The organism is Acinetobacter sp. YH12046 (genome assembly GCF_013419905.1).
GTDB lineage: Bacteria > Pseudomonadota > Gammaproteobacteria > Pseudomonadales > Moraxellaceae > Acinetobacter.
The window spans coordinates 57,672-103,254 of record NZ_VOZF01000008.1; the positions used below are offsets into that span (position 1 = coordinate 57,672).

General features: G+C 42.5%; 38 protein-coding genes and 1 riboswitch (1 of these 39 running past the window's edge). Of the genes, 25 read left to right on the forward strand and 13 right to left on the reverse strand.

What is annotated here, in order from left to right; all coding sequences use genetic code 11:
* Nucleotides 1-345 carry the final stretch of an acyl-CoA desaturase gene (locus FTU03_RS07035; RefSeq protein WP_179992585.1) on the forward strand. The gene continues 822 nt to the left of window position 1, outside the view, so 345 of the gene's 1,167 nt are visible here — the last part of the coding sequence; the start codon falls outside the window, past its left edge; the stop codon is at nucleotides 343-345.
* A gap of 251 nt (nucleotides 346-596) precedes the next feature.
* Nucleotides 597-947 carry a hypothetical protein gene (locus tag FTU03_RS07040; protein WP_159122938.1) on the forward strand — a complete coding sequence of 117 codons (351 nt, stop codon included), beginning with the start codon at nucleotides 597-599 and terminating at the stop codon, nucleotides 945-947.
* 69 nt (nucleotides 948-1,016) lie between these two features.
* Here FTU03_RS07040 and FTU03_RS07045 read toward each other — a convergent pair whose 3' ends face one another.
* Nucleotides 1,017-1,727: an HAD family phosphatase gene (locus FTU03_RS07045; protein WP_179992584.1), complete on the reverse strand. Its 711-nt coding sequence runs from the start codon at nucleotides 1,725-1,727 to the stop codon at nucleotides 1,017-1,019.
* A 190-nt stretch (nucleotides 1,728-1,917) separates the two neighbouring features.
* Nucleotides 1,918-2,036: riboswitch (guanidine-I (ykkC/yxkD leader) on the forward strand.
* Nucleotides 2,037-2,060: 24 nt separating this feature from the next.
* On the opposite strand from FTU03_RS07045, the gene FTU03_RS07050 reads away from it, so the two are divergent.
* From FTU03_RS07050 to FTU03_RS07070, 5 genes are all read left to right on the forward strand, one after another.
* Nucleotides 2,061-2,801, forward strand: a complete 741-nt coding sequence (locus tag FTU03_RS07050; RefSeq protein ID WP_179992583.1) for an urea amidolyase associated protein UAAP1 — start codon at nucleotides 2,061-2,063, stop codon at nucleotides 2,799-2,801.
* Between the two features lie 15 nt (nucleotides 2,802-2,816).
* Nucleotides 2,817-3,470, forward strand: coding sequence for an urea amidolyase associated protein UAAP2 (locus FTU03_RS07055; RefSeq protein ID WP_179992582.1), 654 nt, complete (start codon nucleotides 2,817-2,819; stop codon nucleotides 3,468-3,470).
* 3 nt (nucleotides 3,471-3,473) lie between these two features.
* A complete protein-coding gene (gene uca, locus FTU03_RS07060) occupies nucleotides 3,474-7,079 on the forward strand; it encodes an urea carboxylase (RefSeq protein ID WP_179992581.1) in 3,606 nt (1,201 codons plus the stop codon).
* Nucleotides 7,080-7,208: 129 nt separating this feature from the next.
* Nucleotides 7,209-7,556 carry a type II toxin-antitoxin system RelE/ParE family toxin gene (locus FTU03_RS07065; protein WP_179992580.1) on the forward strand — a complete coding sequence of 116 codons (348 nt, stop codon included), beginning with the start codon at nucleotides 7,209-7,211 and terminating at the stop codon, nucleotides 7,554-7,556.
* A 1-nt stretch (nucleotide 7,557) separates the two neighbouring features.
* Entirely contained in the window at nucleotides 7,558-7,860 is a 303-nt protein-coding gene (locus FTU03_RS07070; RefSeq protein WP_179992579.1) for a helix-turn-helix domain-containing protein, read from the forward strand.
* Nucleotides 7,861-7,995: 135 nt separating this feature from the next.
* Here the strand turns inward: FTU03_RS07070 and FTU03_RS07075 are convergent, their stop codons facing one another.
* On the reverse strand, nucleotides 7,996-9,915 hold the full coding sequence (locus FTU03_RS07075) for an AAA family ATPase (RefSeq protein ID WP_179992578.1): 1,920 nt from the start codon (nucleotides 9,913-9,915) through the stop codon (nucleotides 7,996-7,998).
* An 83-nt stretch (nucleotides 9,916-9,998) separates the two neighbouring features.
* Nucleotides 9,999-11,000, reverse strand: coding sequence for an OmpA family protein (locus tag FTU03_RS07080; RefSeq protein ID WP_179992577.1), 1,002 nt, complete (start codon nucleotides 10,998-11,000; stop codon nucleotides 9,999-10,001).
* A gap of 620 nt (nucleotides 11,001-11,620) precedes the next feature.
* On the opposite strand from FTU03_RS07080, the gene FTU03_RS16190 reads away from it, so the two are divergent.
* Genes FTU03_RS16190 through FTU03_RS07095 form a run of 4 tightly spaced genes read left to right on the forward strand, consistent with a single transcriptional unit; the run spans nucleotide 11,621 to nucleotide 15,012 of the window.
* The gene (locus tag FTU03_RS16190) at nucleotides 11,621-11,743 is read left to right on the forward strand and encodes a hypothetical protein (RefSeq protein ID WP_257218449.1); all 123 of its coding nucleotides are present in this window, start codon (nucleotides 11,621-11,623) and stop codon (nucleotides 11,741-11,743) included.
* The gene (locus tag FTU03_RS07085; RefSeq protein ID WP_099339103.1) at nucleotides 11,736-12,188 is read left to right on the forward strand and encodes a CopG family ribbon-helix-helix protein; all 453 of its coding nucleotides are present in this window, start codon (nucleotides 11,736-11,738) and stop codon (nucleotides 12,186-12,188) included. Before FTU03_RS16190 ends, FTU03_RS07085 begins: the two co-directional genes overlap by 8 nt.
* Entirely contained in the window at nucleotides 12,185-13,993 is a 1,809-nt protein-coding gene (gene atzF / locus FTU03_RS07090) for an allophanate hydrolase (protein ID WP_179992576.1), read from the forward strand. The genes FTU03_RS07085 and atzF overlap by 4 nt, the downstream gene beginning before the upstream one ends.
* The gene (locus FTU03_RS07095; protein ID WP_179992575.1) at nucleotides 13,990-15,012 is read left to right on the forward strand and encodes an ABC transporter substrate-binding protein; all 1,023 of its coding nucleotides are present in this window, start codon (nucleotides 13,990-13,992) and stop codon (nucleotides 15,010-15,012) included. Before atzF ends, FTU03_RS07095 begins: the two co-directional genes overlap by 4 nt.
* Nucleotides 15,013-15,297: 285 nt before the next feature.
* Here the strand turns inward: FTU03_RS07095 and FTU03_RS07100 are convergent, their stop codons facing one another.
* The 5 genes from FTU03_RS07100 to FTU03_RS07120 form a co-directional block, all read right to left on the reverse strand.
* Entirely contained in the window at nucleotides 15,298-15,627 is a 330-nt protein-coding gene (locus tag FTU03_RS07100) for a multidrug efflux SMR transporter (protein WP_179992574.1), read from the reverse strand.
* 8 nt (nucleotides 15,628-15,635) lie between these two features.
* A complete protein-coding gene (locus FTU03_RS07105; RefSeq protein ID WP_179992573.1) occupies nucleotides 15,636-16,517 on the reverse strand; it encodes a hypothetical protein in 882 nt (293 codons plus the stop codon).
* Nucleotides 16,514-17,521, reverse strand: a complete 1,008-nt coding sequence (locus FTU03_RS07110; protein ID WP_179992572.1) for an isopenicillin N synthase family oxygenase — start codon at nucleotides 17,519-17,521, stop codon at nucleotides 16,514-16,516. Before FTU03_RS07110 ends, FTU03_RS07105 begins: the two co-directional genes overlap by 4 nt.
* Nucleotides 17,522-17,600: 79 nt before the next feature.
* Nucleotides 17,601-18,482, reverse strand: a complete 882-nt coding sequence (locus FTU03_RS07115) for an ABC transporter ATP-binding protein (protein WP_179992571.1) — start codon at nucleotides 18,480-18,482, stop codon at nucleotides 17,601-17,603.
* Nucleotides 18,482-19,426, reverse strand: coding sequence for an ABC transporter permease (locus FTU03_RS07120; RefSeq protein ID WP_179992570.1), 945 nt, complete (start codon nucleotides 19,424-19,426; stop codon nucleotides 18,482-18,484). Before FTU03_RS07120 ends, FTU03_RS07115 begins: the two co-directional genes overlap by 1 nt.
* 318 nt (nucleotides 19,427-19,744) lie before the next feature.
* Here FTU03_RS07120 and mtlD point away from each other — a divergent pair, with 318 nt between their 5' ends.
* Nucleotides 19,745-21,871, forward strand: a complete 2,127-nt coding sequence (mtlD, locus tag FTU03_RS07125) for a bifunctional mannitol-1-phosphate dehydrogenase/phosphatase (protein ID WP_179992569.1) — start codon at nucleotides 19,745-19,747, stop codon at nucleotides 21,869-21,871.
* Between the two features lie 71 nt (nucleotides 21,872-21,942).
* Here mtlD and FTU03_RS07130 read toward each other — a convergent pair whose 3' ends face one another.
* On the reverse strand, nucleotides 21,943-22,947 hold the full coding sequence (locus tag FTU03_RS07130; RefSeq protein ID WP_179992568.1) for an ABC transporter substrate-binding protein: 1,005 nt from the start codon (nucleotides 22,945-22,947) through the stop codon (nucleotides 21,943-21,945).
* Between the two features lie 10 nt (nucleotides 22,948-22,957).
* A complete protein-coding gene (locus FTU03_RS07135; RefSeq protein WP_004785667.1) occupies nucleotides 22,958-23,536 on the reverse strand; it encodes an ANTAR domain-containing response regulator in 579 nt (192 codons plus the stop codon).
* Nucleotides 23,537-23,881: 345 nt separating this feature from the next.
* On the opposite strand from FTU03_RS07135, the gene FTU03_RS07140 reads away from it, so the two are divergent.
* Nucleotides 23,882-24,085: a hypothetical protein gene (locus FTU03_RS07140; protein ID WP_125278494.1), complete on the forward strand. Its 204-nt coding sequence runs from the start codon at nucleotides 23,882-23,884 to the stop codon at nucleotides 24,083-24,085.
* Between the two features lie 485 nt (nucleotides 24,086-24,570).
* On the forward strand, nucleotides 24,571-26,736 hold the full coding sequence (locus FTU03_RS07145; protein ID WP_179992567.1) for a TonB-dependent receptor domain-containing protein: 2,166 nt from the start codon (nucleotides 24,571-24,573) through the stop codon (nucleotides 26,734-26,736).
* A 64-nt stretch (nucleotides 26,737-26,800) separates the two neighbouring features.
* Here the strand turns inward: FTU03_RS07145 and FTU03_RS07150 are convergent, their stop codons facing one another.
* Together FTU03_RS07150 and FTU03_RS07155 are read right to left on the reverse strand one after the other, a co-directional pair.
* Nucleotides 26,801-27,409 (reverse strand): MarC family protein, encoded by a 609-nt coding sequence (locus tag FTU03_RS07150; protein ID WP_179992566.1) that lies wholly within the window; start codon nucleotides 27,407-27,409, stop codon nucleotides 26,801-26,803.
* Nucleotides 27,410-27,437: 28 nt separating this feature from the next.
* Nucleotides 27,438-29,474 carry a choline transporter gene (locus tag FTU03_RS07155; protein ID WP_179992565.1) on the reverse strand — a complete coding sequence of 679 codons (2,037 nt, stop codon included), beginning with the start codon at nucleotides 29,472-29,474 and terminating at the stop codon, nucleotides 27,438-27,440.
* A 271-nt stretch (nucleotides 29,475-29,745) separates the two neighbouring features.
* Here FTU03_RS07155 and betI point away from each other — a divergent pair, with 271 nt between their 5' ends.
* The 5 genes from betI (at nucleotide 29,746) to FTU03_RS07180 (ending at nucleotide 36,939) form a co-directional block, all read left to right on the forward strand.
* A complete protein-coding gene (betI, locus tag FTU03_RS07160; RefSeq protein ID WP_005235723.1) occupies nucleotides 29,746-30,324 on the forward strand; it encodes a transcriptional regulator BetI in 579 nt (192 codons plus the stop codon).
* 21 nt (nucleotides 30,325-30,345) lie between these two features.
* A complete protein-coding gene (betB, locus tag FTU03_RS07165) occupies nucleotides 30,346-31,821 on the forward strand; it encodes a betaine-aldehyde dehydrogenase (RefSeq protein ID WP_179992564.1) in 1,476 nt (491 codons plus the stop codon).
* Nucleotides 31,822-31,831: 10 nt separating this feature from the next.
* Complete coding sequence (gene betA / locus FTU03_RS07170; RefSeq protein ID WP_179992563.1) at nucleotides 31,832-33,487, forward strand: choline dehydrogenase; 1,656 nt, start codon at nucleotides 31,832-31,834, stop codon at nucleotides 33,485-33,487.
* Between the two features lie 127 nt (nucleotides 33,488-33,614).
* Nucleotides 33,615-34,385, forward strand: a complete 771-nt coding sequence (locus tag FTU03_RS07175; RefSeq protein ID WP_179992562.1) for a hypothetical protein — start codon at nucleotides 33,615-33,617, stop codon at nucleotides 34,383-34,385.
* Between the two features lie 355 nt (nucleotides 34,386-34,740).
* The gene (locus tag FTU03_RS07180; RefSeq protein WP_179992561.1) at nucleotides 34,741-36,939 is read left to right on the forward strand and encodes an OsmC domain/YcaO domain-containing protein; all 2,199 of its coding nucleotides are present in this window, start codon (nucleotides 34,741-34,743) and stop codon (nucleotides 36,937-36,939) included.
* 124 nt (nucleotides 36,940-37,063) lie between these two features.
* Here the strand turns inward: FTU03_RS07180 and FTU03_RS07185 are convergent, their stop codons facing one another.
* Nucleotides 37,064-37,900, reverse strand: a complete 837-nt coding sequence (locus tag FTU03_RS07185) for an IclR family transcriptional regulator (RefSeq protein WP_004785687.1) — start codon at nucleotides 37,898-37,900, stop codon at nucleotides 37,064-37,066.
* Nucleotides 37,901-38,469: 569 nt separating this feature from the next.
* On the opposite strand from FTU03_RS07185, the gene FTU03_RS07190 reads away from it, so the two are divergent.
* From FTU03_RS07190 to FTU03_RS07215, 6 genes are all read left to right on the forward strand, one after another.
* Nucleotides 38,470-39,624: an acyl-CoA dehydrogenase family protein gene (locus FTU03_RS07190; protein ID WP_034171043.1), complete on the forward strand. Its 1,155-nt coding sequence runs from the start codon at nucleotides 38,470-38,472 to the stop codon at nucleotides 39,622-39,624.
* Between the two features lie 32 nt (nucleotides 39,625-39,656).
* Nucleotides 39,657-40,856, forward strand: a complete 1,200-nt coding sequence (locus tag FTU03_RS07195; protein ID WP_179992560.1) for an acyl-CoA dehydrogenase — start codon at nucleotides 39,657-39,659, stop codon at nucleotides 40,854-40,856.
* Nucleotides 40,857-41,066: 210 nt separating this feature from the next.
* Nucleotides 41,067-42,347 carry an MFS transporter gene (locus tag FTU03_RS07200; RefSeq protein ID WP_004785691.1) on the forward strand — a complete coding sequence of 427 codons (1,281 nt, stop codon included), beginning with the start codon at nucleotides 41,067-41,069 and terminating at the stop codon, nucleotides 42,345-42,347.
* Nucleotides 42,348-42,397: 50 nt separating this feature from the next.
* Nucleotides 42,398-43,066 carry a 3-oxoacid CoA-transferase subunit A gene (locus FTU03_RS07205; protein WP_179992559.1) on the forward strand — a complete coding sequence of 223 codons (669 nt, stop codon included), beginning with the start codon at nucleotides 42,398-42,400 and terminating at the stop codon, nucleotides 43,064-43,066.
* Complete coding sequence (locus FTU03_RS07210; protein ID WP_179992558.1) at nucleotides 43,066-43,740, forward strand: 3-oxoacid CoA-transferase subunit B; 675 nt, start codon at nucleotides 43,066-43,068, stop codon at nucleotides 43,738-43,740. The genes FTU03_RS07205 and FTU03_RS07210 overlap by 1 nt, the downstream gene beginning before the upstream one ends.
* A gap of 296 nt (nucleotides 43,741-44,036) precedes the next feature.
* Nucleotides 44,037-45,350 (forward strand): hypothetical protein, encoded by a 1,314-nt coding sequence (locus tag FTU03_RS07215; protein WP_179992557.1) that lies wholly within the window; start codon nucleotides 44,037-44,039, stop codon nucleotides 45,348-45,350.
* Nucleotides 45,351-45,583: the final 233 nt, after the last annotated feature.

Here is a 45,583-nt window from a genome sequence, read left to right on the forward strand (position 1 = left end):
GAAACCCGTGCGGAATGGTATCTGCGTCAGATCCGTGGTTCGAGCAACTTCAGTGGCGCGAACTGGTTGCATATTCTGAGTGGTAATTTAAGCCATCAGATTGAGCATCATCTGTTCCCAGATATGCCAGCAAACCGTTATGCCGAAGTAGCACCAAAAATCAAAGCCTTATGTGCTGAGTACGGGATTCACTATAACGAAGCCAGCTTTATGAAACAGTTCTCGACTGTATGGGTCAGACTGGCGAAATGCTCACTGCCAAATGAATGGAATCAGCAAATTGCAGAAAAAACTCACGCAGTTAAATCGGTGTTTCGTTACTTTAAATCCAAACTTGTAAATTAATTTTTTAAGGTTTCTCTATTATCCAGTTTGGTACTCCTCAATAGATTTGGATGGTCTATTGAGGATTTTTTTATCTGTTAAAAAGTGGTCAGTTCACACGAATTTATGAATGAAATATGAAGATGATTTTCAAAAAATGACGAAGGCGGGACAGATTTACTACCGCTGAAACGCTTCGCCTACAAGCTAAGCGTTTACCTCAAGGAGGTTCTTTTTATAATGGCCGCGTTCTATCATTCAAGGTCTCAGTTTTGAAATATCTTAAATATTTTTCAGGCATCTCACTTTTATTGCTGTTAACCGCGTGTAATACCCCGGAAACTCCAGCACCAGATTATCAGGGGAACTGGAAAAATACACTGGAAAATCCAAAATTGGAAAATATCCTGGTGATTTCCAAAAATGGTGAAAACTATTTCATTACCAATACTATTAAAGACAAAGAAAGCGGCAAAACTGACAAGAAAAATCCGATGCCAGCTTCAGTCGCTGATAATGGTCTGCTTCAGATTAATTCAGGTACAGGTGTCGTTGATTTCGCAATTGACGAAAAAACTGGCAATCTGGTCGGTTCAGGCTCCGTCTATAAAAAAGCCAAATAATGCTCTAATCTAATCAATTCAGAGATAACACGAAAAATGCCATGATCAGGGAGGATTCATGGCATTTTTTTAGTTCACCAATTTTATGAGACCAGCAAAATCTTCTACAAAATAATCTGCCTTGGCTTTGATCAGATCTATTTCATGCGCAGAATACTGGTCGTAAATTGCAACGACATCAATTCCCGCATTGTTGGCAGCTTCCACCCCAATTAAAGAGTCTTCAACAATCAGGCAATCTTTAGCCTCAATTTCAAAATGCTGGAGCGCATTTAAATACACTTCTGGATGCGGTTTGATATTCTCAACATTTTCACGAGTCAAAATAATTGCAAAATCATCATCAAAACTGATTTTCTGATTAATCTTCTGGTTATTGTCCTGATAACGCTGCACATTGAATAAACTAGTGGTAGTCGTGAGTGCCAATTGTATCCCTTGCTGTTTTAAGGCTTGAATCAGCAGCTCAGCTTGCGGTTTGAGTTCTATCACATGATCCAGAAAATGCCGTGAAATATGATAACGGCGATTTTTAACCTCTTCTTTACTTGGCTTGAAACCATATAGCTCTTTTAAATAGCCACAATATTCCAGATAAGGATCGGGCATATGTCTAAAGGCTTTCAGTTGCAGGTCACGCTGTTGCTGAATCTGATCCAGACCGATTTCGATCCCCGACAATTCCTGAATCAGGGCAGCATCGACCTGGTTCCAGATTCCCACTGAATCAATCAAGGTTCCATCCAGGTCAAAACATACCAGCTTTTTATCTTTAAACATGTCACACCCATTTTTCTTTCGCCGCCATTATCCCGTTTTTAGAAAGAGATAAAAAGTCCAGTTTGGGTGCACATCCAGTCTGTATTTATCAGTGAATTACTAAAATGAACTTATTTTGAGCATTTTAAGTATTACTAATAATAAAAATCGTAATACTAAATTGGCACGTCATTTGCATTTATCTACGCATCATAAAGTGATCTAGGGTTCCGGCAGTCATTTTCAAACAGTACTGCGCCTGAGACCGAGAGTTCACGGCTTGTTTTGTATAAAAACACAGCTACACGGAGGGATAAAAGCCCGGGAGGTTGGAACAAAAACCTTAGAGAGGTCATGCACATGGGCGACTATCACAATAATCAAACACTCTGGACTGAAATCCTGCCGGGAGGGCATCACTGGTCCGGACGCATTCAGAAAGGTGCGGTTCTGCAATTCAAGGCACTCGGTGCCAATGCCAATGTATCCCTGTTCTGTGTCAATGCCGAAGACAAACTGGAACGTTACAACATGCCTGACAGCCTGAAAGGCCAGCATACCGCGTATTTGACTGCGGGTAATGTGCTGTATTCCGATCTAGGCCGTGTCATGGCTTCGATTGTTAAAGATGAAGCTGGCTGGAACGATACTTTCTGCGGGCCATCTCGTCCTGAACAGATTGAAAAACAGTTTGGCATCCGTACCTTCCAGGATGCCCGAAATGACATGTATCAAAGCGGTTTAGACGGATTACTCATTGAACTCTCCAAATTCTCTTTGGGACAGACTGACCTGAGTGCAACCGTGAATTTATTCTCCAAAGTCACTCCAGATGACGCCGGCGCATTGTCTTATGTATCTTCAGACAATACCGATCAAATCATTGAAATGCGCTTTGAAATGGACTGTCTGGTGTTCCTGTCGTCTGCACCACATGGTCTGGATAACAGTGCGGAATATCAACCAGCTGACATCCAGTTATCTTTGTTTAAAGCCAATAGCTTAGGCGAAACCGATATCTGCCGTGACTCCTGTCCACAGAATCAGCGTGCATTCCAGAACAATGCCCGTTACTACGCACTTTCAAACATTTAAGGCAGGAGAATGATCATGACAGTTCTACAACAATTTGAAAAAACCGTTCTTAGCGAAATCTGTCCTGCCGGTGAAGCATGGATGTGCGAAGTCAAAAAAGGCCAGTATTTCCGTATCATCGATCTGGAAGGCAATCAGGCAGTTGATACCTTGTTTATCTCTGCGGAAAATCCGGAAGAGCGTTATAGCGCAACCGATACACTGGCAATAAACCAGCAGATTTATCTGGAAAAAGGCACCACTTTATACAGTAACTTTGGCCGTGCGATTGCCGTGATCCATGATGACAACTGCGGCCGTCACGACACTTTAGGCGGTGCATGTTCCTGTGAAAGTAATACCGTCCGTTATGCCCATGACACATACCCAATGCACAGCTGCCGTAACAACTTTATGTATGCGCTGGCGAAGCATCCGGTGGCGAAAAAGCATGGCTTAAACGTGCGCCACATTGGTCCCAACATCAACTTCTTTATGAATGTGCCTGTGACTTCAGACGGACATCTAAAATTTGATGATGGAATTTCAGCACCTGGCAAGTATGTGGAAATCAAGGCAGAAATGGACCTGATCGTACTGATCTCGAACTGTCCGCAACTGAACAACCCATGTAATGCCTACAACCCGACACAAATCCAGCTGGTTGTGCGTGAAGGCGAGGAGGCTTAAGTTATGTTTAATAAAGTTTTGATTGCCAACCGTGGTGCAATTGCATGTCGTGTGATTCGTACATTAAAAAAACTCGGTATTCAATCGGTTGCAGTGTACTCAGAAGCCGATCGTGATTCACTGCATGTGACTTTAGCGGATGAAGCGGTGTATATCGGTGAAGCACCAGCCAGCCAAAGCTATTTAAATGTTGATAAAATTTTAGAAGTTGCCAAACAAACTGGCGCACAAGCGATTCATCCGGGTTATGGCTTCCTGTCTGAAAATGCAGAATTCTGCGATCTGTGTGAAGCACAAGGCATTGCTTTCATTGGGCCAAACTCGGCACAAATGCGTGCTTTTGGTTTAAAGCATACAGCGCGTGAGCTGGCAATTCAGGCTAACGTACCATTACTGCCAGGTAGCCAGTTACTGGCAGATGAAGCAGAAGCCCTGGCCGAAGCTGAACGTATCGGCTATCCAGTCATGTTGAAAAGTACTGCGGGTGGTGGCGGGATCGGCATGCGTCTGGTCTGGAACGAAGCTGAGCTGAAAGATGCCTATGCAACAGTTTCATATTTAGCACAAGCCAACTTCAAAGATGCCGGTCTGTACCTGGAAAAATTTGTACAAAATGCCCGTCACATTGAAGTGCAGATTTTTGGTGATGGCCAAGGCAAGGTCATTGCTCTCGGTGAACGGGATTGTTCGGTACAACGTCGTAACCAGAAAGTGATTGAGGAAACCCCAGCACCACACATTTCAGATGAACAACGTGCTTATATCCAGAATGTCGCGATTCAGCTGATGGAGTCAGTGAATTACCGTTCTGCCGGTACGGTTGAATTCGTGATGGATACCGACACCCAGGAATTCTACTTTCTTGAAGTGAATACCCGTCTTCAAGTCGAACACGGTGTGACGGAGCAAGTCTTTGGTGTGGACCTGGTAGAATGGATGGTGACACTTGCCAGCGGTGACTGGGCTGCACCAACCGGGCAACTGGAATCCAAAGGTCATTCGATTCAGGTGCGCCTGTATGCCGAAGACCCGATCAAGAACTTCCAGCCAAGTGCCGGTCTGCTGACCTATGTCGAGTTTGATGAAAACGCACGTAATGAAACCTGGGTAGAAACGGGTTCGAATGTATCGTCTTTCTATGACCCGATGATTGCCAAAGTCATTGTCACAGCAGATGACCGGGAAGCCGCGATTCAGGCGATGACGGATACACTGGCGAAAACTCAAGTGGCGGGCATCGAAACCAACCTGGAATATCTGCAAAACATCATCGACTGTGAGGTGTTTAAGGCGGGAACACAAACCACACGTTTCCTGAATACCTTTGAATGGAAAACCCAGAAGATTGAAGTGCTGCAAGCAGGCATCCAAACTGCTGTGCAGGATGTCACTGGTCGTCTCGGTTACTGGGATGTGGGGGTGCCACCATCTGGTGCGATTGATCCATTATCGCTCAATGTCGCCAACCAGCTTTTAGGCAATGCGCCAAATACCGCCGGTCTGGAATGTACCCTGCAAGGTCCAACACTGAAATTCCACTGCGACAGCCAGATCGTACTGGCGGGTGGGGATATGCCATCAACACTGGATGGTGTGGCTGTGCCAATGTGGCAAACCGTGAATGTGCGTAAAGGTCAGGTGCTGAAATGTGGCAAGATCGCTACCGGTTGCCGGACGTATATCGGCATCAAAGGTGGTCTGAATGTACCTGAATACTTGGGTTCACAAGCGACCTTTACCCTCGGTCAGTTTGGCGGTCATGCCGGTCGTAACTTACTAATCGGCGATATGCTTCCAATCACCGCATTTACAAGCAATGAAGTCAAAGCGCTGGCACCTGAGCAAATTCCAGCATTCAGCCATGAATGGGAAATTGCGGTGATGTATGGCCCGCATGGTGCGCCAGATTTCTTCACCAAAAAGGACATTGATACCTTCTTTGCCAATAATTTTGAGATTCACTTTAACTCTAGCCGTACCGGTATCCGCCTGATTGGTCCAAAGCCGGAATGGGCACGTGAAGATGGTGGTGAAGCCGGTCTGCATCCATCCAATATTCATGACAACGCGTATGCGATTGGTGCGATCGACTTTACAGGCGATATGCCAATTATTCTCGGTCCAGATGGCCCAAGTTTGGGGGGGTTTGTTTGTCCAGCGGTGGTGATCAATTCTGAGCTGTGGAAACTGGGTCAGCTCAAAGCCGGTGACAAAGTGAAATTTGTTCCAGTCAGCTATCACCAAGCCAAACTGTTGAATGAGAAATATCACGCACAACTAGAAGCGCTGGATACTCAGGAAGTTTCATTTAATGAATCCTTCTATCCTGAACTGGCTACGCTGAAAAATGCCGTACTGGATACCTTAAAAGGTGAAAATGGTGCGCCGGATGTGGTGTATCGTCCAGCGGGTAACAACTACATGCTGGTGGAATATGGCGAGCTGGTACTGGATCTGAACCTGCGTTTCCGTATCCATGCCTTGATGCAATGGGTTCAAAAACAGAATATTCCGGGCATTATCGACCTGACGCCAGGCATCCGTTCGCTGCAAATCCATTTCGATTCAATCAAGCTGGATCAGCTCGACCTGTTGCGTCTGTTGCAAGTCGCTGAAACTGAACTGCCTGATGTGACTGAAATGGAAGTGCCATCACGTACCGTGTATTTGCCATTGGCATGGGAAGATTCTCAAACCCAACTGGCGACCGAACGTTATATGCAAACCGTACGTCCAGATGCACCATGGTGTCCAGACAATATCGAGTTTATCCGCCGTATTAATGGCCTGAAAGATAAACAAGCTGTGAAAGATGTGGTCTATGATGCAAGTTATTTGGTGATGGGCTTAGGCGATGTGTATTTGGGTGCACCTGTCGCAACCCCGCTTGATCCACGTCAGCGTCTGGTGACCACTAAATATAACCCGGCGCGTACCTGGACCCCTGAAAATGCCGTGGGGATCGGTGGTGCTTATATGTGCGTGTATGGTATGGAAGGCCCTGGTGGTTATCAGTTCGTCGGTCGTACTACGCAAATGTGGTCGCGTTACCGTAAAAATGCGGACTTCGAGCAAGGCAAACCATGGTTACTGCGCTTCTTTGATCAGATCAAGTTCTATGAAGTGTCTGAAGAAGAACTCATGCAAATGCGTGAGGACTTTAAGGCAGGCCGTCTGAAACTGCGTATTGAAGAAGGTGTGTTGAACCTGAAAGAGTACAACCAGTTCCTGACTGACAATGCCGACACCATTAGCGAGTTTAAGGCAACGCAACAAGCGAACTTTGAAGCGGAACGCCGTCGCTGGCATGAAGCTGGACTGGCAGAATACGTGTCTGAAAGTCTGGATGCAGTCGATGATGGTGAAACTGTGACTATTCCGGAAGGTGGTTGTGCGGTGGAATCACATATGCCGGGTTCAATCTGGAAAATTGAATGTCAGTCTGGTGATATCGTGGAAGAAGGTGCCACCTTGGCCGTAATTGAAGCAATGAAGATTGAGATTCCGATTATTGCCCCTGAACGTATGCGTGTAGATACGATTACGATTGAGAAAGGGCAAACGGTGAAAACAGGGCAGGTGTTGTTTACGTTAGCACCAGTGGCTTAAAGAATTTCCCTAATCCTCCTTTGAAAAAGGAGGGAACTTTTAAAGACCGTCCATAAGGGCGGTTTTTTATTTGCAGTATAGAGTGGACATTAGTAATATATAGCTTATAGTCTATATTTGGGTTGTGGTATGTGGACGGTACTGACCACAGATGTATTTAATGAATGGCTTGAACAACAGGACGAATCGACACAAGAAAAAGTCTTAGCAGCTTTGGTGGTATTACAGAGTCAAGGGCCAAGTCTTGGGCGACCTTTGGTAGACACAATATATAACTCTAAATATACCAATATGAAAGAGCTACGTGTTCAACATAGAGGAAAACCAATCCGGGCATTTTTTGCTTTTGATCCGTTAAGACAGGCAATCGTACTCTGCATTGGTGATAAAAGTGGCAATAAGCGTTTCTATACAGAGATGCTGGCAATTGCAGATGAACAGTATTCACTGCATTTGAAATCTTTAGGAGTAAACTGATATGGCTAAAACTTTGCAAGAATTATTGGCGAAACGTTCTCCTGAGAGTCAGGCTCGTATTCAGGAAATGGCAGAAGAGCTGCTGCTTGAGCAACATCTTCATATGATTCGCGAAGAGTTGGAAATTTCTCAAAAAGAACTGGCTGAAACTTTAGGGATTAAACAACCTTCACTATCTGCAATTGAGAATCGTGGCAACGATCTCAAGATTTCGACAATGAAAAAATATGTTGAAGCAATGGGTGGAAAGCTGCGTATTGATGTAGAGCTGCCTACAGGGAAACATATTGGGTTTAATGTTTAATCAGCTCATACTGTGAAAACAGGACAGGTGTTATTTATTTTGGCACCAGTGGCTTAAAAATCCTCCCTAACCCTCCTTTTCCAAAGGAGGGAATTTCCCCCTCTTTATTAAAGAGGGGTTAGGGGAGATTAAAATTTATTTATTACATCTTTCAATATGCTTAAAAATTTTTTCACATAATTCTTTAGCTTTAGGTGTAAGCTTCCAATCAGGATTTTCATCAAAATCTTTGATAATTTCACGGCAAAATTTTAGTTTATCTTTAATAGTCCCGACACCAGGACCATCAGCAAAAGCAGTTTTGGTTGTATTTGATGTTGGTTTCTTAATTTTTTCATCTATTAAGCGACCAATACCGTATTGAGCATTATCAAAATAATCATCTTGATTAATATTATCAATTAAGGAAATATCATAGCTCTGTCGTACATTTTTTAGGCGTGGAAATTTTGCTTTCGCAACTCGAATAATTGCATTTTTAGGTAGAGTATTCTCTGTTTCTTTACATTCCAAAATAATTAAATTATCTCTATTCAATTCTTTTCTTAAAAATTTTATTTTTTCAGAATTTTTTTGTATGTCTCCATCAGCAATCAATAGCATGTCACTTGCGACGGAAGTTGCACTTTGACCTCGATCTTGCTGAAGGAATTCAATTCTTTCTTCTCTTGTTTTAGGGTAATCATCATCAAATGACCAGTGAGATAAATTACTTCCGGAATATTCCACGAATGTATAATGATAATTAGGCATAAAACGACGATACTTTTTATAAAGATCAGGATTTGATTCTTTTAACTCCGACAAATACTGTTCCATATATTTAGTGATATAGAGTCTATCGGTAATTCCTTCTACCCAAATCGTGCAATTAGCTAGATATACAGATGAAGGGCGAACACCTAGAGAAGCAAGTAAATCGCGATCACGGTCGCATCGATAAATTTTAAACTCGAATTCTTTAGGATTATCTTGTCTAGCTTGTTTTACAAATTTTTGAATCATAACTTGGTCAGATTCATCTGCCATATCAAGTAAATGATTTGAATGTGTAGTAAAGAAATAATAGTGTGAAGTTTCATTTAAGTAGAAATTCATCAGTTGTCGAACCATACCTGCATGCATATGCAATTCTGGTTCTTCTATAAAGAATGCATGGATTTCTGTATTACCATTTTTGTCTTTGCTTTTGATATAGGCTTCATAAGTCAGAATAATTGCTTGTTGAAGACCATCACCTAGTTTATAAATTGGGAATTGATCATCCTCACCAATTTTAATATGTACAACATCATTCTCATGACCATTATCATCTTTACCAATATATGGAATTAGAGTGACGGTTTCATTATCAAAAAAATACTGACTTAATTTTTCTTCATATTGTTTTATCAGTTCACGTTGTTGTGGTTTACCTAATAAATGGACTTTTAGTTCATAGTAAAGGCGTTCACCTGTAATGATGTTGTCTTGATTAAATTTATTATGATCTTGGAAATAATCTTTCTGAGCTCGCTCAATATATGGATATTTATTCTCTTTGTCAGTGACAGGACGCATTCCTCGAAGTATAGGGATGTAAAATTTTTTGTTTATGAAAATAGGATTTAAGTTTAATTCTATTTCTTTATTAAACATTGATGTAGCAATAGATTTATTGTTGTTTGAGTAAAGACTTGATAGCTGTCCAATTCTTGATAAGTAATCAAGTGCTTGTGGAAAGTTAGAATTTGCAGAACCTATTTTTGATGGCTTAATGTCCTCTGTTGTTTTCAAAAAATGGTTATAGTAGGTATTATTATCACTATATTTTTTACTTATTTGTAATTGCTTTTTGAAAGCCAATAGCCTTCTAAATTGAAGAGAATTATATAGTTGCTGACCTTGAGTGGTTTGAAACAGATTACGAATGAAACGACTTTTACCAGAATTATTTTTTCCAATAAAAAAGTTAAGACGTTTGATTTCTATAACTTCATTATAGCCCGTTTCACTGTCGTTATCTGATGTATAGTTTTCTAAATTTTCAGCCCAATAATATAGTTTTTCTGTCATAAAAAAAGCCCCCGAATTATGGGGGGTAATTTATCAGTAATGGTACACTTTTAAAACATTTTCAAAGTCTTATAGACTTACTTTTACAGCTTCACCAACTCCACCCGACGATTCTTCGCTTTACCATCTTCATTCGAATTATCTGCAACAGGCTGAGTATTCCCGAAACCTTTGGCAGTTAAACGACTGCCTTCAATACCTGCTTTGGTCAGGGCAGTAACCACACTTTGCGCACGCTGATCAGACAGCTCTAAGTTATAAGCTGCATCACCGGTATTGTCGGTATGACCATAAATGCCCAGTTTTAAATCCGGGTTGTCATTTAATAAGGCAACCATCTGCTCAATTTGCGCTTGTGAGTCCGGCAAAATCTCGGCTTTATCGGTTGCAAAGTTAATCTGTACGCTGACTTTATCGTCCTGATCAAGACTTTGTTTTAGTGCACTTGAAGTCAGGGCTTTGGCAGTCACATTTAAAGATTTAGATTCAGCCACCATCAGCGAAATATAATTACCAGATTGGGTTAGCTGGAACCATGCAGTCTTATCTTCCTGACGAACCACATAAGTCTTGGTCGGGTAGTTAAAAATATCCCCCAGACCCGCATAATATTGCACCTGAAAATCCTTCGGAATTTTTTCGATGATGTCTTTTGGAATCTGGCTATTGGCAATTTCCACACCGCCCAAATCCTTGATCACACTCTCCAGATTACGCTGAATTTCTAAAAAATTGCCTTCTTTATATTCCGGTTTCGAGGTAATGCCTGAACTGAATAATTGTCCTTCGATCCATTCCAGTTGCTGTCCTGTCCAGAATGGAACACGCTCAAAATTGCGCTGCTCGGTATTTTGATAGATATAACCATCTGGCAGGGCAATATAAGGAAAGTCACCGAGTGTCGCTGTGCTGAGTGGTATTTTACTGATGTCAAAAGCTTGTGTCTGTGCCGTTTCGGCAGCTTGCGTGGTATCTTCCTGCTGGATTTCGGTTTTGGAGGTTTCTGCTTGCTCGGTTTTGCTACATGCCGCAAAAATAAAAGGCGTACAAAGAATGGCAGTACGAAGGAGAGTGGAAGTCTTCATTAAATTTCCTTATTGTTCGGGCATTTTTATGGAATTTATTGTATAGAAATTCACCTGTAGTGCAAATTTTAATCGAAACCTAAATCTGAGCGGCTTTAGTATTCATAATTAAAGCTAGAGAAGAGTAATTGGTGAAGATTCCATTATCAAAAACTGTACCATAAAACCCCATTTTGATATCGTTTTGGTGCAAGTTTGATCACTCTTGGCGCATAAATATTTTAGACACATTTTGTAGCATTTATTAAGTTTCAACTAACTGTTTTAAATCAATTTTTTAATAATAAAAAACTCTTTATATTTGGCATATTTTCTGCTTTTATTTATATACCGAATTAAAAGAGGAGAGCATATTACTTGAAGAACCAGACGCAATTCTCGATCAATCCATCATGTCTAAAAATAATTACAGTACATGATTAATTTAACGGCCTCTTGGTGAATTAATTCACTCATTTTGATTCCAAAAAAGCCCCATAACCGTTGATGGGGCTTTTTTTAAGCTGAATTTCAGTCTTTTCTGCTCGTAATTAGTAAATTTCCTCATCTAAAACTGGCACGCTTTCTGCATTTCCTTAAGTAATACGAAATTCACATTCAGTAATACCAAGGAGATGCGCATGAATAATCAAAGCAAAAAAGCCAAGCTGCATCCATTTGCCCAATTTTTAATTGAACTGCTCAGCGTTCGCGCCGGGCTTTATGTCAAACAGGATTCACTCAAGGAAAACAGACGTGTCTAAACCGAAATTGGCACGAATCAGTATCACCGTGCCGGAAACCACATTACAGGCCATGGATCAGAAAATTGTCGAGCAGCATTATGAAAGCCGCTCGCAGGCCATTGTCGACATGATTAACCGCCACCTGATTGATGAACTGGTTTCTCGTGATGAAGTCATGGTCGGTACGCTGACGCTGGTCTATGACGTCAGCCTGAAACCGTTACGTTCCCAATTGGTCGATTTGCAACAGCAATATCTGGAACAGGTGATCAGCTCGCTGCATATCCAGCTGGATGATCAGAAAGTCCTGCAAGTGATGCTGATGCAGGGTGTAAGCAGTGATTTAAAAGAAATTAGCGAACAATTTATTGCATTAAAAGGGGTGCTCAAAGGACACCTGGAACTGATGGATGCCGTGATGCCTCCCATTCCCCAAAATACCAATAAAGGAGTATTGTCATGAATACTTTATGGACAATTCAAGACTGGCAGAACGCCTACCAACAGCAGCAGATTCAGTTACAGGACCTGATCGATTATGTTGCATCATTTCAAAATGATGATCATGCCTGGATTTCAATTGCATCTGCAGAACAATTACAAGCACAAATTGATGCCTTAACAGGAAAATCACTAGCCGAATTGCCACTCTACGGCATTCCATTCGCAGTCAAAGACAATATTGATGTTGCCGGTTTTTATACCACCGCAGCCTGCAAAGAAGCTTCTTATCTGGCGACCAGCGATGCCACAGTCGTAGCTAAATTAAAAGCAGCAGGGGCTATTGTGGTGGGTAAAACCAACCTGGACCAGTTTGCAACTGGCTTAGTTGGTGTACGTTCACCCTACGGCGCAGTGAAAAACAGCTTTAATCCGGAATATATCAGCGGCGGTTCAAGCTCTGGTTCATCGGTCGCGGTGGCGAATGGTCAGGTGCCTTTTAGTTTAGGTACCGATACGGCGGGTTCAGGTCGTGTACCGGCAGGACATAACAATATTGTCGGCTTGAAACCCACCAAAGGCTGGTTCTCCACTACAGGTCTGGTACCCGCGTGCCGCACTATTGATGTAATTTCAATTTTTGCCCTGACTGTAGATGATGCATGGCAAGTCGCACAAATTATGCAAGGCTATGACGCAAGCGATGAATATTCCCGCCAGCATCCAGCCAATGTGCCAACCCAATTTTCCAAAGGCAAAATCGCGATTCCAGCACAACTGGAATTCTATGGCGATGCCGAAACTGATAAAGCCTTTGAATTGGCAATTGCTCGTGTAAAACAGCTTGGTTATGCAGTTGAAGCGATTGATTTCAGCATTTTCAACCAGTTGGCATCCGCACTTTATAACAAGGCTTGGGTGGCTGAACGGACCAATGCTGTTGAAAAACTGGTTTCTCGTGATGTAACGCATCCGGTGATTAACCAGATCATCAGTCAGGCAGATAACTTTAATGCCGTGGATATGATGCAGGCGGAATATGAAAGAGCGCAATTGGCTCGTCAGATCAATCTGGCGCTGGCGGATTTTGATGCCTTGATGGTGCCAACGGCGCCAACCATCTACAAGATTGCCGATGTAGAAGCTGATCCGTTGGTGAAAAACAGCCATATGGGCGCTTATACCAACTTCGTGAATTTTGCGGATTTATCGGCTTTGGCACTGCCTAATACAATTCGCGCTGATGGTTTGCCAAGTGGGGTGACCTTCATTGCACCCGCCTGGATGGATCAGGCCTTGGCAAACTTTGGCCAGACTTGGCAGCAGGCAACGGCTTTAACACTAGGAACATCTGAAAAAACTTATGAACCAATAGGCCAGATTCAGTCACAGCATGCAGTAAAACTGGCTGTTGTCGGTGCACATCTGACTGATATGCCGTTGAACTTCCAGCTCACCACACGTGGTGGCACGCTAGTGCAAAAAACCAAAACCGCAGCCAACTACAAACTGTTCGCACTGAAAAATACCACACCACCGAAACCGGGCTTGCAGTACTACAGCAAAGGTCAGGAGATCGAAGTGGAAGTTTGGGATATTTCATTCGCCAACTTTGGTCAGATCGTGGCAGAAGTTCCGGCACCGCTGGGCATTGGCAATGTACAGCTGGCAGATGGCAGCTGGGTTAAAGGTTTTATCTGCGAAGGCTATGCGCTGGAAGATGCAACTGAGATCAGTCATTTCGGCGGCTGGCGTGAATTTATCAAATCAAAACAACTTTCAAATACGCGTTTTAAATGTAATTGCATAGGGGAAATCGCACAATGATCAAAAAAGCTACTCTGGCAGCATCGGTTTGCGGTGCCATTTTATTCAGTGGTTGTGACAATACGGCGAAAGTTCCAGAATCCTCTGGTCAGGCCAAAGGCAATGTAAATACTCAGCCGATTCGTATCGGCTATAGCGACTGGCCAGGTTGGGTGGCTTGGCAAGTGGCGATTGAAAAAGGCTGGTTAAAAGAAGCAGGTGTGAATGCAGATTTTAAATGGTTTGACTATTCTGCTTCATTGTCTGCCTTTGCAGCAAATCAGCTGGATGCAGTCATGGTAACCAATGGTGATAATCTGGTGACTGGCTCTGGTGGTACCAAAGGCGTGATGATACTGGCAACGGATTATTCAGCCGGAAATGACGTGATCATTGCCAAGAATGGAATCAACTCGATTCAGGATTTACGCGGTAAAACTGTTGCCACTGAAAAAGGTCTGGTCGATCACTTGCTGCTATCGACTGCTCTGGATGATGCAAAGGTTAAACTGAATGAAGTGAAACTGGTCAATACCATGACCAATGAACTGCCACAGGTCTTTGCAACAGCGGATATTGATGCGATTGCGGTATGGCAGCCAGTCGCGAATCAGGCCTTATCTGCGGTTGCTGGTTCAAAAATTATTTTCAGCTCTAAAGATAAAGCTGGTCTGATTTACGACACCTTGACCGTGAATCCTGCGCATCTGGAAGCCAATAAAGAGCAATGGAAAAAGGTCATTCAAGTTTGGGATAAAACTGTTAAATATATCAATGACCCGGCAACACGTGCAGATGCTGTAGAAATCATGTCGAAACGTGTCGGTGTTGATGCTAAAGCCTATATGCAGTTTGTAGATGGTACCCATTTGCTGGATCTGGAAGCGAACAAAAAAGTCTTTACCAAAGGTGAGGGTTTCGATTCGATCTATGGTTCAAGCTATCACGTCAACAAGTTTAACGTCACTAATGGCATTTATAGCACTGAAATGAATGTGGATAGTGTGATTGTTCCAACGCTGGTACAAGAGCTGAAATAAGTCGAAATCCAAACAATAAAAAATCCCCAGTTTCGGGGATTTTTTATTGTTAGATGTGTAAATATCTTTTATAAATCGAAAAATGATCATTAATATTCAAATTTAATGGATATTGAAAGTTTCTTCTCCCTCTGGGATGAGAAGCATAGCTTTGCAAGAGGATGAGGGTATTTATTAGAGAGAACCTCTCCCTGAGGAGCATGCTCCGCAAGTCTCCTACAAGGAGAGGGAATTTACTTCTTAGTAATTAAAAAATGACTGATGAAAAACACTAATATTAAGAAATTAAAGTTCAATACTTTTGGAAAAGACATTAATAAAAATAATTCCCACAATCATGAATGACAGACCAATCAGTGCCGGAATATCCAGATGCTGCTTGAACACCAGCAGTCCCACTGTAGAAATCAGGATAATACCTGCACCGGACCAGATGGCATAAGCAATGCCCATTGGGATGGTTTTCATGGCCATGGAAAGAAAGAAAATGGCAATCGCATAGCCAACAAATGTGGTGATTGAAGGCCAGAGTACGCTAAAGCCATTGGAGGCCTTTAGTGCAGAAGTCGCGATGACTTCTGCAATAATAGCAACGGATAGATATAAAAAAGCCATATTCCTCCTTATAACACCCGTTCTGCATGATGCAGCAGGTGATTCTGTTCCGCGCTCATCCACTGTGCTGCTTCTGCAGTCGTGCTAGTCCTGTGCTGAAACTCATATTCAGGTTGGTAGATATCAATCTTAAAAATCAGGTCAATTGCACGACCATCCAGAACCACATGCTGGACCAGACGGGTTGCATCCAGAATTTCAAAATTGTCCAGATCAAAGGCGTTGCCTGTTTCACCGGTACGGGTGCTGTAGGTTTTACTTAAACCTTGGGTGCCAATAGAGACTTCAAAGCTTTGTAATAGATCAAATGAAGTAGTATCGGCTGACTTGATATCTAGTTCTGCAACTTGAGATTGCACCTCTGGCAAGCGGGTCAGGGCATAGGCTATATGATCATCACAGATGATCAGACCGCCATCCATTTGCAGCTTTGCACCTGATTGGACATCTACCGCAGATTCTAGACGTAGGCCTAAGAACAGACCTTTCTTCACTTGCTGACGCCAGTCTTCGACATAGACGTTGCTGGGTAAAAATTCCAGAATACAGTTCCCGATCGCATGTAGTTTGGCCGGTTCAGGCCACTGCACATGATTTTGATAATTGGCGTAGTCTTCAACTTCCCATGACAAGAGCTGCGTTGCATCATCCCATACCGTATTGCCAATCCAGCCCTGACGTTCTGTCACTGGTGTGTCATTCTGACTTTTCAGGCGTAGATCAATAGTAAAGCTGCGTGACTGGAACCAGTACACAATGGTGTTTTGATCGGTCAGGCCATTAAAGAAACTGATGCTTTTCCTGCGAAATGCCCCATATAAAAAGCTCGGAACTACTTCAGGTTGAGTAGTTGTTGGCGTTAATTTTTTTATGGCTTCTAATAGGTTCATGATGCTGCCTCCGATTTTTCATTTAAACCAAAGGAAGACAGTGGAACGGCATTTTTTAGAACCAGCTCACCATTGGCAATTCGCTGTTTTAAATACTGGAACGTTTGTGCGGTCTGATTAAACAGGTGTTCACCACCAATCAAAGGCTTATATTTGGAATCATCAGTTTTTACCACCGGTTCAATCACCGTGTCATAGTTACAGGCACAGAACAGCGGGAAGGAATAACGTTCTTCAGAGACTTTTTTTACGCGGTGTTTGGTTGCCAGGTATTTGCCATTGGACAGGATTTCCATCATGTCTCCAATGTTCATCACCAACGTATTTTCAATCAATGGAATATCAATCCATTCGCCAGCTTTGTTCAGCACCTGCAAACCTGGCGCAGTTGGTAATAGCAGGGTAAAGCATTCATAGTCGGTATGTGCTCCGATGCCTTCGGCATCTTTGATATCCGGATTGTACGGATAATGAATCAGGCGCAATTGACTTGGCGCATCATTAATTTTATCGGCAAAGAAATCTTCTTTGACACCAAGAGCCAGGGCAAAAGCAGAAAAAATTTGTTCGCTAATGGTGCGCAAGTGACCGTAATATTGGCTGACAATGGCTTTAAAATTTGGATAATCAGGCCATAAGGTTGGGCCAAGTAATGGGCAGTCTGTTCTAGAACCCTGATAGTCATAATTCACATCGTAGGCTTCTTTGAGGTCATAACTGTTGCCTGCGAACTGTTCTTCACCAATTGGCACATAACCGCTATGGTTACTGGATTTGCCAATATAGTGCTGCATTTTTGTGTCCAGATCCTGCTCAAAATAGGATTTAGCCAGTTCAACCAGTGACGTGGCATAATCAAAATTAAACTGATCTCCTTTAAGATAAAGGAATCCGACATCTTTACAGGCCTGGTCTAAAGCTGCCGCAACTTCAAGACGATCGGCCAGATGTGGACTTTGCATTTTAGAAATATCGACGAGTGGGAGTACGTATTGGTCTTGCATTGCAATCACCTTATTGTTGGTCGTCCAACACAGCGACTAAAACCTTTGGGTCGTCCCAAAGGCTCTTTTTTTAAATGGATTATTTGCTCGTGCTGACTTTGGTCAAGCGTGGAATTTCTGGAAGATCGGCTAGTGCAGGATCCAGCTCATCCTCCTGTGCATGTACTAGATGATTGACGTGCTCGCGAAGCTGTTTAAATTCCGGAGTCAGCATCAGATCCGGATGGCGTGGACGAGGAAGATTGACCTCAATAATTTCCTTGATTTCACCTGGATTGGCTTTCAGCGCCACAATCCGGTCTGCCAGCAAGATCGCTTCATCCATATCGTGGGTCACGAAAATGATGGTAATGTCGATGTTTTTCCACAAATCCATCAGATGACGCTGCATTTTTTGGCGCGTATGCGGGTCTAGTGCACCAAAAGGTTCATCCATCAGCAATACTTTAGGTTCATTGACCAAGGCGCGGGCAATCGCCACACGTTGTTTCATTCCGCCTGAAAGTTGATGCGGATACTGATCCTGATATTTTTCCAGACCAATGATATTGATCCATTCACGTGCCTGCGCTTCAGCAGAAGCATTACTTTGGCCTTTCATTTTCGGGCCAAACATAATGTTTTCTTTCACGGTCTTCCATGGGAACAGGGTATACCCCTGAAACACCATGCCGCGTTCTGGGCTTGGGCCAGTAATCGGCTTGCCATCCACCAGAATTTCACCGCTGGTATAAGGATCTAGCCCAGCTACCACACGGCTAAAAGTCGATTTACCGCAACCTGATGGACCAATCACACAGATAAACTCACGTTTATGAATTTTCAGGTCAATGCCATTTAAAATGGTGCGTTCAGTTTTGCCATGCTTGAAGGATTGAGTGAGCTGTTTGGCTTCCAGGATGACTGGACGGCTATAAATCTTGTCAAAATATTCGTGGGTATTAAATTCAGTGTTTTGCATCAGTTTGCTCCCGGTTTCCATTTAAATAAGCGTTGTCCCAATTTCATTAAAATCACGTCACAGAGCAGACCAATTACCCCAATGATCAGGATCGCTGCAAAGACATTGTCAAAATTCTGATAACGGGCCTGCTGGGTAATAAACCAGGTAATACCAGACGTACTACCGATCAATTCAGCCACGATCAGGTACGTCCATGCCCAGCCGAGCAGTACGCGTAAGTTACGATAAATTTCAGGAAGGGCCGCTGGAATGACCACATGAAACAGGCTTTTTAATTTATTGGTACCCAAAGTAAAACCGGCTTCAATCAGACTGCGATCTACCAGTCGTGTGGTATTGGCAATAATCAGGATTTGCTGGAACAGGGTTCCAATCACAATGATGGCTACTTTTGGTGCATCGTTGATGCCTAAAATAGCAACCGCAAGCGCACCAAAGGCTGGAGCTGGCAAATAGCGGAAAAACTCAACAAATGGCTCGGTCAGTTGGGAAATTTTGTTAGAGAAGCCACATAAAATACCGAGTGGAATACCAATCAGGGAAGATATTAAGAAGGCAGTAAACACTAACTTGATACTGTGCCACAGGCTTTCATGAAACCATGGAGCATTGGCTTGAGCAGGTTCTGTGGTAAATGCAGTGACCAATGCGATCGCCACTTCATGCGGGGCAGGCAGATAGATCGGATTGACCAGAATACCTTGGGGCGGCGCCAGACCTTGATCCACTGCGGATTGCGCAGCAGAGAAAAAGATATCCTTATCAATACGACTACCGACTTGTAAATAGCTAACGCTGCCTGAATCGGCAATCTGGACTTGTGGATGCCAGATAAATGGCAAATAACTGACTGCACACCAAATCAAGATCGGTATTAAAAAAGAGCCCAAGCCAAACAGTATTTTATTTCTTTGACTGAGTTCACGTGCAACGTAACTCATAGTGTTGCCCCTCAATATTACAATTTTTATAAAACGTAATACTGATCAAGCAAAATGGATGCCATGATAAGCAGAAACATTTAAAATGATAAAATAACCTGATATTTCAAAAGAAAAATTTAAACTGAGGGGCAAGATTAATAACTTACTTAAGTTAACAGTTTGATTACATCCAGAAACATAAATAATCTTATTTTAGTCTTTATTGATCAATTTATAGTCAGAACTATTTCATATCTTTACATCGGTTTATTTAATCTCTTATTTTCCTTAAGGTATTGTCCACTTCTTAACTCATTGAATTATAAAAGGGGAGCAATGCTAGAATTTAAAAATCAAATCGTACACGGCGCAATTTTCGATATGGATGGAACCATGTTTGATACTGAACGTTTGCGCTTTCAAACCTTGCAACAAGCTTCGCGTGAGCTGATCGGCGTCGAATTTTCTGAAAACTATTTAATGCAGTGTTTGGGCTTAAGTGCCCGTAGTGCCGAGCAGCTGGCCAAAGAGCGTTATGGACAAGATGTTCCTTATGCCGAGATCCGCCAGCGTGCTGATGTACTGGAACTAGAACATGTACGCAATTATGGTGTTCCAATTAAAAAAGGTTTATTACAAGTACTGGAACGCCTACGCAAGGCAGGCCTGAAAATGGCTGTGGCGACTTCGAGCCGACGTGCGATCGCAGAAGAATATCTGATCAATGCCAATGTCTATAAATTTTTTGATGTACTGGTGTGTGGCGATGAGATTAAACAGGGGAAACCTCATCCAGAAATTTTTATCAGTGCAGCCGAAAAAATCAATTTAAGTCCGGCTCAATGCCTGATGTTTGAAGATTCTGAAAATGGTCTACGATCTGCCTATGATGCAGGCGGTATGACGGTACTTTTTAAAGATATTAAAACGCCGAATAAATCGATGCTGGCACAAGCCCAGTATTATTATGAAACGATGGAAGATTTTCTGACAGATCTGAACCAGTTTGTTCCGGTTCTGGAAATGCCAGAACTTGAGACTGCATTTCCGCAAACGCTGAATCAGTTAACAGTTGGGATTCACGGCTTCGGTGCAATTGGTGGTGGTTATCTGGCTCAGGTGTTATCACACTGGGATGGTTATACGCGTCCACGCAAAATTATTGCCTCGACCCGTAATCCACTCTATCAGTCTGCCGTTAATGCGTTTGGCACCTATTGCATTCGTTATGGTCAGAACTCTTTTGACCAGCGTATTGAAAATATGAGCGTGATTGATGCATATGATCTGAAGCAAATGCAGAATATGTATATTGAATCCAGTCTGGTGGCAGTCTGTGTCCCTGAGGAAGCTCTGGTTTCTGAAGCAGAGGTGATTGCACAGGGTTTATATGCGCGATACTTGGCTTATGAGCAGCAGGAACAGCCGCTGACGCTGTTAATTATCCTGAATAAAATCGGGGCCAAACAGCTGGTGATGCAGCAGATTCTGAGCCGTCTGAAACAGATTACGGATGAACAGACAGCGCAGCACATTATGGATCAGCATTATTTCTGTGACACAGTGGTGAACCGTATGGTGTCCAAGCTGTCAGACCAGAAACTGTATCGTCAGCTGCGTATCAAATACAACATGTTCAAGCAGTATCAGCTGGATGAAGATCTGTCTGTAGTGGATCTGGATGATTCTACAGCCCTGAATGCAGAGCAGGAACATCAGGCGGGCTTATATATTGAAGACCTGCGCCGTAATTTTCAGCCAAGTCATATTCTACAGTCAATGGATCTGATTCTGTTTAATGCCGAAACGGATATGCCAATCTATGTGGAAAATAACAGTCCATTATTGGCTAAAATGCGCCAGATGATTCTGGTAGATGATATTGCCAATATCCAGCTGATTAAAAACCGCTTATGGAATGGTGTGCATGCGATGATGGCCTGGTATGCCAGCCTGCGCGGTCATCAGACCATTGGCGTGGCCATGTCAGATCATGCGGTCAGAAAATTCATGCAGCAGGCCTTAGCGCAGGTGAAGCATGGTCTCTGTTACCAGATTCCTAAGCATGCTTCAGATCTGGAACGTCTGGCACAAAGTTTTACTGAATCCTGTGCCTATGCTTATCAGGACCCATGTGCACGTGTAGGGCGTGAACCCTTAAGAAAGCTGAAACACAATGAACGGGTTATGGGTTCATTATCGACCTTGCTTAAATATAGTTTACCGTTTGATGTGGTTTTAAAAGGCGCAGTGTTAGGTTATATCTATGCTCTGGAACAGGGTGAATGCGAGCAGCAGGAACTGTTGATGCATTTACAAATCCAGTTAAGACATATGGCATTAGAGCCGCAACTATATGAGACCTTGTATGATGAAATGTCACAATTCATCAATCAGATGATTGCTGGAAAATTGTCCTTGCAAAAATTCATGCAACTGGATTTGCAGCAAGCGCTCAGCTAAATATCAGCAGTAAATAAAAAGACCCAGAACGATTCTGGGTCTTTTTTTATGGAAGTTTATAAATTTATAATTTATACAGTCGTGGATTCTTGCTGATAAATACAGGATTGTGCAATCTGTAGCTGATCATCTGCGGACAGATCAATATTTTCCCATTTTTCCATCTGCTCTAATAGCCAGATAAAATCGGTGAATTGAGGCTCAACACTTTCACCTGCAAGGTTACGAATAATATTCTGAATCTTATGGAAGTCATAAACGTGTCGAGAAGCTGAACATTCAAACTGGATAATCTGATAATCCATCAGCATGTCCCAGACTTCAGAAAGATCCGTAGCATGCTTTAAATCCATCTGGGCTTTATTTACAGCTGCGACTAAGGCCTCTACAGTCAGTGGATGCAACTCGCCCCATTCCTGAGTTATTGCTAGTACTTTATCTGCCACTTTAGGAATCACATTTTGGCTTGCTGCGACAATCAGGCTATAACCTTCAAGCTTGGCCTGAATATTCCAAGGTTCACCCACACAAAAACCATCAAAAATCTGTGCTGCAATCCCTTTGACCATCAAAGGGGGAGGTGAGGTCTTGAGCAATATATTTTTAGCATATTGCGCATCAGTTAAAGCCAGCCATTCTCTTAAACAGTAATGATGAATGGAGTATTTATAAACATGAGCCAGACCTACTTTATGTTGCTGCTTTAAGGCACTGACCAGCTTTTGTGACGTGATCTGTTCATTATCTTCAGGCTGAATGCCCAGTTCATAACACAAATCCTGTCTTAAGCTGATAAATGCCTGATTGATACTGAGGACTAATGGGGTCTGCAAAGCGACTTGTAACTGGTCTGCGCCCAAAGCAGCCGCGGGAAGCATGGCAGACAGGCAATGGGCAGCATCCAGAAAGCCATAGGCCAGACGGTCGCGTAAGCTGGACCAGGAGGCTTCACGGATCAGGTTTACCTTTAAACCCTGTTCAGTAAAATAACCTTGTCGCTCCGCCCAAAGAATGGCAACACAATCAAGCAGTGGAATATAGCCAATATTGAGTTCTGTTTTTTCTAATGTTGTCATTGAATGCTCCTTATTGGCCGGATAACAGTTTTTGTGCATCAAGTAAGCGCCTTGCCATATCGCCAATGGTAATCCGGTGACTCATGGCATTTTTGCGCAACAGGGCAAATGCTTCTTCTTCGCTCAGTCCATGCAGCTGGATCAGCAGGACTTTGGCTTTATCAATATCCCTGCGATCACTTAATTTTTCCTGAGTTTCCTTCAGGTCATGTAACAGTTTTTTATGTTTCTGGAATTGTTCAATCGATATTTCCAGAATATTTTCCAGTTTGGTTGGATCAATCCCGTCCACAATATATGCCGTGACTCCGGCATCAATGGCATTTCTGATGGTGTCCTTGTTGGAATTTTGGGTAAATAGAACCGTAGGTAATTCATACTGACTCACGCAGCTTTCGATAATATCGCGATGAGGATGATCCATATTTAACAGAATGACATCGGCATGCAGGCTTTTGATATCAACAATGTTGAGGTCATTCAGAATGACACAGGCCACCACATGAAAATCATGCGCAAGTAAAGAAGCCTGAATAAATTCAGCGCGTTCTGGATCATCATCAATCAGGGCAATTCGTAATTTAGACATGCAAGATTTTTAACTAGTACATCGGGGAATATCTATGAGGACTTATGCAAAAAACATACCATGCAATTTGGTGCAAAAAATCAGGAGATCAGGTTAAAAGTGTCATAAAAATAGTGTATAGAGTCTGATGAGACTAAATTACTCTGACTAAAATGAGGCGTAACCAAAATAATCGCACTAAAATAAGGAATTTTAAGACAATAAAGAATATAAAATTTATCGCTTAGATCAATTTTAATTTCATCAAGATGATCGGGAAAAATAAAAAAATCAAATATAGATAAAAATATTGGAATAATAATTGCTTATTTTTAATCCACTATAAAATAAAAAGGTGGAATAGACATGAAATTACAACTTATACCATCCCTGCTAGTAGTAATGAGCAGTCTTTTGATGGCGGGTAATGTGATGGCAGAAGATGGCGGTTTACGTTTTACCGAGAAAACTCTGGCCAAAGTGGCAGAAATGAAAACCAAGAAAAAATCAGCTGAAACCCAGCAAGCTGTACCATTACAAGCACAAGTAATCGAAAATGCCTCTAAATAAAATAATAGCCAGAATACATGAAGAAACTCTCCAGCAGGAGGGTTTCTTTTTTGGGCTGAAATCTATAAGCCATAGTTCAAAAAATAAGAATTCTATTTTCTAGTTATGACTAAGATTTTGGTCTAGAAACCTGTCTATTAAACTGATCTTGATGAATCAGAATATTGTTTATATCTTCAAAATTTTTAATTTAAATCACTTTTTGCCAACTCGAATTAGATGGTTACAAGAAAAAAATACATATCTATAAATTACAAATACTTAATAAATTAGATGTCAGAACTTGTATGAATCTGTCTGTGATCTTGTAAAGTACTGACAGATTTTTTGTATAGAAAAAATTAAAAATATTGCCGCACCAGTCAGATATTTTGGCAGAAAATATCTGCTTAATTTTGCATGCTTCATTTATGCTACAGCTTAAATTTTTAAGCCAAGTCCTAAAGCAGATCAGGATCACTTATACAGGATTGTATAAATTCGCCATGAATATGACAAAAATCCCTCTCAAGAAAAATCCGCTTAGCCTGATGATACTGTCGGCATTTTCAGGCCATCTTTATGCTGAAACTACGCTAGCACAGGATAGTGTTCAGCAACTGGAAACTATTGTGGTGACCACTGAGCAAAATACAAATTCCCAGCAACAGACTGCGGCCGAACTTGCCAGCGTTTCGGGAGGAACCAATTTTATTTCAGATCAGCAGCTCGAACATCAGCGTCTGGGAACCATTGCTGACGTCTTCCGTCTCCAGCCCGGCATTTATGCCCAATCGCCGGGCAATGAAGGAGCCAAAATTTCTATCCGTGGTTCTGGCATTAACCGTACTTCTGGTGCACATGCATCCGGAACTTATGTCATGATCGATGATATTCCCTTTACCGGACCGGGTGGTACAGCTTATGAACTGCTTGAACCATGGTGGATTGATCATGTTGAGGTGTACCGTGGTGCCAATGGTTTAAAACAGGGCGGATTATCCTTAGGTGGAACAGTTAATTATAAAAGTAAGACTGGTGCAGAGCAGAATGGCTCTGAATTAAAATATGAAACGGGTAGCCATGGCTATCAGAAATACCAGTTTAGTACTGGCCGACAACTCGATAAGTTAGATTATTATCTGACAGTAACGGGTTCACAGTTTGATGGGATTCAGGATCATGCCGAAGGTGATGGTAAAGGTCTAGCTTTTAATCTGGGTTATCAGATCAGTCCAGATATTGAGACCCGCTTTTATGCCCGTTACCGTGAAAGCAAACATTTAACGCCAGGGCGCATTACCCAGGAACAGCTCAAGAATAATCCTGAAGCAGCCAATGATTTTAATCTGGCTGTAGATGCCAAGCGGATTCAACCGGGCAGTACCTGGCTGGCAAATACTACCACTTGGAACTTGCAGGATGATGCCAAACTGACCGGTAGTCTGGCTTATCACCATTATCCATTGGATCTACGTGAAAGTAGTTATCGTACCAATGTCGATTATGAGGATATTAGTGCGCGGGTTCAGTATGAGAAACCTTATCAGTTATTCGGTCTTGAACATCAAGGAAAAGTTGCTTTTCGAAGTACCACGCACCGTCCGAATAGTGGTGTAACCGAAACAATTCGACGCGATACTACAATTGATGGCACGCTTTATCCGGCAGATACCGTAACACGCCGTTATACTTATCGTGGTTCAGACAATGTGCTGCAATTTGATCAGGAAACTCAGTTGAATGATCAGTTTAAGCTTGATCTAGGATTGGCAGCAGCCTATACCCACCGTGAGAGTGAAGTGACTTATCCTGTGGCTAGTCCTGAAGTTAGCCGCTATGAATGGAATTTCGCCCCGCGTATTGGCCTGACTTATCAGCCAAATGAAACACTACAATGGTTTGCCAATTTAAGCCGTAGTATTGAACCGGCACATCCATGGGCGATGGCATGGTCTTCGCCATACTATTTTGACACTGGTGTCGCTTCAGGGCGGGTACGTGAACCTATTTATCTGGACACGCAAACTGCAAATACTTTAGAACTGGGTGGCCGGGGTCAGTCAGCCTGGGGTGATTGGGCACTGAGCTACTATTATTCCAAAGTTAAAAACGAGTTATTAACCTCAGAGTTGATCAAAACCTATGAGGATGGATCGGAACGACCTTCTGAACCAATTGCTGTAGAATCCAATGCAACTCCCACCCTTCATCAAGGTGTAGAACTCAGTCTGGATACACCATTGTATGCATCACAGCAGGGTGAACTTCGCCTACGACAGGCTTATACCTTGAGTGATTTCCAGTATAAAAACGATCCTTTATTTGGCAAAAACCAGTTACCGGGAATTCCAAAACACCTTTATCAGGCACAGCTCAGTTATGCCTTGAATAACGGTCTTTATGTGGGTCTAAATACAGAATATGCATCGAAGATGGCACATGATTATGCCAATAGCCGCTTCAGTGATGACTATCAGATTTGGGGTATTGATCTGGGATATGCGCCAGAAGATCAGTCATGGAGTGCCTGGGTTAACTTCAAGAACATCACCGATGAAAAATATGCAGCAGTGGTAATTCCAGGCTATGACGACAAAGGTGCAGATCTAGCACGATCTTCACCGGGTGAAGGCTTCTCGACTTATGCAGGCGTGTCGTTTAAATTTTAAAATCATCACTTCATAAAAAAGCGGGCATTTTTGCCCGCTTTTTTTATTGTCAGCTTATATAAAACTAGCCTTCCAGAATTCCACTGACACCTGTCACAATCATATCAATGGCGATGGTTCCGATTAACAGTGCTGCAACACGACCGACAATATCGACATACAGGTCAATGTAGTTGGAATATTTATGCTGTAAATGATCATGCAGGTATTTCATCAGAATTAGCAAGCTACAGGTCAGAAACAGGGTAAAGAAAATCACCAGAATGGTTTGCATTAAACTGAGCTGTACACCGGTAATAACTGAAGCTGAAATGGTGCCGGGACCGATCATAAAAGGCATGGCAATCGTACCCGCCAGATGATTCGGCGCACCCCGCATCACCCCAATGGTATCCGCACCTTCAAAGACATAGCGATAACCAATCACCAGAAAAATCAGACCACCAAAAATCTGGAAGGATTCAAAGCGAGCATGTAGCACTTCATTGAAGAAGGCTTCGCCAGTTTTCGCAAAAATGATGAAAACAATAAAGCTGATCAGGCTGCCCTGAATCAATGCCATATTGAAGACCTTTGCTTCGGAATTACGAATAATTCCGAGCATATAGATACTCATCAAAAATGGATTGAGTAACGAAAAAAACAGGGCAAAGGCATTTAAACTTGCTGACATCATTCAATCCTTCCGTAGTTGAGTGATCCTAGATTTCACGATCCGGGAAAAGTGGACGTTTACCCGGACTGATCCGGTTGATGTGCAGATACATCATATGACGTTCATATTTATCCAGAATGTCGTTAATAACTTGTTCCTTGCTGTAACCGACCAGATCATTGCCCTGAGATCCTTCAAACAGGTAACTTTCCAGACGATAGTAATAGCGTTTAGTCCGTTTACCCCGTGAACTAAAGTTCGGTGTGGCATAACGTACTGGCCAGATTTGATAGACAAAGTTTTCTTCTTCATCCAGCTGAATGGTGAGATCCAGATGATACAGTTCAGGTTCTTCCTCAAGCGATTTTTCCTGAATATTCACTTGAATACCCTTATCGGTTAACTCAGTCGCAACTGCCTCAATGGCCGGCTTGCAGACGTCATCCAGCATGGCGCGAGTCTGTGAAAGGCTTGGATGCAACATCACCCGGCTCAGACGTTTCTTCCAGTTAAAGATGTCAACATTACCGACGACTGGTGCAGCATTCAGACTGGTACTGGCCTGACGGAAATCCTCAAGCCGCAAGGATTTATACAAACCGGCCATGACAAAGAAGATCACGAAACTAAAAGGTAAGCCCATAATAATGGTGGTGTTTTGCAATGCTGTCACACCGTTAGCCATTAGCATAGCTAGCGTCAACAGGCCAATCGCAATCGCCCAGAACACACTGAGCCAGCGCGGTGAATCATGCTCAATATTAGTGAATTTAGTGGTGAAGTTCCCCAATACCAATGCCCCTGAATCCGCTGAAGTCACATAGAACAGCAAACCTGTAATGGTGGCGACACCTGCGAGAAATGTGAAACCTGGATACTGTGCCAGCAGGTCATAAAAACCATGTGCCGGATTTTCTAAAACAGTTGTCGCAAGCTGAGTATTACCATCAAAAATCACGCTGTATAAAGCACTGTTACCGAAAATAGACAACCAAGTGAGGGTAAATAACAGAGGAATAACCAAAGTCCCGGTGACAAATTCACGAATAGTACGACCACGGGAAATACGTGCCAGGAACAGACCTACAAACGGCGACCAAGCAATCCACCATGCCCAGAAGAACAGGGTCCAGCTATTCATCCATTCTTTAGGCTGCTCAAAAGGAAAACTGCTTAAAGAGAGTTTCGGGAACTGGCTGAGATAATCACCAAAATTCTGAATTAGAGCCGCTAATAAAAACTCGGTATTTCCCATAAAGAGAATAAAGAGCAGCAACCCGATTGATACATAGATATTAATTTCAGACAGAACCCGAATACCTTTATTGACACCCGCAGTGACGGAAATAATAGTAATAATGACTGCAACACCAATTAATGCAGTTTGAATCCAGATATTTTCCGGCAAGCCAAACAGGACATGCAGACCGTAATTTAGCTGAACCACACCAATACCGCAGGTTGTGGCAATACCGAAAATCGTACCGAGTACCGCAGCAGTATCCACCGTATGGCCGATCGGGCCATTAATTCTTTTTCCAAATATAGGATAAAGCGCAGAGCGAATTGTCAGTGGTAAATTATAGCGATAACTGAAATATCCCAACGCAACCCCAATCAGCGCGTACATGCTCCAGCCAGTCAGACCATAGTGAAACAGGGTCCAGACCATGGACTGACGCGCGGCTTCAAAGGTTTCAGCTTCACCGACTGGTGGACTCATATAGTGCGACAGGGGTTCAGCGACCGAGAAGAACATCAAGTCAATCCCGATCCCGGCTGAGAACAGCATGGCCGACCAGCTCAGCAGGCTGAATTCGGGTTTAGAATGTTTGGGACCAAGCTTGATTTCGCCATAACGTGAGCAGGCGATAAAGACAATAAAAACCAGATACAGCGTTGCCGCCAGCAGGTAATACCAGCTAAAGGTACTACTGACCCAGTTTAAAATATTAATAATGACTAGATTGGCTTGTTCATTAAATAAAATCGTGATGATAGAAAACAGCAGAATAAGCGTCGCCGAACAATAAAAGACTACCTTATTCAGACTATCTTGCACCTCTTCGTTTTTCTTTTGCATAAATCTCTGACCATCGTTTTTGTTGCCGGATGATCTACAGTGCAGTGTGATTTAAAAGCAAAAACTGGCCCTAAAGCTTCCTTGTTTTCGTGAATTACAAACTTTTGCAAATCCAAAACAAACTGCGCTGTACATCAAGGGTGAGCTGGCACTATAATTTTTATTAATTGAACGTTCAATTAAAAAAGAGTTTATGAATTGTTACATTATTCAGCTATTTGCTTTAGCAGAGTGATTTTTTATTGTTACATCCGTTATTCAGGTTAGTCCTATGCCAAAAGTTGGTATGCAACCGATCCGTCGTCAGCAACTGATCGATGCCACCTTAGCTGCAGTGAATGAGCTAGGTTTTGCAGAAGCTTCAATTAGTCAGATTGCTCAGAGGGCAGGTGTCTCAACCGGCATCATAAGTCATTATTTTCAAGGTAAAAATGGGTTAATTGAAGCCACAATGCGTTACTTATTGCAGCAATTGGGTAAATCTGTTGCTGAAATCAAGTCACAGGTGAATGACGCCCCTGAACAACGCTTACTGGCGATTGTGCGTGGCAATTTTACTGCTCCACAAACGGATAAAGCGGCCATGAAGGTGTGGTTGGCTTTTTGGGCCAGCAGTCTGCACCAGCCTGATTTACATCGTTTACAGCAAATAAACCATTACCGCTTACATTCCAATCTTAAATATGAATTCATGAAAAAGCTGAGTAAGGATCAAGCTGAGAAGGCAGCACAAGGTCTGGCTGCACTCATTGATGGATTCTGGCTAAGAGGTGCTTTAGTAAGTGGCGAAATTGATCCAGAACTGCCGATTGAACTGTGTAGTGAATATATCCGGCAACAACTCAAATAAACAATCTGCGAGGGAATTCCATTGACAACATTCAAACTGCAACGTCCTTATATCCATGGACAATATGTCGATGCAACGTCCAATAGCACGTTTCAAACTATTAACCCTGCAACAGGCGAAGTCCTGGCTGAAGTGCAGGTCTGTTCAAAAAATGATATCGATCGTGCGGTTGAATCTGCACAACAAGGGCAAAAAGTCTGGGCAGAAATGACCGCGATTCAACGTTCGCGCATCTTGAATAAGGCAGTCGCCATTTTAAGAGAACGTAATGATGAGCTGGCAAAATTAGAAAGCCTGGACAGCGGTAAAGCCTTTAGTGAAACATCGACTGTTGATATTACGACAGGTGCAGATGTACTCGAATATTATGCGGGGATTCTACCGGTTCTTGAAGGCCAGCAAATCCCGCTGAGAAGCAGTTCCTTTGTCTATACCCGCCGTGAACCTTTGGGTGTCGTCGCTGGAATTGGCGCATGGAATTATCCAATTCAGATCGCTTTATGGAAATCTGCACCGGCACTCGCTGCAGGCAATGCCATGATTTTCAAAGCCAGTGAAGTCACACCTTTAACTGCGTTGAAACTGGCAGAAATTTATACTGAAGCCGGTGTACCGCATGGTGTATTTAATGTGGTGACTGGTAGTGGTGAAATTGGGGGTTATCTGACTTCGCATCCCGATATTGCCAAAGTGTCATTCACTGGTGGCGTTTCTACCGGCAAAAAAGTTATGGCGCAAGCTGCCAATTCTAGTTTGAAAGAAGTCACTATGGAGCTGGGCGGTAAGTCTCCGCTGATTATCTGTGAAGATGCCGATCTGGATCTAGCGGCTGATATTGCCATGATGGCCAACTTCTATAGCTCTGGTCAGGTCTGTACCAACGGTACTCGTGTTTTTGTACCTTTGGCATTGAAAGCAGCATTTGAAGAAAAGATTTTGCAGCGTGTTGAACATATCCGTATGGGTGATCCTCTCGATCCTGAAACCAATTTCGGCCCAGTGTCCAGCTTTGAGCATATGGAAAAAGTGCTGGGCTATATCGAAAAAGGCAAGATAGAAGGGGCGCGCTTATTGTGTGGCGGCGGCCGTGCCGAAGATGAACAGTTTGCCCAAGGGGCTTATGTCCTGCCAACCGTATTTACCGACTGCCGCGATGACATGACCATTGTGCGTGAAGAAATCTTCGGTCCTGTCATGAGTATCCTGAGTTATGACACCGAGCAAGAAGCCATTCGTCGTGCCAATGACACCGATTATGGTCTGGCCGCAGGTGTCGTCACACCAGACTTGGCCCGTGCACACCGAATTATTCATCAGGTAGAAGCAGGTATCTGCTGGATTAATACCTGGGGTGAATCACCTGCAGAAATGCCGGTCGGTGGCTATAAGCATTCCGGTGTCGGACGTGAAAATGGTCTAGTCACTTTGCAGCACTACACCCAGACCAAATCGGTTCAGGTCGAACTCAGTCCTTTCCAGTCTGTATTTAGCGCATAAGGGGGATTTGATGAATTACGACTATATTATTATCGGTGCGGGCTCTGCGGGTAATGTTCTGGCAGCGCGTTTAACTGAAGATCCAGATACTAAGGTGCTATTACTTGAGGCAGGTGGCCCGGACTATCGTCTGGATTTTAGAACCCAGATGCCGGCTGCTTTAGCTTATCCTTTACAAGGACGCCGTTATAACTGGGCCTATCTGACCGATCCAGAACCCCACATGAACAATCGCCGTATGGAATGCGGCCGTGGTAAAGGTCTGGGCGGATCTTCACTGATTAATGGCATGTGCTATATCCGTGGTAATGCTATGGATCTGGAACAGTGGGCTAGCTTTAAAGGTCTGGAACACTGGAACTATGCGCAGTGTCTACCCTATTATAAAAAAGCTGAAACCCGCGATATTGGCGGCAATGACTATCATGGCGATTCAGGTCCGGTTTCAGTTGCAACGCCTAAGAATGGTAATAATGAGCTGTTTCATGCCATGGTCGAAGCTGGGGTTCAAGCCGGTTATCCACGTACCGATGACTTGAATGGCTACCAACAGGAAGGCTTCGGGCCAATGGATCGTACTGTGACACCACAAGGTCGTCGCTCCAGTACGGCACGTGGTTATCTGGATATGGCCAAAGGCCGGGATAATCTCACCATTATTACCCATGCCATGACCAACCGAATTCTGTTTAACCGTAATCAGGCGATTGGCGTAGAATATTTTGAAGGTCAAAATACCTTACAGCCGATTCAGGTCTTTGCAGATCGTGAAGTTCTACTATGTGCAGGTGCAATTGCATCTCCACAAATCCTGCAACGCTCTGGTGTAGGTCCGGCTGAATTATTAAAAAGTCTGGATATTCCCGTGGTTCAGGATCTGCCGGGTGTGGGTGAAAACCTGCAAGACCATCTGGAAATGTACTTACAATATAAGTGCAAAAAACCGGTCAGCTTATATCCGGCATTGAAATGGTATAACCAGCCCATGATTGGCGCAGAATGGTTATTCCTAGGCAAAGGCATTGGTGCCAGCAACCAGTTTGAAGCCGGGGGCTTTATCCGTTCTTCGGATGAGTTCGAATGGCCAAACATCCAGTATCACTTCCTGCCAGTGGCGATTAACTATAATGGGACCAATGCTATTCATGAACACGGCTTCCAGGCTCATGTCGGTTCCATGCGTTCACCATCTCGTGGTCGGGTTCGCCTGAAATCCAAAGATCCGTTTGAACATCCAAGCATTCTGTTCAACTATATGAGCACTGAACAGGACTGGCGCGAATTCCGTGATGCTATCCGTATTACCCGTGAAATTATGCATCAGCCCGCCCTGGATCCATATCGTGGTGAAGAGATCAGCCCGGGCAAAAATCTGCAAACTGATGCAGAAATTGATGAATTTGTTCGTAATCATGCAGAAACAGCGTATCATCCGTCCTGTAGCTGTAAAATGGGTGAGGATGATATGGCAGTTGTCGATGGTTATGGGCGTGTGCATGAGATGCAAGGCCTGCGTGTCATCGATGCTTCAATTATGCCGCTCATTATTACAGGTAACCTCAATGCAACCACGATCATGATGGCTGAAAAGCTTGCAGATCATATCCGTGGCAAGCAGGCATTACCTGCTTCTACAGCGCCTTTCTACCGGGCCCCACGCGCTTAAGTCATGGCTATATTCCTGTTGCTTGTTGCATCAAGGAATATAGCGGAATTTATTTTTACCCAAAGCTGGATAGGGCTGTAATTGGTTTCAGTGTTATCCATTCTTTGCTTAATATAATTTATATTTTATGAGAATTTTCAAACAAACAGTCCTTTTCGGCTGTGCTGCTGTTTCTAGTGTTTATTGTTTTACAGATGATGCGGAAGCAAAAAAAATTGAAACCAGTGGAAACATCAGTGTAGTTTCTAAATACATCTCTCGTGGTCTGACCAATGCACCAGAAAATGATGACGTTGCTTTACAGGCAGCGCTGAATCTGGCTTATGGTAATTTTTATGTCGGTTACTGGGGCTCAACCTTAGGTTATTCCTATCCGGAACTGGAAGGCAAGAAGTCACATCGTCGCGATAAAGTCGAACATGATTTTATCGTGGGCTATAACTATAGCAGTGAAAACTACGACTGGAATTTCTGGGATGCAACCTATTATTATCCGGGTGGCAGCCATACGACTTCAAATGAATTAGGTCTGAATGTAAGTCGTGCACTAAACGACAAGACCAGTGTTACAGCGGGTGTATCGACCTATTTATATGATGTGGCCTATGCCAATCAGGGTGATACTTTTTATACCTTGGATTTAACCCATCAGATTAATGATAAGCTGGGTGCGCATGTCGGTGCAGCGGGTGGTTATTTTAATGATGAAGGCAAATATGAAGGTAATGAGCTGGGCAACACTACCAAACAGCATGCTTTCCGTTATGCAACTGCTGGATTGAGTTATGAAGTTGCGCCAAAGTTGACCTTGTCTGGTGATTATATCTTCGGTGGTTACGACCGTTTTGGTGATAAACAGCGCGATCTCGCTGTGTTTGGTATTGGCTATGATTTTTAATTTGGATCTTGATCTGATTTAAAAAACGCATTTCGCAGTCCATAAAATCCAGTCGGGAACAGCAAGTATCAATAAAAACAGCCTGTTCCCGGCTTAAAGCCAGATTTCCTGAATATTTAATTAACAGATATTTTGATAAATCTGCAGGAAATTCGAGCAAACATTATCAATTTCATAAAATGATTCTATAATAGCGCCCATTCTTACTCGAGCTTATCCTGAAACTAACTGGTTGAAGGTTTAACCCGGGTTATTTTTATTTTTGAGTCAAATTCTCCTCCGTGATTCGGCTTGTATATTCAGATTTAGCATCTTATCTGTCCGTGGTGGCACATAAGAATATTTAGGTATCCACATGGAAATTAAGGTCAATTATCTCGATAATCTTCGTCAGGAAGCCAAGTTCGATGACTTCACGGTAATCGCCGATCAGCCGATCCGCTATAAAGGTGATGGTTCGGCACCCGGCCCATTTGATTATTTTCTGGCATCTTCTGCGTTGTGTGCAGCTTATTTTGTTAAAGTTTATTGTGCAGCGCGTGACATTCCAACCGACAATATCCGTCTGTCCCAAAACAATATCGTCGATCCTGAAAACCGCTACAAACAGATTTTTAAAATTCAGGTCGAGCTACCGGCTGATATCTCTGAAAAAGACCGTCAGGGGATTTTGCGTTCGATCGACCGTTGTACCGTCAAAAAAGTCATTCAAACCGGTCCTGAATTTGTCATAGAAGAAGTTGAAAGCATTGATGCCGATGCGCAGGCTTTGTTGATGCCAAATCTGGCTTCAGACAGCCTAACCTGTATTCCGGGTAAAGACTTACCACTCGAAGAAACTATTGCCAATATGTCTGCGATTCTGGCAGGCCTCGGCATGAAAATTGAAATTGCGTCTTGGCGTAACATTGTACCGAATGTCTGGTCACTGCATATTCGTGATGCTCAGTCACCGATGTGCTTTACCAATGGTAAAGGTTCAACCAAGGAAAGTGCGCTGGCATCTGCACTGGGTGAATTCATCGAGCGTCTGAACTGTAACTTCTTCTATAACGACCAGTTCTGGGGTGAAGATATTGCCAATGCAGAATTTGTGCATTATCCGGATGAAAAATGGTTCCAACCAGGTCCAAATGGTGAATTGCCAGAAGAAGTTTTAGATGAACATACCCGTGAAATTTATGATCCTGAAGATGAGTTACTAGGTACTCATCTGTATGACACCAACTCGGGCAATAAAGCACGCGGTATCTGTTCATTGCCATTTGTACGTCAGTCTGATGGTGAAACTGTATATTTCCCATCGAATCTGATTGAAAATCTGTACCTCAGTAATGGTATGAGTGCGGGCAATACTTTGGCTGAAGCTCAAGTACAATGCCTGTCTGAAATTTTTGAACGTGCGGTTAAACGCGAAATTCTGGAAGGTGAGCTGGCACTTCCAGATGTCCCTGAACACGTATTGGCAAAATATCCAAAGATTGTTGAAGGCATTAAAGGCTTAGAAGAGCAAGGCTTTCCAGTACTGGTCAAAGATGCTTCTTTAGGCGGTCAGTTCCCGGTGATGTGCGTGACCTTGATGAACCCGCGTACGGGTGGTGTATTTGCTTCATTTGGTGCCCATCCTAACCTTGAAGTCGCTTTAGAGCGTAGTCTGACTGAGCTGTTACAAGGCCGTAGTTTTGAAGGCCTGAATGATCTGCCAAAACCAACCTTCAGTTCAAATGCAGTCACTGAGCCAAATAACTTCGTTGAGCACTTTATTGACTCAAGTGGTGTCGTATCTTGGCGTTTCTTCAGCGCAAAATCTGACTATGATTTTGTCGAGTGGGATTTCACCAATAATGGTCAAAACTCAAATGCCGATGAAGCGCAGGAATTGTTTACCATTCTGGAAGAGATGGGCCACGAGGTTTATATGGCGGTCTATCAGCATTTAGGTGCAACTGCTTGTCGTATTCTGGTGCCGGGTTATTCTGAAATTTATCTGGTGGAAGATCTAGTTTGGGATAACACTAATAAGGCGCTTTTATATCGTGAAGATATCCTGAACCTGCATCGTCTGGATGATGAACAGCTGGGAGCTCTGGTTGAACGTCTGGAAGAAGCAGATGAAGATGATTACACCGAAATCCGTACCTTGATCGGGATTGAATTTGACGAAAATACCGAATGGGGTCAGCTGACCATTCTAGAACTGAAACTCCTGATCTATCTGGCTCTACAACAATTTGAAGAAGCTAAAGATTTGGTCGAACAGTTCCTGCAATACAATACCAACACGGTTGAACGTGGCCTGTTCTATCAATGCATGAATGTAGTGCTTGAAGTCATTCTGGATGATGAAATGGAATTGGAAGACTATGAACACAACTTCCGCCGTATGTTTGGCGATGCCCGTATGGATGCAGTCCTCGGTTCAGTAGAAGGTACAGTACGTTTCTACGGTTTAGCTGAAACCAATATGCAGCTTGAAGGTCTGGATCGTCATCTGCGTTTAATTGATAGCTATAAGAAACTGCATACAGCGCGAGCCAAGTTTGCTGGTCTTTAAATCTTTAAAAAATAGCCCATCTTAGAATGGGCTATTTTTCTATTGCTCTAAAATTTTAGAAGTAATTTAAAAAAGAAAAAATAAAGGGCGATCATTGCCGCCCATTTAAATCTTAAATAACAGCTTAAATATTATTTAAAGTCAGGGAAATGTTATTAACCATATGAATCAGACGAGGACCGATTTCATTTTCCAGTTTTTCCTGATTGAGCAGGTAAGTTGGCGCGCCGCAGTTAAAGGTCAAAATACCATGTTTAGGGTGAATTAAAGGTACTGCGACAGAGTTCACATCTTTGGCCCAATCACCGAGAGATAAGCAATAGCCATAATCCTGATAATCACGAATAGCACGTTCTAAATTACGCTTAATGGTTGGCCATTGATCTTCATTTCTTTTCTTGATCGCATCAAACAGATATTCACGTTCTTTAACTTCCATCGCAGCCAGACAGGCACGGCCCATCGCACTACTATGAATAGGCAGGGTAGAGCCAACTGGACGACGCATGGTCAAAGTAGACTCTGTGTGAACGACTTCCAAATAAATCATGCTCAGACGATCACGTGTTGCCATGGCGACAGGCGCTTGCGCATAACGTGACATTTCTTCCATAAATGGATAAGCCTGTGTACGTGCCGAAATATTGCTGAGCGCCGCATAACCCAGAGCCAATACACCAACGTCCAACAGGTATTTGGTCGTATTCGGTAACTGTTTTAGATAACCTAAAGAAACCAACGTGCTGGTGATCCGGGCAACAGTCGGTTTTGGCAGATTAGTGAGTTGTGCAATTTCCTGGTTGCCCAGTAATTGATTCGTTGCGGAAAAACATCTGAGGATTTCTAAACCACGTGCAATAGACGCGATAAATTGTGGGTTATTTTCTCTATGAATATGTGAAATCGGATCTAAACGGATCTCATCAAAATTAGGTATTTCGCCAGTTTTATTTTTTGTCATGGTCAGAGCAATTAAAGGTAAATTAATAAATATGATAGCAATTAAATTTCACGATACAAAATAAAACACTTCTATTAATGATAAAAATAAATAAAAAAGTGCTCATTTTATCTGTATTTAAGTCAATTAGCGCTATTCAGCTAAAAACCATGCAGAATTTACAGGTTTTTGAGACCTGTAATGATCTTTAAGTATCTTTAGAAAATTTAAAGTTCGCCAGATAAAATTTCAGGAAAATGGAGCCAATCAAAACGAGAATCATCAGCACGATTTAATTGAAACATTCTTATCTAGCTGCGCTTTTATAGAATCAATTATGATCTGATTCAGATCATCTAACTCTTTTCTAAATCTACTAACAATCTAAAAAATTTCGCATTGTGAAATAAAATTCTAACTATAATTTTTAATTAAAGCTAGAAAAATTTGCTTTTTTGCTTAAAAAATAAAATTTTTAATAATTTTTCTTGCTCAAAATGAATTTTTATGATTATTTATTTCGTATTACGAAACTAAAATTAAAGGGTAAAGGAATTTACCCAGATGAACTAAATAACATGGAGATCCCTATGATTCGCGATCCGGAAATGCTTGAGCAACTTCTTTCGACTATTCGTAACTTTGTCAAAAATGAACTAGTCCCTTTAGAACATGAAGTTGAAGAAAGCAACGCGATTCCTGAGCGTATTGTCGAGCAGATGAAAGAATTGGGTCTGTTTGGCCTAACTATTCCAGAGGAATACGGCGGTTTAGGTATCACCATGGAAGAGGAAATTCTGGTCGCAATGGAATTAGGCCGTACATCGGCTGCATTCCGTTCTTTGATCGGGACCAATAACGGGATCGGTTCAAGCGGGATCGTGATTGACGGTACAGAAGAGCAAAAACAGAAATACCTGCCACGTTATGCGACTGGTGAAATCATTGGTTCATTCTGTTTAACTGAGCCAGATTCAGGTTCAGATGCAGCATCTTTAAAAACCAGCGCGGTTAAAGATGGCGATTACTATATTTTAAACGGTACCAAACGTTTTATTACCAATGCACCGCGTGCAACAACATTTACGGTGATGGCGCGTACCAATCCTGATATCAAAGGTGCAAGCGGCATTTCTGCATTCCTGGTAGAAGCGAATACACCGGGCCTAAGTCTGGGCAAAATTGATAAAAAAATGGGTCAACACGGTTCATACACTTGTGACGTGATTTTTGACAACTGTAAAGTTCATAAAGATCAGTTGATCGGTGGTGTTGAAGGCATTGGCTTTAAAACTGCAATGCGTGTCCTGGATAAAGGCCGTCTGCACATTGCTGGCTATAGCGTAGGTATGGCAGAGCGTATGCTGGAAGATGCTTTAAATTATGCAGTGGAACGTAAGCAGTTCGGTCAACCGATTGCGAATTTCCAGCTCATCCAAGGCATGCTGGCAGACTCTAAAGCTGAGATTTATGCGGCGAAATGTATGGTTCTAGATGCTGCTCGTCTGCGTGACGAAGGCAAGAATGTAACCACTGAATCTTCATGCGCGAAAATGTTTGCCACTGAAATGTGTGGCCGTGTAGCGGATCGCTGTCTGCAAATTCATGGTGGCGCGGGCTATATCAGTGAATATTCAATTGAACGTTTCTATCGTGATGTGCGTTTGTTCCGTCTGTATGAAGGTACTACTCAAATCCAGCAAATCATCATTGCACGTGAAATGATTAAACAAGCAACCGCTTAAGCAGCAAATTTTAGAATATTGGAAATATTAAAATGAGCACAAGAATTAGATTTGACTGGCAAGATCCATTCTTACTGGAACAGCAACTGACTGAAGAAGAGCGCATGATCCGTGACAGCGCACATGCGTACTGTCAAGACAAGCTGATGCCACGCGTACTAGAACAGTTCCGTCATGAAAAAACTGACCCAACGATTTTTCGTGAAATGGGTGAGCTGGGTCTGCTGGGCCCAACCATTCCTGAGCAATACGGTGGCGCAGGTCTAAACTATGTCAGCTATGGTCTGATTGCACGTGAAGTAGAACGTGTGGATTCGGGTTATCGTTCAATGGCCAGCGTACAAAGCTCGCTAGTGATGGTGCCAATCAATGAATTTGGTTCTGAAGAGCAGAAACAGAAATATTTGCCAAAGCTGGCGACTGGTGAATTTATCGGCTGTTTCGGCCTGACTGAACCAGATCATGGTTCTGATCCGGGCAGCATGATTACCCGTGCGAAAAAGGTGGATGGTGGTTACCGTCTGACGGGCGCGAAAATGTGGATTACCAACAGTCCGATTGCTGATGTCTTTGTGGTTTGGGCAAAAGAAGTGTCTCCTGAAGGCAATGTCGGTGATATTCGTGGCTTTATTCTAGAAAAAGGCTGGGAAGGGCTTTCTGCACCAGCGATTCACGGTAAGGTTGGCCTACGTGCTTCGATCACCGGCGAAATCGTGATGGATAATGTATTTGTACCAGAAGAAAATGCGTTCCCGGAAATTCGTGGTCTAAAAGGTCCATTTACCTGTCTGAACAGTGCGCGTTATGGCATTGCCTGGGGTGCGATGGGTGCAGCTGAATTCTGCTGGCATACAGCGCATCAATACACCATGGACCGTAAACAGTTCGGTCGTCCATTGGCTGCGAATCAGCTGATCCAGAAAAAACTGGCGGATATGCAAACTGAAATTGCGTTGGGTCTGCAAGTGGCTTTACGTTTTGGCCGTATGAAAGACGAAGGCATTGCTTCAGTAGAAGGTACTTCACTGATCAAGCGTAATAACTGTGGTAAAGCCTTAGATATTGCCCGTTTAGCGCGAGACATGATGGGCGGTAACGGCATTTCTGATGAATTCGGTGTGGCACGTCATCTGGTGAACCTGGAAGTGGTCAACACTTATGAAGGTACCCATGATGTACATGCCCTAATTCTAGGTCGTGCTCAAACAGGAATTGCTGCATTCTCCAACTAAATGCAGATCAACCTCTAGCCAGCATTGCTGGCTAGTTTGTTTTGGCTGACTTCTATTGAAGTCAGCCAATCCAGTTCTGGGATGGATTTTAAAAATCTAGTCAGATTCAGAATTAAAGATCAATTAAACATTCTATGTTTCATTTAATTAATTAGGTGAAACATAAACTTCTAAAGGGCACAGGAGTGCCAGCAAAGTGTAAAGGACATTATGAATACGCTTAATTCACAACAAAACCTTCTACCAGAAGAAAATATGCCTAAGAAAAAGGTCTGGATTCTGGCTTTTATCTTTTCATTTTTAGCATTATTGGTAGATGGTGCAGATCTTGCACTATTAGCCTACAGTCTAACCAGCCTCAAACAAGAATTTTCTTTAAGTAGTATTCAGGCAGGTGCACTCGGTAGCTGGACACTTGCTGGTATGGCCATTGGTGGCTTTTTTGGTGGCTGGGCTTGTGACCGCTTCGGACGAGTGCGGGTGATTGTTGTTGCGATCGCTTTATTCTCTTCATTAACCTTCTGGCTGGGCTTCACTCAAAGCTATGAAGAATTCAAATGGTTGCGATTCTTTTCAGCAATTGGCTTAGGTGCCCTCTATATTGCCTGTAATACTCTAATGGCAGAATATGTGCCAACAAAATATCGTTCTACAGTACTTGCTGCCTTAATGACAGGTTGGACACTTGGTTCAGTCGTTGCCACTGTACTTGCAGGATGGCTGCTTCCAGAGCTAGGCTGGCGTTACCTTTACTATATTGCCATTGTTCCGATTGTTCTTGCGATTGGCATGTTCTTCCTGGTACCAGAACCACAAGCCTGGTTAAAGGCACGTCAAGAAAGATTGGCAGCCAAAGCCAGCGGCGTAGTGCAGGAAAAACCGAAGAATACGTTTAAAATGATTTTTGCCGATGCTTTAAGCCGTCGCATGTTCATCCTCTGGTCGTTCAGCACCGCATTCTTACAGTTTGGTTATTACGGCGTAAGTAACTGGTTACCAGCTTATCTGGAATCAGACTTAGGTATCAAATTTAAAGAAATGACTACCTATATGATTGGGACCTTCCTGATCATGATGTGTACCAAAGTGATCGCGGGCATTATTGCGGATAAAATTGGTCGTCGTGCTGTATTTGCTTTCGGTACCATGGGCACCGCAATCTTTATTCCTATCATTGTCTTTGGTAACACACCGGACAATATCTTATGGCTAATGCTGTTTTTCGGATTCCTTTACGGTATTCCATATGGCATTAATGCGACTTATATGACTGAAAGTTTCTCTACTAAAGTCCGTGGTACAGCAACAGGTGGCGCTTATAACATTGGCCGTCTAGGCGCAGTATTGGCACCTTTAACTATCGGTTATTTTGCGCAAGGTGGCTCAATTGGTACAGGTCTACTCATCATGAGTGTGGCTTATTTTATTTGTGGCCTGATCCCGGCGATTTTCATTAAAAACCGTTTATTTGACCCACAAAAAGCTGACTAATTGATTAATCAAACATTTATAAAGACAGGAAGATGCTAGGAAGCAATTAAATGAATAAAATCACACAGGATATCGAAACCATACTGAAGCAGATTCCAGATGGTGCACATATTATGACCAGTGGCTTCGGTCTGGCAGGACAGCCAATCGAACTGATTGAAGCTTTGATTGATATTGGTCCTAAAGATCTGACTATTATTAATAATAATGCAGCTTCTGGTGACCGTGGTCTAACCAACCTGTTATTGTCAGGACTGGTGAAAAAAATGATCTGTTCATTTCCTCGTGCCAATAACTCCAAGGTGTTTGAAGAGCTGTATAAAGCTGGAAAGGTTGAACTAGAGTTGGTACCACAAGGCAACTTGGCTTGCCGTATCCAGGCAGCGGGTGCAGGTCTGGGCGCTATTTTTACGCCTACAGGTTACGGCACCAAGATTGCTGAAGGCAAAGAAACCCGCCATATCAATGGCAAGGACTATGTGCTGGAATATCCAATTCATGCAGACTATGCCTTGGTTTATGGCAATCAGGCTGATCAATGGGGCAATTTAACCTACCGTAAAGCAGCCCGAAACTTTGGCCCGTTAATGGCAAAAGCAGCCAGAACAACAATTGCCCAAGTGCATGAAATTGTAGAGCTAGGCGAGCTTGATCCAGAGATTATCGTAACGCCGGGTATTTTTGTGCAGCATGTGGTGAAGGTAGGAGATATCAAATAATGACAATTCAAAAACGTACACGCGAACAGATTGTAGAAAAAGTTGCACAGGATATTCCGACCGGTTCTTATGTGAATTTAGGCATTGGCTTACCAACACGCGTTGCCGGTTATTTAAAGCCTGAACAGGATATTATCCTGCATTCCGAAAATGGCGTTCTGGGTTTTACCGCTTTAACTGATCCTGATCAAGCTGATGATGATCTGATTAATGCCGGTAAAGAACTAGTCAGCATGCTGGATGGCGGCAGTTTTATGAACTCTGCAGATTCCTTCGATATTATGCGTGGCGGCCATTTAGATTTCTGTATTATGGGCGCCTTTCAGGTTGCTGTGAACGGTGATCTCGCTAACTGGCATACCGGTGCACTGGATGCGGTTCCAGCGGTGGGTGGGGCGATGGATCTGGCGGTTGGTGCTCGTTGTGTCTATGTTTGCATGGAACATGTCACTAAAAATGGCGAACCACGGATTGTGGAAGAGCTGACTTATCCGATTACCGGTAAAAACTGCGTTGACCGCATTTATACCGATTTGTGTATTATTGAACTCAAAGATAATCAGGCTTGGGTGCTAGAAATGGTCGATGGCTTGAGTTTTGAGGAACTTCAGCAACAGACAGGTTGCAAGTTGCTCGATGGCCGTGCAGCTGCACAGTTAAAAGCATCCGTATAATAAGCTAAATCATTTAAATATGGTTAAAAATCGCAGCTTAGGCTGCGATTTTTTATACGCTGTATATTTATGCGCTTAGTTGCGTATTCTAAAAGCGGACATTTCTATTTTTAGCTTACAACTAAATTTTGCATAATCGCCATTATGTTAAATGGATATTAAATTGGTGGAAAAACCCAGTTTTTTTAAAAAAATCAAGAATAACGGAATGTATAAACTTATACTTTCTAAAAAGTATTTTTATAATTTCATTATGTATACTTTTTATTATTTTTAGTGAATAGGACACTATAAAAATGCTTAGAAATATTTCTATCGGGGCTATTGTTCTTTTTTCATTGTATGGTTGCAGTTCTTCTGCTCCTTTAAGAAATCAACCATATAAATCCATGTCTCCTTCAGAATTTCAGAGATACTTGGATGAAGATACACAGAACAAATCTCAAGCTAGCCTTCCTCAACCTCAAATAGAAAATGAAACTTGGGCTGATACTCAAAAGGCTAAGTGTAAAATATATGCATCTCCATTATTTAAAAAAAATGATCCTACTGTGAGGTTTTATTGGGATGGTGAGTGTAAAGATGGTTACGCAATAGGGTTAGGAAGAGAGTTTTCTATTGGTAAACAAACCTACGTTGAAGCTATTGGAGAATATAAAGGGGGGGAAAAGCGACCCCAATATTTTTATCAATTTGATAAAGTTAATAAAATGTTCCAAATAGGTGACTTGGAAAATTCACCTAAAAATAGACTACTCTTCCAAGGTATGTTAGATAATAACAATGTGTTTAAAAAAAGCATTATTTTTCATGACTACGATCATAAGGAAATGTATGAAAAAATGTCTTTCGATGATGCAGGCGCACAAGGAAGATTCTATGCAAGTGTAGGTGGATTGAATGTAACGGAACAAAGTTATACTTCCGATCCTTTGCTAAAACAGCAATTAGTAGTGCAAATGCAGAAGAAGAAACTATATACATTTGAATCATTTAATGATGGTAGAAAAAACTTTGTTGATTTAAGTTCGAATTCTCCAGTTTTAGTGAATCCTTCTCAGAATTTACAGGATTTTGTTACAAATAAAATTTTCTACCTCGATAACAAATTTAGTAATCCTAATGATTTCGATTTAAAAAAGACTTTGGATGCTGAAACAAAGGTTAATACTTATATCAATTTAACTTGTACTTCTTCTAACTACATTAAAGAGGTTGGAAAAGATAATTATTTTGCAATTTGTTCTCCTTATAAATCCTTAGGAGTCTTTAAAAATCAAATCGAGCAAGGAAAGGAATTTGTAAATCAGCAAAAGCAAAAACGATTAGCGGATGTACAACAATATATAGCTAACCAACAACTTCAAGCTCAACAGGCAGAGCAATTGAGATTAGCACAGCAACAAAAGGCTCAAGAGGGCTGGACTGCTTTATTTAATGCAATTACCGAGGTAAGTAATGGAGTTGCTAATAGCTATAATCAACAGGCAGAAATGTATAAAAATTTCAGTAATAACATGCCTGTCCAAAGTTTCCCAACACTCAATAGACAGAAGGCTACTTATAACTGCATCAATATTGGGGTGAATACGACTTGTAGAGAACAGTAATAGTTTATGTAGAGAACTGCTACGTTGCTACGTGGATGAAGGAGTTGTATTGCCTTATTAATTTAATGTTATACGCGTGAATTCTAGAAAAGAGAGACCTAATGGTCACTGCTGTCCCATAGTTTGCTTTAAATAAAAAAACCTGAGTCCTAACAGTTAAAATATGAGTGCAAACAAACACTTTAACGACCAGGATTCAGGTTTTGTCACATCAGAATACCGTATTTCATGAG

Excerpts from the sequence above, each read along its gene's own strand:
- FTU03_RS07200 (WP_004785691.1), top strand. The coding sequence starts at position 41,067 with ATGAATACGCTTAATTCACAACAAAACCTTCTACCAGAAGAAAATATG.
- FTU03_RS07080 (WP_179992577.1), bottom strand. The coding sequence starts at position 11,000 with ATGAAGACTTCCACTCTCCTTCGTACTGCCATTCTTTGTACGCCTTTT.
- FTU03_RS07150 (WP_179992566.1), bottom strand. The coding sequence starts at position 27,409 with ATGTCAGCAAGTTTAAATGCCTTTGCCCTGTTTTTTTCGTTACTCAAT.
- FTU03_RS07195 (WP_179992560.1), top strand. The coding sequence starts at position 39,657 with ATGAGCACAAGAATTAGATTTGACTGGCAAGATCCATTCTTACTGGAA.
- FTU03_RS07075 (WP_179992578.1), bottom strand. The coding sequence starts at position 9,915 with ATGACAGAAAAACTATATTATTGGGCTGAAAATTTAGAAAACTATACA.
- FTU03_RS07045 (WP_179992584.1), bottom strand. The coding sequence starts at position 1,727 with ATGTTTAAAGATAAAAAGCTGGTATGTTTTGACCTGGATGGAACCTTG.
- FTU03_RS07055 (WP_179992582.1), top strand. The coding sequence starts at position 2,817 with ATGACAGTTCTACAACAATTTGAAAAAACCGTTCTTAGCGAAATCTGT.
- betA (WP_179992563.1), top strand. The coding sequence starts at position 31,832 with ATGAATTACGACTATATTATTATCGGTGCGGGCTCTGCGGGTAATGTT.
- FTU03_RS07215 (WP_179992557.1), top strand. The coding sequence starts at position 44,037 with ATGCTTAGAAATATTTCTATCGGGGCTATTGTTCTTTTTTCATTGTAT.
- FTU03_RS07105 (WP_179992573.1), bottom strand. The coding sequence starts at position 16,517 with ATGAACCTATTAGAAGCCATAAAAAAATTAACGCCAACAACTACTCAA.
- FTU03_RS07175 (WP_179992562.1), top strand. The coding sequence starts at position 33,615 with ATGAGAATTTTCAAACAAACAGTCCTTTTCGGCTGTGCTGCTGTTTCT.
- FTU03_RS07205 (WP_179992559.1), top strand. The coding sequence starts at position 42,398 with ATGAATAAAATCACACAGGATATCGAAACCATACTGAAGCAGATTCCA.
- FTU03_RS07130 (WP_179992568.1), bottom strand. The coding sequence starts at position 22,947 with ATGACAACATTAGAAAAAACAGAACTCAATATTGGCTATATTCCACTG.
- FTU03_RS07065 (WP_179992580.1), top strand. The coding sequence starts at position 7,209 with ATGTGGACGGTACTGACCACAGATGTATTTAATGAATGGCTTGAACAA.
- FTU03_RS07155 (WP_179992565.1), bottom strand. The coding sequence starts at position 29,474 with ATGCAAAAGAAAAACGAAGAGGTGCAAGATAGTCTGAATAAGGTAGTC.
- betI (WP_005235723.1), top strand. The coding sequence starts at position 29,746 with ATGCCAAAAGTTGGTATGCAACCGATCCGTCGTCAGCAACTGATCGAT.
- FTU03_RS07210 (WP_179992558.1), top strand. The coding sequence starts at position 43,066 with ATGACAATTCAAAAACGTACACGCGAACAGATTGTAGAAAAAGTTGCA.
- uca (WP_179992581.1), top strand. The coding sequence starts at position 3,474 with ATGTTTAATAAAGTTTTGATTGCCAACCGTGGTGCAATTGCATGTCGT.
- FTU03_RS07120 (WP_179992570.1), bottom strand. The coding sequence starts at position 19,426 with ATGAGTTACGTTGCACGTGAACTCAGTCAAAGAAATAAAATACTGTTT.
- atzF (WP_179992576.1), top strand. The coding sequence starts at position 12,185 with ATGAATACTTTATGGACAATTCAAGACTGGCAGAACGCCTACCAACAG.
- FTU03_RS07110 (WP_179992572.1), bottom strand. The coding sequence starts at position 17,521 with ATGCAAGACCAATACGTACTCCCACTCGTCGATATTTCTAAAATGCAA.
- FTU03_RS16190 (WP_257218449.1), top strand. The coding sequence starts at position 11,621 with ATGAATAATCAAAGCAAAAAAGCCAAGCTGCATCCATTTGCCCAATTT.
- FTU03_RS07140 (WP_125278494.1), top strand. The coding sequence starts at position 23,882 with ATGAAATTACAACTTATACCATCCCTGCTAGTAGTAATGAGCAGTCTT.
- FTU03_RS07145 (WP_179992567.1), top strand. The coding sequence starts at position 24,571 with ATGAATATGACAAAAATCCCTCTCAAGAAAAATCCGCTTAGCCTGATG.
- FTU03_RS07115 (WP_179992571.1), bottom strand. The coding sequence starts at position 18,482 with ATGCAAAACACTGAATTTAATACCCACGAATATTTTGACAAGATTTAT.
- FTU03_RS07135 (WP_004785667.1), bottom strand. The coding sequence starts at position 23,536 with ATGTCTAAATTACGAATTGCCCTGATTGATGATGATCCAGAACGCGCT.
- FTU03_RS07180 (WP_179992561.1), top strand. The coding sequence starts at position 34,741 with ATGGAAATTAAGGTCAATTATCTCGATAATCTTCGTCAGGAAGCCAAG.
- FTU03_RS07095 (WP_179992575.1), top strand. The coding sequence starts at position 13,990 with ATGATCAAAAAAGCTACTCTGGCAGCATCGGTTTGCGGTGCCATTTTA.
- FTU03_RS07070 (WP_179992579.1), top strand. The coding sequence starts at position 7,558 with ATGGCTAAAACTTTGCAAGAATTATTGGCGAAACGTTCTCCTGAGAGT.
- FTU03_RS07100 (WP_179992574.1), bottom strand. The coding sequence starts at position 15,627 with ATGGCTTTTTTATATCTATCCGTTGCTATTATTGCAGAAGTCATCGCG.
- mtlD (WP_179992569.1), top strand. The coding sequence starts at position 19,745 with ATGCTAGAATTTAAAAATCAAATCGTACACGGCGCAATTTTCGATATG.
- FTU03_RS07050 (WP_179992583.1), top strand. The coding sequence starts at position 2,061 with ATGCACATGGGCGACTATCACAATAATCAAACACTCTGGACTGAAATC.
- FTU03_RS07190 (WP_034171043.1), top strand. The coding sequence starts at position 38,470 with ATGATTCGCGATCCGGAAATGCTTGAGCAACTTCTTTCGACTATTCGT.
- FTU03_RS07185 (WP_004785687.1), bottom strand. The coding sequence starts at position 37,900 with ATGACAAAAAATAAAACTGGCGAAATACCTAATTTTGATGAGATCCGT.